59 protein-coding genes and 3 tRNA genes (1 of these 62 running past the window's edge) are annotated in these 57,671 nt (G+C 28.2%); 15 read left to right on the top strand and 47 right to left on the bottom strand.

The window, feature by feature from the left end:
* Positions 1-867 (bottom strand): hypothetical protein (locus tag KJQ99_RS00005; RefSeq protein ID WP_214149656.1); only part of this gene is annotated, 867 nt, incomplete at its 3' end.
* 97 nt (positions 868-964) lie between these two features.
* On the opposite strand from KJQ99_RS00005, the gene KJQ99_RS00010 reads away from it, so the two are divergent.
* Complete coding sequence (locus tag KJQ99_RS00010) at positions 965-1,111, top strand: hypothetical protein (protein ID WP_214149657.1); 147 nt, start codon at positions 965-967, stop codon at positions 1,109-1,111.
* Positions 1,112-1,206: 95 nt separating this feature from the next.
* On the opposite strand, the gene KJQ99_RS00015 is transcribed toward KJQ99_RS00010, so the two are convergent.
* The 11 genes from KJQ99_RS00015 to KJQ99_RS00065 are packed head-to-tail and all read right to left on the bottom strand — an operon-like array spanning position 1,207 to position 12,961.
* Complete coding sequence (locus KJQ99_RS00015) at positions 1,207-1,782, bottom strand: NUDIX hydrolase (RefSeq protein ID WP_250325647.1); 576 nt, start codon at positions 1,780-1,782, stop codon at positions 1,207-1,209.
* Positions 1,779-2,438, bottom strand: coding sequence for a hypothetical protein (locus KJQ99_RS00020; RefSeq protein WP_214149658.1), 660 nt, complete (start codon positions 2,436-2,438; stop codon positions 1,779-1,781). The genes KJQ99_RS00015 and KJQ99_RS00020 overlap by 4 nt, the downstream gene beginning before the upstream one ends.
* A complete protein-coding gene (locus tag KJQ99_RS00025; protein ID WP_214117442.1) occupies positions 2,431-3,171 on the bottom strand; it encodes a DUF815 domain-containing protein in 741 nt (246 codons plus the stop codon). The genes KJQ99_RS00020 and KJQ99_RS00025 overlap by 8 nt, the downstream gene beginning before the upstream one ends.
* Positions 3,155-5,152 carry a glycine--tRNA ligase subunit beta gene (gene glyS / locus KJQ99_RS00030; protein WP_214149659.1) on the bottom strand — a complete coding sequence of 666 codons (1,998 nt, stop codon included), beginning with the start codon at positions 5,150-5,152 and terminating at the stop codon, positions 3,155-3,157. The genes KJQ99_RS00025 and glyS overlap by 17 nt, the downstream gene beginning before the upstream one ends.
* Positions 5,149-6,348, bottom strand: a complete 1,200-nt coding sequence (gene ilvA, locus KJQ99_RS00035) for a threonine ammonia-lyase (RefSeq protein ID WP_214120479.1) — start codon at positions 6,346-6,348, stop codon at positions 5,149-5,151. Before ilvA ends, glyS begins: the two co-directional genes overlap by 4 nt.
* Positions 6,335-7,354 carry a tRNA (uridine(54)-C5)-methyltransferase TrmA gene (locus KJQ99_RS00040; RefSeq protein ID WP_214149660.1) on the bottom strand — a complete coding sequence of 340 codons (1,020 nt, stop codon included), beginning with the start codon at positions 7,352-7,354 and terminating at the stop codon, positions 6,335-6,337. Before KJQ99_RS00040 ends, ilvA begins: the two co-directional genes overlap by 14 nt.
* Positions 7,347-9,104 (bottom strand): Na+/H+ antiporter NhaC family protein, encoded by a 1,758-nt coding sequence (locus KJQ99_RS00045; protein WP_214117446.1) that lies wholly within the window; start codon positions 9,102-9,104, stop codon positions 7,347-7,349. Before KJQ99_RS00045 ends, KJQ99_RS00040 begins: the two co-directional genes overlap by 8 nt.
* 21 nt (positions 9,105-9,125) lie before the next feature.
* The gene (locus KJQ99_RS00050) at positions 9,126-10,412 is read right to left on the bottom strand and encodes an MFS transporter (RefSeq protein WP_214149661.1); all 1,287 of its coding nucleotides are present in this window, start codon (positions 10,410-10,412) and stop codon (positions 9,126-9,128) included.
* A complete protein-coding gene (locus KJQ99_RS11030; protein WP_214117448.1) occupies positions 10,409-11,557 on the bottom strand; it encodes a GGDEF domain-containing protein in 1,149 nt (382 codons plus the stop codon). Before KJQ99_RS11030 ends, KJQ99_RS00050 begins: the two co-directional genes overlap by 4 nt.
* A gap of 10 nt (positions 11,558-11,567) precedes the next feature.
* Complete coding sequence (locus tag KJQ99_RS00060; protein WP_214117449.1) at positions 11,568-12,734, bottom strand: hypothetical protein; 1,167 nt, start codon at positions 12,732-12,734, stop codon at positions 11,568-11,570.
* Entirely contained in the window at positions 12,734-12,961 is a 228-nt protein-coding gene (locus KJQ99_RS00065) for a hypothetical protein (RefSeq protein ID WP_214117450.1), read from the bottom strand. Before KJQ99_RS00065 ends, KJQ99_RS00060 begins: the two co-directional genes overlap by 1 nt.
* Before the next feature lie 87 nt (positions 12,962-13,048).
* Between KJQ99_RS00065 and moaC the strand changes: the two genes are divergently transcribed.
* The 3 genes from moaC to KJQ99_RS00080 are packed head-to-tail and all read left to right on the top strand — an operon-like array spanning position 13,049 to position 14,756.
* Positions 13,049-13,522: a cyclic pyranopterin monophosphate synthase MoaC gene (gene moaC, locus KJQ99_RS00070; protein ID WP_214117451.1), complete on the top strand. Its 474-nt coding sequence runs from the start codon at positions 13,049-13,051 to the stop codon at positions 13,520-13,522.
* Positions 13,500-13,754 carry an HP0495 family protein gene (locus KJQ99_RS10530; RefSeq protein ID WP_214117452.1) on the top strand — a complete coding sequence of 85 codons (255 nt, stop codon included), beginning with the start codon at positions 13,500-13,502 and terminating at the stop codon, positions 13,752-13,754. Before moaC ends, KJQ99_RS10530 begins: the two co-directional genes overlap by 23 nt.
* A gap of 9 nt (positions 13,755-13,763) precedes the next feature.
* Positions 13,764-14,756: a hypothetical protein gene (locus KJQ99_RS00080; protein WP_214119763.1), complete on the top strand. Its 993-nt coding sequence runs from the start codon at positions 13,764-13,766 to the stop codon at positions 14,754-14,756.
* Between the two features lie 37 nt (positions 14,757-14,793).
* Here the strand turns inward: KJQ99_RS00080 and KJQ99_RS00085 are convergent, their stop codons facing one another.
* The 4 genes from KJQ99_RS00085 to KJQ99_RS00100 are packed head-to-tail and all read right to left on the bottom strand — an operon-like array spanning position 14,794 to position 18,653.
* Positions 14,794-15,525, bottom strand: a complete 732-nt coding sequence (locus KJQ99_RS00085) for a thioredoxin fold domain-containing protein (RefSeq protein WP_214117454.1) — start codon at positions 15,523-15,525, stop codon at positions 14,794-14,796.
* Positions 15,526-15,551: 26 nt separating this feature from the next.
* The gene (gene selB, locus KJQ99_RS00090) at positions 15,552-17,273 is read right to left on the bottom strand and encodes a selenocysteine-specific translation elongation factor (protein WP_214149662.1); all 1,722 of its coding nucleotides are present in this window, start codon (positions 17,271-17,273) and stop codon (positions 15,552-15,554) included.
* Positions 17,267-18,373, bottom strand: a complete 1,107-nt coding sequence (locus KJQ99_RS00095; RefSeq protein ID WP_214149663.1) for an AAA family ATPase — start codon at positions 18,371-18,373, stop codon at positions 17,267-17,269. Before KJQ99_RS00095 ends, selB begins: the two co-directional genes overlap by 7 nt.
* Positions 18,374-18,401: 28 nt before the next feature.
* Positions 18,402-18,653 (bottom strand): hypothetical protein, encoded by a 252-nt coding sequence (locus tag KJQ99_RS00100; protein ID WP_214117457.1) that lies wholly within the window; start codon positions 18,651-18,653, stop codon positions 18,402-18,404.
* Positions 18,654-18,806: 153 nt separating this feature from the next.
* On the opposite strand from KJQ99_RS00100, the gene KJQ99_RS00105 reads away from it, so the two are divergent.
* On the top strand, positions 18,807-19,787 hold the full coding sequence (locus KJQ99_RS00105) for a PLP-dependent cysteine synthase family protein (RefSeq protein WP_214149664.1): 981 nt from the start codon (positions 18,807-18,809) through the stop codon (positions 19,785-19,787).
* Positions 19,788-19,796: 9 nt separating this feature from the next.
* On the top strand, positions 19,797-20,219 hold the full coding sequence (locus tag KJQ99_RS00110) for a DUF1090 family protein (protein WP_214149665.1): 423 nt from the start codon (positions 19,797-19,799) through the stop codon (positions 20,217-20,219).
* A gap of 22 nt (positions 20,220-20,241) precedes the next feature.
* On the opposite strand, the gene KJQ99_RS00115 is transcribed toward KJQ99_RS00110, so the two are convergent.
* From KJQ99_RS00115 to KJQ99_RS00130, 4 genes are read right to left on the bottom strand one after another with little or no spacing between them, the layout of a single operon-like run.
* Complete coding sequence (locus KJQ99_RS00115) at positions 20,242-20,889, bottom strand: tRNA threonylcarbamoyladenosine dehydratase (RefSeq protein WP_214149666.1); 648 nt, start codon at positions 20,887-20,889, stop codon at positions 20,242-20,244.
* Positions 20,882-21,643 carry a 5'/3'-nucleotidase SurE gene (gene surE / locus KJQ99_RS00120; RefSeq protein WP_214149667.1) on the bottom strand — a complete coding sequence of 254 codons (762 nt, stop codon included), beginning with the start codon at positions 21,641-21,643 and terminating at the stop codon, positions 20,882-20,884. Before surE ends, KJQ99_RS00115 begins: the two co-directional genes overlap by 8 nt.
* Positions 21,644-21,645: 2 nt before the next feature.
* Positions 21,646-22,062 carry a hypothetical protein gene (locus tag KJQ99_RS00125; RefSeq protein WP_214117462.1) on the bottom strand — a complete coding sequence of 139 codons (417 nt, stop codon included), beginning with the start codon at positions 22,060-22,062 and terminating at the stop codon, positions 21,646-21,648.
* Positions 22,059-24,812: a cytochrome c biogenesis protein gene (locus tag KJQ99_RS00130; RefSeq protein WP_214149668.1), complete on the bottom strand. Its 2,754-nt coding sequence runs from the start codon at positions 24,810-24,812 to the stop codon at positions 22,059-22,061. Before KJQ99_RS00130 ends, KJQ99_RS00125 begins: the two co-directional genes overlap by 4 nt.
* A gap of 243 nt (positions 24,813-25,055) precedes the next feature.
* On the opposite strand from KJQ99_RS00130, the gene KJQ99_RS00135 reads away from it, so the two are divergent.
* From KJQ99_RS00135 to KJQ99_RS00145, 3 genes are read left to right on the top strand one after another with little or no spacing between them, the layout of a single operon-like run.
* A complete protein-coding gene (locus KJQ99_RS00135) occupies positions 25,056-26,984 on the top strand; it encodes a cytochrome c3 family protein (protein WP_214117464.1) in 1,929 nt (642 codons plus the stop codon).
* Between the two features lie 43 nt (positions 26,985-27,027).
* Positions 27,028-29,064 (top strand): rhodanese-like domain-containing protein, encoded by a 2,037-nt coding sequence (locus tag KJQ99_RS00140; protein WP_214149669.1) that lies wholly within the window; start codon positions 27,028-27,030, stop codon positions 29,062-29,064.
* A gap of 4 nt (positions 29,065-29,068) precedes the next feature.
* Positions 29,069-29,509 carry a DUF4878 domain-containing protein gene (locus KJQ99_RS00145; RefSeq protein WP_214149670.1) on the top strand — a complete coding sequence of 147 codons (441 nt, stop codon included), beginning with the start codon at positions 29,069-29,071 and terminating at the stop codon, positions 29,507-29,509.
* 6 nt (positions 29,510-29,515) lie between these two features.
* Here KJQ99_RS00145 and KJQ99_RS00150 read toward each other — a convergent pair whose 3' ends face one another.
* The 22 genes from KJQ99_RS00150 to KJQ99_RS00255 all read right to left on the bottom strand — a co-directional run bounded on the left by KJQ99_RS00150 (position 29,516) and on the right by KJQ99_RS00255 (position 49,966).
* Positions 29,516-30,052, bottom strand: coding sequence for a hypothetical protein (locus KJQ99_RS00150; RefSeq protein ID WP_214149671.1), 537 nt, complete (start codon positions 30,050-30,052; stop codon positions 29,516-29,518).
* 3 nt (positions 30,053-30,055) lie between these two features.
* Positions 30,056-31,003, bottom strand: a complete 948-nt coding sequence (locus KJQ99_RS00155) for an exo-alpha-sialidase (RefSeq protein ID WP_214149672.1) — start codon at positions 31,001-31,003, stop codon at positions 30,056-30,058.
* A gap of 192 nt (positions 31,004-31,195) precedes the next feature.
* Entirely contained in the window at positions 31,196-31,786 is a 591-nt protein-coding gene (locus KJQ99_RS00160) for an ATPase (RefSeq protein WP_214117469.1), read from the bottom strand.
* Between the two features lie 178 nt (positions 31,787-31,964).
* Positions 31,965-33,812: an Lnb N-terminal periplasmic domain-containing protein gene (locus KJQ99_RS00165; RefSeq protein ID WP_214149673.1), complete on the bottom strand. Its 1,848-nt coding sequence runs from the start codon at positions 33,810-33,812 to the stop codon at positions 31,965-31,967.
* Positions 33,813-34,253, bottom strand: a complete 441-nt coding sequence (locus tag KJQ99_RS00170; RefSeq protein WP_214117471.1) for a DUF3015 family protein — start codon at positions 34,251-34,253, stop codon at positions 33,813-33,815.
* A gap of 62 nt (positions 34,254-34,315) precedes the next feature.
* A tRNA-Arg gene (locus KJQ99_RS00175) sits at positions 34,316-34,392 on the bottom strand.
* 24 nt (positions 34,393-34,416) lie between these two features.
* Positions 34,417-34,507: transfer RNA gene (locus KJQ99_RS00180), tRNA-Ser, on the bottom strand.
* 49 nt (positions 34,508-34,556) lie between these two features.
* The gene (locus KJQ99_RS00185) at positions 34,557-36,878 is read right to left on the bottom strand and encodes a tetratricopeptide repeat protein (RefSeq protein ID WP_214149674.1); all 2,322 of its coding nucleotides are present in this window, start codon (positions 36,876-36,878) and stop codon (positions 34,557-34,559) included.
* Positions 36,878-38,194 carry an NADH-quinone oxidoreductase subunit N gene (locus KJQ99_RS00190; RefSeq protein ID WP_214149675.1) on the bottom strand — a complete coding sequence of 439 codons (1,317 nt, stop codon included), beginning with the start codon at positions 38,192-38,194 and terminating at the stop codon, positions 36,878-36,880. The genes KJQ99_RS00185 and KJQ99_RS00190 overlap by 1 nt, the downstream gene beginning before the upstream one ends.
* A 9-nt stretch (positions 38,195-38,203) precedes the next feature.
* Positions 38,204-39,580, bottom strand: coding sequence for a complex I subunit 4 family protein (locus KJQ99_RS00195; RefSeq protein ID WP_214117474.1), 1,377 nt, complete (start codon positions 39,578-39,580; stop codon positions 38,204-38,206).
* Positions 39,573-41,378: an NADH-quinone oxidoreductase subunit L gene (gene nuoL, locus KJQ99_RS00200; protein ID WP_502756509.1), complete on the bottom strand. Its 1,806-nt coding sequence runs from the start codon at positions 41,376-41,378 to the stop codon at positions 39,573-39,575. The genes KJQ99_RS00195 and nuoL overlap by 8 nt, the downstream gene beginning before the upstream one ends.
* Positions 41,369-41,647, bottom strand: coding sequence for an NADH-quinone oxidoreductase subunit NuoK (nuoK, locus tag KJQ99_RS00205; protein WP_214117476.1), 279 nt, complete (start codon positions 41,645-41,647; stop codon positions 41,369-41,371). The genes nuoL and nuoK overlap by 10 nt, the downstream gene beginning before the upstream one ends.
* Positions 41,644-42,153, bottom strand: a complete 510-nt coding sequence (locus KJQ99_RS00210; RefSeq protein WP_214117477.1) for an NADH-quinone oxidoreductase subunit J — start codon at positions 42,151-42,153, stop codon at positions 41,644-41,646. Before KJQ99_RS00210 ends, nuoK begins: the two co-directional genes overlap by 4 nt.
* Positions 42,146-42,817 carry an NADH-quinone oxidoreductase subunit NuoI gene (nuoI, locus tag KJQ99_RS00215; RefSeq protein ID WP_214117478.1) on the bottom strand — a complete coding sequence of 224 codons (672 nt, stop codon included), beginning with the start codon at positions 42,815-42,817 and terminating at the stop codon, positions 42,146-42,148. The genes KJQ99_RS00210 and nuoI overlap by 8 nt, the downstream gene beginning before the upstream one ends.
* 9 nt (positions 42,818-42,826) lie before the next feature.
* Positions 42,827-43,822 (bottom strand): NADH-quinone oxidoreductase subunit NuoH, encoded by a 996-nt coding sequence (gene nuoH, locus KJQ99_RS00220; protein WP_214117479.1) that lies wholly within the window; start codon positions 43,820-43,822, stop codon positions 42,827-42,829.
* Positions 43,815-46,220, bottom strand: coding sequence for an NADH-quinone oxidoreductase subunit G (locus tag KJQ99_RS00225; RefSeq protein WP_214149677.1), 2,406 nt, complete (start codon positions 46,218-46,220; stop codon positions 43,815-43,817). The genes nuoH and KJQ99_RS00225 overlap by 8 nt, the downstream gene beginning before the upstream one ends.
* Positions 46,210-46,857, bottom strand: a complete 648-nt coding sequence (locus KJQ99_RS00230; RefSeq protein ID WP_214149678.1) for a hypothetical protein — start codon at positions 46,855-46,857, stop codon at positions 46,210-46,212. The genes KJQ99_RS00225 and KJQ99_RS00230 overlap by 11 nt, the downstream gene beginning before the upstream one ends.
* Entirely contained in the window at positions 46,854-47,081 is a 228-nt protein-coding gene (locus tag KJQ99_RS00235; RefSeq protein ID WP_214149679.1) for an NADH-ubiquinone oxidoreductase subunit E family protein, read from the bottom strand. Before KJQ99_RS00235 ends, KJQ99_RS00230 begins: the two co-directional genes overlap by 4 nt.
* Entirely contained in the window at positions 47,078-48,304 is a 1,227-nt protein-coding gene (nuoD, locus tag KJQ99_RS00240) for an NADH dehydrogenase (quinone) subunit D (RefSeq protein WP_214149680.1), read from the bottom strand. Before nuoD ends, KJQ99_RS00235 begins: the two co-directional genes overlap by 4 nt.
* On the bottom strand, positions 48,304-49,095 hold the full coding sequence (locus KJQ99_RS00245) for an NADH-quinone oxidoreductase subunit C (RefSeq protein WP_214149681.1): 792 nt from the start codon (positions 49,093-49,095) through the stop codon (positions 48,304-48,306). Before KJQ99_RS00245 ends, nuoD begins: the two co-directional genes overlap by 1 nt.
* A complete protein-coding gene (locus tag KJQ99_RS00250; protein ID WP_214117485.1) occupies positions 49,095-49,595 on the bottom strand; it encodes a NuoB/complex I 20 kDa subunit family protein in 501 nt (166 codons plus the stop codon). The genes KJQ99_RS00245 and KJQ99_RS00250 overlap by 1 nt, the downstream gene beginning before the upstream one ends.
* A complete protein-coding gene (locus KJQ99_RS00255) occupies positions 49,577-49,966 on the bottom strand; it encodes an NAD(P)H-quinone oxidoreductase subunit 3 (protein WP_214117486.1) in 390 nt (129 codons plus the stop codon). The genes KJQ99_RS00250 and KJQ99_RS00255 overlap by 19 nt, the downstream gene beginning before the upstream one ends.
* A 170-nt stretch (positions 49,967-50,136) precedes the next feature.
* On the opposite strand from KJQ99_RS00255, the gene rpsL reads away from it, so the two are divergent.
* The 5 genes from rpsL (at position 50,137) to KJQ99_RS00280 (ending at position 54,790) form a co-directional block, all read left to right on the top strand.
* Positions 50,137-50,544: a 30S ribosomal protein S12 gene (rpsL, locus tag KJQ99_RS00260; RefSeq protein ID WP_214117487.1), complete on the top strand. Its 408-nt coding sequence runs from the start codon at positions 50,137-50,139 to the stop codon at positions 50,542-50,544.
* Between the two features lie 78 nt (positions 50,545-50,622).
* On the top strand, positions 50,623-51,093 hold the full coding sequence (gene rpsG / locus KJQ99_RS00265) for a 30S ribosomal protein S7 (RefSeq protein ID WP_214117488.1): 471 nt from the start codon (positions 50,623-50,625) through the stop codon (positions 51,091-51,093).
* A 12-nt stretch (positions 51,094-51,105) separates the two neighbouring features.
* On the top strand, positions 51,106-53,181 hold the full coding sequence (gene fusA, locus KJQ99_RS00270) for an elongation factor G (protein WP_214117489.1): 2,076 nt from the start codon (positions 51,106-51,108) through the stop codon (positions 53,179-53,181).
* Positions 53,182-53,239: 58 nt separating this feature from the next.
* A tRNA-Arg gene (locus tag KJQ99_RS00275) sits at positions 53,240-53,316 on the top strand.
* 940 nt (positions 53,317-54,256) lie between these two features.
* On the top strand, positions 54,257-54,790 hold the full coding sequence (locus KJQ99_RS00280; protein WP_214117490.1) for a YagU family protein: 534 nt from the start codon (positions 54,257-54,259) through the stop codon (positions 54,788-54,790).
* A gap of 29 nt (positions 54,791-54,819) precedes the next feature.
* On the opposite strand, the gene KJQ99_RS00285 is transcribed toward KJQ99_RS00280, so the two are convergent.
* Both KJQ99_RS00285 and fliW read right to left on the bottom strand, forming a co-directional pair.
* On the bottom strand, positions 54,820-55,557 hold the full coding sequence (locus tag KJQ99_RS00285; RefSeq protein ID WP_214149682.1) for a pyrroline-5-carboxylate reductase: 738 nt from the start codon (positions 55,555-55,557) through the stop codon (positions 54,820-54,822).
* Positions 55,554-55,964, bottom strand: coding sequence for a flagellar assembly protein FliW (gene fliW, locus KJQ99_RS00290; protein ID WP_214117492.1), 411 nt, complete (start codon positions 55,962-55,964; stop codon positions 55,554-55,556). Before fliW ends, KJQ99_RS00285 begins: the two co-directional genes overlap by 4 nt.
* 83 nt (positions 55,965-56,047) lie before the next feature.
* Here fliW and bamD point away from each other — a divergent pair, with 83 nt between their 5' ends.
* The gene (gene bamD, locus KJQ99_RS00295; protein ID WP_214117493.1) at positions 56,048-56,710 is read left to right on the top strand and encodes an outer membrane protein assembly factor BamD; all 663 of its coding nucleotides are present in this window, start codon (positions 56,048-56,050) and stop codon (positions 56,708-56,710) included.
* Positions 56,711-56,737: 27 nt separating this feature from the next.
* On the opposite strand, the gene KJQ99_RS00300 is transcribed toward bamD, so the two are convergent.
* The 3 genes from KJQ99_RS00300 to KJQ99_RS00310 all read right to left on the bottom strand — a co-directional run.
* Positions 56,738-57,400: an anaerobic ribonucleoside-triphosphate reductase activating protein gene (locus KJQ99_RS00300; RefSeq protein ID WP_214149683.1), complete on the bottom strand. Its 663-nt coding sequence runs from the start codon at positions 57,398-57,400 to the stop codon at positions 56,738-56,740.
* A complete protein-coding gene (nrdD, locus tag KJQ99_RS10825) occupies positions 57,397-57,528 on the bottom strand; it encodes an anaerobic ribonucleoside-triphosphate reductase (protein ID WP_214149684.1) in 132 nt (43 codons plus the stop codon). The genes KJQ99_RS00300 and nrdD overlap by 4 nt, the downstream gene beginning before the upstream one ends.
* The coding region annotated (locus KJQ99_RS00310; protein WP_214149685.1) for a ribonucleoside triphosphate reductase crosses the window boundary (this coding region is incomplete at its 5' end): on the bottom strand, positions 57,525-57,671 show 147 of its 2,060 nt. 1,913 nt of the annotated region lie beyond the right edge of the window. The genes nrdD and KJQ99_RS00310, both read right to left, overlap by 4 nt.

Here is a 57,671-nt window from a genome sequence, read left to right on the forward strand (position 1 = left end):
TTTATAAGCTTTTAGCTCATCAATTAGCTTTATGCTAAACTCACAAAATTCTTCTAAATTATTTTTGTCTTTTAATTCTTTTTCTTTATCTTCATTTATCTTTAAAGAATTTGAGTTTTTAAATAATTTTATATCTTGCTTTAGTTTTCTTATGTGATTGTTTTCTTCATTAATAGCGTATTCTTTTAGCTTTGGATTGGCTTCTATTTTTTCTTTTTTATTTTTTAATTCTTCTTTTGCTTGATTTAAGTTTTTAAAATACTCGCTTTCATCTTCAATATATTGCTCTTTTACTAAAATTTCTCCATCTTTATCTTTATCAAAAAATATTCTATTATTAATCATTTTTGAAATAGTGTTTATATTTTTTTCGCCAAATTCATTAATATCTTCTTCTAATATTTTGTCTTTTTTAACAATCTCGCTTAAGACATAAACCCCATCTTTATTCTCATCAAAATAACAAACATCAATTAAAGTATTCATTAATTCATCACTATTTAACACCCCATTATTATCGCTATCACTTTCAAGATATTTTAAATCAAAAGCAATCTCACTAAACCAACCTGCTACATAATTAGCAGCGTCGCCTTTTAAAATAGTTTTTCCATTTTCTTCTAAAAAATCATTTTTATTAAAAAAGCTTTTTAAATCTTTTAAAGTATCTTTATCTAAGCTAATCCCTACGCTTTTATTATCAAGGCTAAAAAATACATTTAATTCTTTATCACTTGTTTTATATTCAAAATTATTTGTTTTTATATCTTGTCTTATTTGGCTTAGATTAATAGTGCTATTTACATTTTTTATTTTATGTAGGCTAGAATTTAAAAACCCACCCATATCACAAATATTTAAATCCATATTTAACTCTCCTTTAACTAAACTTATATCGGTTAATTTTATTTTTCTTTAAGAGTTTTTAGTAATAATTTACTAAATTTTAAAAAAAGGAGAGATTATGAAGAAATTATTTTCATCTGTTATTTTATTGTTAGCTTTAAGCTCAGTTGTATATGCTGCAGGACACGAATATAAAAAACCAGTAAATCACTGCACGATTACTTGGTATGGCAAATTATATTGCAGCCCACATATCAATGATTAATCAAAAGAATTACGAATTTATTCGTAATTCATATATAAGTTTTACTGCATTTATAAAATACAAAATTATTAAAAATTAAAAGAATTTAAATCTACTTATTTTTTATAAATATACCTAAACCACAAATTAGCATAATCAATCAAAGCACTTCTTTTATTTTTTGCAAAAAACTCATCATATTCATTGATTTTTACATATACGCTTTTAATGAATTCTCCATTATCAACGCCGCCACCAACTCCTACAATATCATCATCACTAACCCTAGCAAAAAATAAATGTTGAGTATTTACCCCACTACCAAATCCTGTATAAAATTTATTAATATAAACTAATTTTTTAGGCTTAAATCCTAATTCTTCTATACATTCATCTAAGGCGATTTCTTCTAAGCTTTTGTTTTTATCAATTATCCCACTACATAATTCAACCGAAAATCCACTCTCATAATCTTTACAATTTTCGTAATAATATAAAGGTGCTCTAAATTGTTTTACAAATATAAAACTATCCTTGCTCTCGTGATATAACATAATACTAACAGAATCAAAAGACTTTATAAAATCCCAATCTACATTATGCTCGTTTATAACAAAACTAGCTCTTAAAGGTTTTATAAAATCTGATTTTTTAAACTCAACTATTTTAAAATCACTTATATCAATTTTCATTCAAGCTCCTTTAAAACCTTAAGCCCTATTTCATCAAATTGTTTATTTTTATAATGATTTTGCATTAGATTATCAATACTTGCAGCAAAAATCATATAAATATATGACAAATCTTGAGTATTTAATGCTTTATAAAAATACTCATCATCAAGCCCACTAGCTATAATATCTATAGCTTCTTCGTAATTATTAAACTCATAGCCTAATAGTTCTAAAAATCTTTTAGCATTTGAATTAACCACAAAAATAGGCTTTTTTAAAAGAAAATTACTAAGCATTAAAGCCGTATCAAAACCAATGCCTTTAATATCCATAATCCAATCAAAACTAGCATTATTAATAAAGTCATCAAAACTGCTAAAATCATTCACAATTGCCTTTGCTAAATCGCTAATTTTTTTTGCTTTTGTATTATAAAATCCACTTGCTTTTATTAACTCGGCTAGTTCTTTTACATCAATTAAAGCAAGTTTGTTTATAGAATTTGAAATAGGAATTTCAACATTTTTTAATGCTTTTTGAGTGTTTTGCCACTTGGTATTTTGACCTATTAAAAGAGCTAAAAATTTTGAAAAATCATCATAATTTTGCCATTCATAAGAACCTTGTAAATTATGTTTTAATAACGCTTTAAAAATACTAGCTCCATTAATCATTCAAATCCTTTTTTAGTTCATAAAATTGTTTAGCGATACGACCATTTTTTGTGCCTTTTAAATTTGCAAATTCTAAAGCCTTAGCCTTTATCTCATCACTAAATTCATCTTTAAATAATGATTTTACAATGCTTAAATACTGCTCTTGGCTCATTGAATAAAAATTAAGCCATATTCCAAATCTTTCTTTTAAAGCAAATCTATCATCGCTTTCATCTTTAAAATCAGCGTCTTGATAATTTGTATTGCTTGATTTTAAAAGATTTTTATAATTTGAGCTTAAAATAAACATTATATTATCACTTAATTTCTCGCATCCACCATCTAAAATCGGCTTTAATGCCTTAAAACTATCATCATTTATACTAAAGCTTATATCATCTAAAAATATTACGAATTTGTATTCTAATTCGCTTAAATCATCAATAATATATCTTAAATGCGATAAATCTTCTTTAAAAACCTCAACTATTCTTAAATCACTTTTAATAAATTCATTAAAAATAGCCTTGATTAAACTAGATTTGCCACAACCTTTTGCACCGGCTAATAAACAATGCTGATAGGCTTTGTTTTGTAAAAAATTATTCATATTATTTTTTAAGATATTAAATTCTTTATCCAAAAACAAAAGGTCTTTAAAATCAACCAAATCAAGGTTTTTAATAGGCTTAAAGCTACTAGTTCTTGCTCTATAACTAGCAGCTTTAAATTCTTTAAACAATGCTATCAAAACTAACTTCTTTTAAATCAGCCACACAAGCAATGTGCTTATAAATGCTATAAACTAATGCTAAGCGATTGTTTTTAATCTCTAAATCATCAACATTTATCATAACATTATCAAAAAACTCATCAATGATAGGTTTAAGTGCAAAAATCTTACCTAAATTATCACTCACATCATCACTAAAACTAATATCTTTATAAGCTTTATATAATTTAATCTCATATTCATTACTTAATTTGCTTTCATCACAATATAAATCTTTACTATCTTTTATGATATTTGCAAGTCTTTTAAATGTTGAGATTTTGCTCTCATAATCTTTATCTTTTGCTAGATTTATAAGTGCTTTTATATTCTCATCAATTACTACTAAATCATTATTATTCACATTTAAAACTGCTTTTATAAAAGATGAATTTACGCTATATAAAGCATTAAATCTATCTGTAATAAAATTAAGCAATTTAACTTTATCATAATCTTTATAAAGACCTTTAAACTCGTTTAATAAATCTAATAAATTAAATTTAACGCCTAAATCAATTAGAATTTTAATAATACTTAAAGCTGCTCTTCTTAATGCGTAAGGGTCTTTATTACCACTTGGAAGCTTGTTTATACTAAATAAAGCCATTAAAGTATCAAGTCTAGTTGCTAAGATTACAATTTTACTTAATTTTGTGCTTGGGATAACATCATATAAATATTGCTCTTTAATAGCAGTGCAAACTTCACTAGAATACCCCATATTAGCAGCATAATATGAGCCTACAATTCCTTGTAATTCAGGGAATTCGCCTACCATTTGTGTCCTTAAATCAGCCTTGCTAAGTAAGATTGCATCTTTTATATTTTTTGTATTTTCATAAGCAAATAATTTTGCTAATCTTAAGGCAATTTCTTCTTCTCTTTGTTCTTTTTGTGCTATTGTGCCTAATTCTTGCATATAAATTGTATTGTTTAATAATTCAGGTTGTAAGCCAAGTTTTAAGTCATTTTCCCAGAAAAACAACGCATCGCTAAGCCTTGCTCTTAACACCTTTTCATTACCTTTTTTTATAGTTTCTAAATCAGGATTGAATGAATTTGTAATTGTTATAAAATTATTGCTTAAAGAATTATCCTTATATACTGCAAAATAGCGTTGATTTTCTTTCATTGAAGTAATTATTACTTCAGGTGCAACTTGTAAAAATTCTTTATCAAAACTACCTAAAAGCGCTGATGGATATTCAGTAATTGCTACAACTTCTGCTAATAATTCTTCATCAATTTCAGCTTTTAAATTCCATAATTTTTCAATATTTCTTATCTCACTTAAAATGATTTCTAATCTATCTTTAGGATTTAATATAACTTTGCCTTCTTTTAAAGTCTTAAAATACTCATCTTGGGTATTAAAAGAGATTTTATCCATACTAATATTTCTATGAACGAAAGTGCTTTTACTTGAATTTATATTAAACAAACTTGCATTAATTAATTCATCATCCATCATAACGCATAGTCCAGTAATTGGGCGAATAAAACTAAAAGTATTTGCACCCCAACGCATACTTTTACCAAAATTAAGACTTGTAATAAAGCTTTCTAAAATATCATTTATTAATTCGCTAAATAATTTACCTTTTTCTATTTTTTCTACATATAAACAAACTTTTCCTTTAATTTCTTTAAAGCTAAGTTCGTTTTCACTAATATCTGCTTTTGCTAAAAAGCTCTCACCAGCTTTACTTAATTTCCCATCTTTATAGGCTACTTCTTTAGGAGCTCCGATTAATTCTATAACGCTATCGTTTGCTCTTTCGTTTGCTTTAAATGTAAAAACAAATCTTCTAGGAGTATATAAAAACTCTAAATTACTAAATTCAATATTATTTGCTTTTAAAACTACTTCTAATTTATCTTTTATATTTGGTTCTTCTTTTAAAAAAGGAATTGCAGGTAATTCTTCTGTAGTTATTTCTATTAAAAACTTTCTCATTTTATCTCCTTAAATGTAAAACCTTGCTCTTTAAGAATTTTTCCAACTTCTTCTTGATGAGCTTTGCCTTTAGTCTCAAGTGTGATTGTAATATTTGCATCACCAAAATCAGTGCCTAATCTATCATAATCAACTTTTATTATGTTTGCTTGTGCGTCTTTTAAAGCCTTAGTTAAATCAAGTAATGCCCCTGCTTTATCAATTAAAGTTACGCATATTTGCATTTTTCTATAACTTTTAATAAGACCTTTTTCAATAATATTATTTAGCATTGTAATATCTATATTTCCACCACTTAAAATACAAACTACATTGCCACTTAGATTAGGAATTTTGCCGTGCATTACAGCAGCTACACTTGCTGCTCCTGCACCTTCAACTACTTGTTTATGTTGCTCTAATAAAAATAAAACCGCATTAGCTATTTCTTCATCGCTAACCATAACCATATCATCTACATTGTTTTTAATTATATTAAAGCTATCTTCATTAACATCTCTTACAGCTATACCATCAGCTATTGTTTTTACTTTATTTGAGTTTATGATTTTACCTTCATTAAAGCTATTTAGCATGGCACTAGCGCCCTTGCTTTGCACTCCTATTACTTTAATATTTGGATTAATTTGTTTTGCTGCACTAACAATACCGCTAATTAAACCGCCACCGCCTACTGGAACGATGATATAAGAAATATTGTTTAATTCTTCAATTAGTTCTAAAAATATAGTCCCTTGTCCTGCCATTACAAACGGGTCAGCAAATGGGTGAATAAAGGTTAGATTTTTAGTCTTTTCTAACTCTTTTGCGTAAGCATAAGCTTCATCAAAATTATCGCCTTTAAGTATTACATTAGCACCTAAATTAGCTGTGCTGCTTACTTTATTTACTGGTGTTGATTCTGGCATTACGATATGAGCTGTTATACCAAACTTTGAAGCAGAAAAAGCTACTCCTTGAGCGTGATTTCCTGCACTTGCTGCAACTACTCCTAGTTTTTTTTGCTCTTCATTTAAACTTGCAATCTTATTATAAGCGCCCCTTATCTTATAAGCTCCAATTGTTTGAAGATTTTCACATTTTAAATATATATTATATTTATCATTTGATAAAAATCTTGAATAATTAAAAGGCGTTTTAATTGCCACATCATATACTTTTTCTTTAGCCGCATATATTTTGCTAAGCTCTATCATCTTTCTTCCTTTCTAGGTAAAATCCACACTCTAAATGCTCTGAATTTATAAATTGGTCAAACAAAACAAATCTTTTTAACTCGTGAGTTTTGCATAATTTTTCTAAATCTATTTTAGCCGTTAATGGATTGCACGAAATATAAATTATATTATCATAGTTTTTTACTAAATTAACACATTCGCCTAAGCCACATCTTGGAGGGTCTATTAAAATATGTGAAAAACAAAAATCATCTAAATTTAAATCTTTTAGCCTATTAAAAGCTCTTACCTTATTAAAAGCGTCTTTTACTTCGCTATCTTTTAGCCTTGCTGTAAAAATATTATTTACATTATTTAATTTGCAATTTTTATTTAAAAATGTCACATTTTTTTTACTAAGTTCTGTTGCAAAAACTTTTTTAAAAAATGGTGCAAGTGCTAAGGTAAAATTACCATATCCACAATAAAGCTCTAATAAATCATCGCATTTTTTATCTTTAAGACAAGATTTTGCAAACTCAAGCATATTTTCATTCATACTTAAGCTAGGTTGGATAAAACACTCATCATTAAACTCATACTTAATACCATTGCTAAAATGCTCTAAAATATCGCTTGGATATGATATTCTTTGTTTTCTTGATTGCATTATTAAATTAAGCTTTAAATTAGTTAATTTACTTAATTTTTCGTAATAATTTTCTATTTTAAATTCTTTTATGTCTTTATGATATAAAAGCAAAACATTTAAAGTATAAAAGCTCTTAAAAAATCTAATCTCAAATAATTTATCTTTTAAAGCTTCATCTAAAGCCTTAAGTAATTTAGGCATAAATTCTCTTATCTCATCACATATAAAAGAAGTATCAAAATCAGTTATTTTTACCTTATCTTTAAACATAGCATAAGATATTTCGCCGTTATTTTTGTATAAAGCAAAATTAACCCTAGTTCTTAAGCCATCTTTATAAATCTTCTCGCAAGGAATTTGAAATTCCTTGCAAACTAAGTCAAATTTATTCAACTTTTTTTCCTATTAAGCGAAGTGCTAAGCTCATCATAACAACACCTAAAATAATTGTTAAATACACATTTAAGCCAAGACTTACAGGAATATATCCAAAAATTACGCTAATAGCACATACTAAAAGAGCATAAGGCATTTGAGTTTTAACATGCGCACTTAATTCACATTTTGCACTCATTGCACTTAAAATTACGGTATCAGCTATCGGAGAACAATGGTTTCCAAAAATAGCACCTGTTAAAACACAAGAAATATTTATAACCATATATTCATGAAGCTCATTTCCACTCATACCTGCTTCAAGACCAACTGCGTGTGCGAGTGGGATTGCTAAAGGCATTAAAATACCCATAGTTCCATAACTTGTGCCTATTGCAAAACTCATAGCCGAGCCGATTAAGAAAATTAAACTAGGAAGTAATACATGCGGAGTTGAACCTGATAGTAATTGCACTATGTATTTATGAGTGCCTAATTCTTTTACAATTGCAGCTAAACTCCAAGCAAAAAGTAGCATTGCAATTGTAAATATCATACTCTTCCAGCCATGTAGCCAAGTCTCTACTGCTTCTTTGTGATTGATTTTTTTGCGAACTAGACCTAATATAACTGCTACAACACTAGCAAATAATGCAGCTTGAAATAATGCCAAGCTTGAGTTTGCTTCACCTAAAGTAGTTCTTATCGCATAAAAACTTAAATAATTTTCTTCAATCTTGCTTAAAATGTCTGCTTTATCAGGGTCATCTATAATTGCATTTAAACCACTAAAATAAAAACTTGCTAAAGCTGTAATAATAAGAGTTAAAATAGGAATTAAAGCATCACTAATTTTATGCTCTACTCCATCATTTGGTTTTAATTCACGCTCAAGTTCAGCTCCAACATCAAGTGCAGCTTCACTTACTATTCCTGCACGAGCATTTTTTTCAGCTATATACATTGAGCCAAATTCTCTTTGCTGAATAGCTGTTAAAACAACGAAAATTAGCATAAAGATATTATAAAATCTATAAGGAATTGTTTGCATAAATACTCCAAAAGCATTTACATCGCTAATTCCTACTAAAGAATAAGCAGTTTTAATAAGTCCAACTTCAATACCTATCCAAGTAGAAATTATCGCAATTCCTGCAACAGGTGCAGCGGTGCTATCAAGTATGAAGCTTAATTTTTCACGAGAGATTTTAAACTTATCAGCAATTGGTCTCATAATAGGACCAACGGTTAAACTATTTGCATAATCATCAAAGAAAATACAAAGCCCTATAAGCCAAGTGCTAACTTGAGCTGAAACAGGACCTTTTACAAAACGAGTAAGCGCAAGTGCAACTGCGTTTATTCCACCCATTTTAGTAATTAATGCAACCACACCACCTATACAAAATACTTGCAAGATTACTCCTGCATCATCGCTATCTATCATAGCATCTAGCAAATGTTTTACTATATTTGAAAATGACGCTAAAAATAAATTTACCCAATCCATAAAAGATGGATTATTATAAGTAAATGTATAAGTATCATTTACAATATTTGCTGTGTAAAAATTAGCAAAAGCTAGAAGAAAAGTCCCCGTAAAAACACCTATAAATAAAGATAAAATTACTTCACGAGTAATAAAAGCTAAAATAATAGCCATTAAAGGCGGTAAAAGTGTTAAAACGCCATACAATTGCATATTGCTAACGCTTGTATCAGCTGCGTTTGCAAATATACTAAAAAACATTAAAAACAAAAATCTCATTTTAAATTCCTATTTTAAATTCTACATTCTTTTTGATACTAAACAAGCCGTAATAAAGGCAACAAATGCTACTAAAACTATATAAGCTCCACCACCGATTTGATATAAAAATGGTGGATTTTCACCAATTGCAACTTTGTTTAAAAACGGCAATAATATAGGAGTTATAAATCCTGCTATTGCGTAAGCTAGGTTGTAGCTAAAGCTAATTCCACTATAACGAATTTTTGCAGGGAAAATCTCAACCATAATTAAAGGCGTAAAGTTCATAAGTCCTGCACTAAGAGTTGCTAATAAATAAAAACTCACAAGTAAATTAATATCCTTGCCTATATACAACTCATAAAAATACATCGCACCAAAAACACCCCAAAGAATGGCAAAAATCTTATAAATCCTACTAATTCCAAATTTATCACTTAAAAATCCTGTTAAAACACAACCAATCATCATAGCAAGTATTCCATACATTTGAAGAAGGGTATTATCAACAGGGTCTAATTTCATAACAGCTTTTACGAAATTTGGAGCAATTAATAAAAATACAACCACACAAGCAGTTAAAACCCAAGTAACTAAAATAGAAATAAATATCCCAAATCTATGATTTTCTATAACATCTTTTATAGGAAGTTTTACTAAAGAATCGCTTTCTTTCATCTTTTTAAATACAGGAGTTTCATTTAAATATCGTCTAAGATATAAAGAGATTATTCCAAAAATACCACCTAAAGCAAATGGAATTCTCCAACCCCAATCCTTTAGCTCTTCGGTCGTAAAATTAAGCTGCATAATAAGTGCAACCAAACAACCAAGTAAAATTCCACCAACAACGCTTGAAGTTAATAAGCCTATAAATAGACCTTTTTTGTTATCTTCACTATGTTCTCTTACAAATACCCAAGCACCAGGTAGCTCTCCACCTATTGCCATACCTTGAAAAATACGAACAAATAAAAGTGCAATAGGGGCTGCATATCCAATTGTCTCATAAGTTGGAATAATAGCAAGTGCAAAAGTAGGAATTACCATAAGTAAAATACTTAGCATAAACATATTTTTTCTACCAAATTTATCTCCAAAATGTGCCATCACAACGCCGCCTAAAGGACGAGCTAGATAAGCTGCTGCAAATGCTCCATAAGTATTTAGCTCTTGCCAAAACGGACTAAGCGTATTTGGGAAAAAATGATGTGCAAAATAAGATGAAAAAAATACAAATATAATAAAGTCATAAAACTCAAGAGTTCCACCAAGTGAGCTTAAGGCTAGAGTTTTTACTTCTTCTTTGTTTAATTTTTTTGTCATATATCTCCTTTTTCGTAATTTAATTTATCTCTATTAATAGCCAATTCTTCATAAGCTTCGCTAATAAATTTATTTATTTGATAATCAAATGATGAAGTATGAGATAAACCTACAATTACTTGAACTTTAGCACCTTTTACTCCAAAACGATTTTTCATAGCTTCTTGCCTAACTTCATCTATATAACTCTTAACTACAACCTCATCTTCATTAATAATAAAAACTAAAAACTCATTTCCACTCCAACGAGATATGTATTTTTCATAGTTTTCACTATTTTTTCTTAATATATATGCAAATTCTTTTAAGACTTCGTTGCCTAATTCTGTTGTGTATTCTTCGTTAATTTTTCTTAAGTTATTAATCTCTATTACTATTACACTAGCTTGAGTAATTACATCTTCATCAGCATTATGCTCAAGTTTTGCATTCATAATTTCTAAGAAAGAATATTTATGATAAGTTTCAGTTAAGGTGTCAAAACTAGTAAGTCTTTTTAAATGGCTCTTTCTGTTTTCATCATTAACAAATCTAATAACCTGACCTAATTCCATAATAATTTGGGTAAAAAATATAGCACTAACTACGCAAATTATATTGATAATATATATAAATACTTGTCCTGGCTCTTGATACGCCTTGTCGCAATAGAAAAATAAAAATAAATATAACAAGAAATAAACAAAAGGAAATATAAAAATTAAAGCAGAATATTTTCTTAAATTAAGATAATAATAAGATGTAAGCATAATTAGATATAAATCAAATCCATATCCCCAACCAATACTTAAAGAAAAATAAGTAGCTGTAAAAATTGATTCTAATTGAAATAAATACCAAGCATAATGCCTAACGCTTATAAAATTTACTCTTATAATTTTTTTAAACAATGATGATTTAAAAGATTTTTTACCATTTAAAATCTTTCTATATCTATTATAAAAATAATTTTTTTCTCCAAAACTCTTATAAAGTTTTCTACCAACAAACAATAAGAATAAAAAAGCTAAATAATATAAAGATGTTGCAAAAATTTCATAAGAAGTAATTATAAAACCATTGTAATAAAAAATCAAACCAGTAAAAAATCTAGCAAAAAATAAAAATAGACTATTTACTAATATCAAAACTTCATATTTAACCACTTTAAACCTTTTAATTTATATCGTCATATCCACTTTTATACAATATATACTCACGACCCATTGTTTTTGTTTCATATTTTAATTTTACGGTTTCATTTATTTTTTCTAATAAAACTTTAGGTCTTTTTTGAGTATCTATATGCTTGTGGTATTTTGCAACAATTTTTAAATAAATATCAAAATTATCTTTTTTCTTTCTAATCATCTTATCAAAATCTTTGCTTATTGATTCAAGTAAGAAATAAAACTTAGAGCTTTCTTCTTCTAAAATTAATACAAAAGTATTTAAATCCCATTTAATTATAATTTCATCATTAGGATAATAAACTCTTAAAAGACTTAAGAATTCATTCATTACTTTATTTTGGTAGTAGTAATCTATCTTAAAATATGAATCTTGGTCTTTTTGAACAAAAGCTATCTCAAATATACAAACATTAAGATTATTGTATTGATTTTGTTGTCTTTGTAAAAGCAATTGTGTGAAATCTTTTTTATCAATTAGATTGAATTTAGTATGTATTTTTTTAGTTATTTTTATATGACTTTTATTTACAGATAATTTTTCTATATCTTCTATTGATTTTAGACCTACTACATGGTTGCTAAATACTATGCTAGAAAAAACTACAAAAACAGAAATTATAAATAATAAATTAGAAAAAAAACTCTCCTTATAATAAGGATGCCAAAAATAATAATCAATTAAAAATAAAGATATAAATATAGTTAATAGCACTAAATAAGTAATATTTGCTATCAATAATCTTTTTTTAGAATCATTTATAAACATTATATAAATCAAAGTGGCTAGCAAAATAATATATAAATGAGCCCCGCCTGCCATAGAATATAAATATATATTACAACAAATAGCAATGATTATACATGCCCCACCACCCATAAAGCTAAACCAGTCAAGATACCTTGCTACTGATTTTTTCTTTCTATTTAAAAGTAAGGCATAAAATAAACAAGCACAAACAATATACAAACTTGATATAAAAAATTCTTTAGCAAAAAGCATAGTAATACCTAAAAAACCAAATGTAATAATTATGGTTAATATTAAAATTACATAAATTCTTTTTAAGGTAATATTATGATTTCTTATATCTTCATAGGTATCATAAAGCTCTTGTATAAATTCTACTCTTTGACTATCGTATTCTCGCATTATGCCTCGTCATAACTATAATCATCGTCATCATACATATCTTCATCATATATGTTATATTCATCAAGACTGCTTAATTCATCATCAAAATCTTGCTCAAATTCGTCATCAAACTCATCTAACTCATCGTCAAATTCGTCTAATTCATCATCAAAGTCATCATATTCACTAAAGCCATCTAACTCGTCATCTTCGTAATCTAAAAACTCATCATCATCGTAAGCCATATAATTTTCCTTAATAAAATTAAAAATGCTAATATACCATTTTATTTATATTATTTGTTAAAATCTAAGCAAAAATAAAGGAAAAAAATGCAACTTACACACATAAACGAGCAAAATAATCCTACTATGGTTGATGTTAGTGATAAACAAATTACTAAAAGAAGAGCTTTAGCAAGTGGCAAAATCACAATGAACGAAGAGGCTTTTAAAGCAGTTTTAAACGGAAATGCTAAAAAAGGAGCGGTAATAAATACAGCTATTGTTGCAGCTGTTATGGGAGCTAAGCAAACATCAAATTTAATTCCAATGTGCCATCCACTACCAATTAGTAAAGTTGAAGTAGATATTGAGCCAATTGAGAATGAATTTGCTTTTAGACTAAATGCAGTGGTAATCACCGAAGGAAAAACAGGTGTAGAAATGGAAGCATTAAATGCTGTTAGTGTAGGCTTATTAACGATTTATGATATGGTTAAAGCAATTGATAAAACAATGGTTATTGATGATATAAAATTATTAGAAAAAGACGGAGGCAAAAGTGGTCAATTTAGAAGAAATTAAAGCTGATTTAAAGATAGAATATCCTTGCAACTGGAGCTATAAAGTAATACTTGATAAAGATGATGATATAAATGAATTAGTAAAAAAGCTAGATATTAAAAATGCAAAAATTGAAAGTTCAAAATCTACAAGTAATTACAAAAGCTATAACCTAAGCCTAGAAGTGCCAAATGAAGCTTATAGATTAGAATTATTTTCTACTCTTAAAAAACATTCTAAATTTGTTTTATAAGGAAAAACTATGAAAAATATATTATTTAATGAAATACAAGAAAAAGCAAAAAAAGAATTTATTAATTCAAACGATGATGGATTAATAGCTAGATTATATACCAAGTATTGTGAAGAGCTAGAGAATTTAGAAGCACTTACAAATGAGAATAAAAATATAGTTTTAAAAGCCCTTTTAAGAGCAAAAATGTCTATAAAAGAGCAAGAGATTTATACTCTTACAAATGAGCTTGAGATGATTAGAAAAGAGATAAAGTCAAAAGAATTAGAGCTTTATAATATTACAAAATCAAGTTTTAATGAGCTAAGTAAGGTAGTTCAAAATGATATTCAAAAAGAATACCTTGAAGAACTTATGTTAAATGAAGCAAACTCATTACAAATTCTTTACGAAACTTCTCAAAATGCTTTTATAAATGTTCTTGAAACAAATGCGATGATAGAAGAAAGATGCTTTTTAATAAGTAATTTTATGCTAATTAACGCACTTGAATATGCTAAGTTTAATAAGGATAAAATAATTAATGCAGCTGAACTTATCTTAAAAGCAGCACTTGAACTAGCAAATGAATGGCAAAGCTATGCCGAAGAGCTTTTGACTGGAGTATTAAATGGACTTTTAGAAGGTATATTTGCTATCTTAGAAAGGCTTAAAAAGGATTTAGAAGTTAGCTTAAGTGATAATGAACTTGATAATATGAAACTATCTCTTCTAAGTCTTGAGCGTGATTTTATAGCTATGATTAAGACAAATCTAAATAACGATGCTTCAGGTAAGGCACTTGAAAATATTTTAAATAATAAACTTGATAATAATTTTGCTAAATTTGCAAGATTAGTAAGAGAAAACAAGCAACTACTAAATATAAAATTAATCAAATTTCAAAATAGCGAGCTAAACGAAAAAATCAAAAAAGAATTAAATACTTTAGAAAAAGCTTATAATGAATTTGATGTAAAAAAATTAGCTTCAAATATTTTCACAAAATTTAAGAAGAACTAAAAAAAGAATTTGAAACTCTCGTTTCAAATTCTAAAAATTATTTAACTTTTATATTACTAAAAATTGCTGGAGTATAATTTACACCCATATTAAATACTTTTTCATCAACCTTTTTAGCATATTCATTTTTTCTATCTTGGTCAATTTTTTTGTATTCAACACCATCTTGATAATATTTTCTTAATATTGCGATTTTTTCTTCATCAGTTTTAGCTGTTTTGATTTCATCAAAAATATTAAGCGATTTATCTAAAGCATTCTCGTGCATTGGAAGTGGAGTTAAAACAAATTTAATATTAGTTTTTTTCAAATCTTCTTCTATATTTTTTAAATGTTCTCTACAATAAGGACAATCAGGGTCGCTAAATACTACCATTGCAGTATTGCTATTTTGCTTTCCTAGATTAATAATCATATCAGGATTTTCTTTAACAAAATCTGTTAATAATAAGCTTAATTTCTCTTGTTTTTCTTTTTCTTTTTTAGCCATAAAACTAGCTTTTAAATCTATACTTTCTTTCATATTAAGCATAGTTGGTGTTCCATAAACTCCATCACTAAAGAAAACATCAGAGCCAACTACAACTCCATCTTTTAATAAATTAAACTCTACCATTTCAAATTTTGAATCAGGAACTTTATCAACTTTTACTAATTCTACTTGAATATTTTCTGGTGTAATTGTTTTTACAAATTCTATAACTTTATCACTAATTTTACTAGCACTTAAAGCGCTTACAACCGACATTGCTAATATTATTTTTTTCATACTAATCTCCTTAAAAAAATAAAAGTTTAATTTTGCATTAAATAGCGTTTATTGTCAATATTTTTTACACCCTTTAAAGTGTCTAAATACTCAAGTAAAGCAATGGCATATTTTCTACTTAAGTCATATTCATTTTTAAGTTCTTGCACTCCTACACCTATTTTTAAAATAGGGCTTATGTTTTTTACAAATTCTTCAAGTGCTTGTGTGCTAATAAAATAATTATGAGCTAGTCTTTTTACCTTATTTTGAGAACATAATTTCTTCATAATATCATCGCCACTTTTTCTATCTAAATTAAGCTCATCATAGATATTATAAGGAGCTTTTGGGGTTAGGCAATTTAATTCATCATATATTTTTTCTTCATTATTTTCTAATAATTTTTCTAATTTTTCGCCTTTTTTATAAAAAAGACCATTATTAAATTCTAAAAAATCTAAATCTTTTAAAGCCAAATCACACAAAAACTCATCAATTCCTAATGATTTTTCTAAGCTTTTTGCACTTTGTAATGAATAAGGGTTTTTAGTAAAAAGCTCTTTTATATTGTTTTTTGTATCTTCTAGGGCTTTTTTTGCATATACACAAGCACCATTTAAATCTACTATCTCGCCTACTTCTTGAGCGTATTCTAAGGCTTTTTGCGTGCTTAGATTAAATCTTTGCGGCGCACAAAAAAGCCCAAAACCTGAACTATGATTTTGATTTAATAAAGCAAAAGCACTTTTAAAATCTTTTTGCTCTAAAGCATTTAATAATTCAATCATTTTTGATTTTTTAAGTGGCTCTGTAAGTGGATTTAACACCACTCCACCAGCAACAGCACGAGCATTTTTTAAGATTATAAAAGGCTCATTAAAACTTAGAGCAATTGGTTTTTTTAATACAAATTTTGCAAATCTATCGTATTGTAAAAATTTCGCTTCAATTTGCTTATTAGCAGCACAAAACAATACATTTTCATCATGCTTTAATTCACCTTCTAAAGTAGTATAAATCTCATTTGCACTTCTTAAATAACCCTTAGAATAAATGATATTTCCTACTTTTAAATTCCCTTTAAAGACAAAAGCAACCCTAGCAGGTGCTACTACGCTTTCTACATTTTTATGCTGAACTTCAATTGATTTTATTTGAATATTTTCTAATTCATCGCTTAAATAAGTTTTGCATTCTAATTTGCCACTTTTTAAAATACCCGTTGCTACAAGACCAATGCCTTTTACATTAAATACTCTATCAACATTGATTTTTAAAGCAAAATCTTCATAATTTGGAACTTTTAAACTCAATAAATATTTTTTAAGCTCATCTATGCCTAATTTATTTTTAGCACTTACTAAAAATACTCTAATAGGCGTAAAATCAAGTTGCTTTAAAATCTCTTGCTTTTTAGCATCAATATCTTGGCATAAATCAATTTTATTTAAAACTAAAATTATATTCTTTACACCCATAATTTTTAAGATAAAAATATGCTCTAAGGTCTGTGCTTTTAGCCCTTCGTTAATATCTACAACAAGCATTGCGTATTCACTTTGAATACCACCTATCATTGTCTTAACCAAGCTTTCATGACCTGGCACATCAACAAATGAGATATGCTCTAAGTGTGAAAAGCTCAAATCAATAGTAATCCCACGCTTTTGCTCTTCAGGTGTATTATCTCCATCAAAGTCATTTAAAGCTTTAATTAATGAAGTTTTGCCGTGGTCAATATGACCTGCGGTTGAAATTATTAACATTTATAAAGTCCTTCCTTTCTCCATAGTGCGAAATTTTTTTCATATCCTATGCCGTAATCTTCGTAAAATTTAGGGCAATTAATAGCCATTTCTTGAGTTTTGTTTGGCTCATCGTGTGGATAAATATAGTATTTTTCTTTATCAGGATGATTATTGTCTAAATATGTCGGTATTTGTAAGGCTTCATTGCTATTTACAAATTCTAAGGCTTTATTGATTGCTTTATAAGATGAATTTGATTTTTTAGAATTAGCTAGAAAAACTACGCATTGAGAAAGCGTAATTCTTGCTTCAGGTAAGCCAATGTCCTTACATATTTGCAAACACGAATTAGCTATTACTAAAGCATTTGGATTTGCATTACCTACATCTTCACTAGCAAATATACAAAGCCTTCTAGCAATGTATAAAATATCAATACCTGCATTTATCATTCTAGCAAGATATAAGATTGCTGCATTTACTTCACTTGCTCTTAAGCTTTTAATAAGGGCTGAAGTTAGTAAAAACTCATCTTCTTTATTACTAATATAATTTGGTCTTAGTGCTTTTAACTTTTCTAGGCTGATATTTTTAAAAACATTTGCGTATCTTAAAAGATTTAGCATTGCTCTTGCATCGTTTGAGCTTGATTTGATTAAATAATCTTTTATTTCTGTGCTTAAATTAGGTTGAGCTTGTTCTAAAATCTCTTTTAATTCATCATAACTTAATGGCATAAACTCAAAAAACAATAACCTAGAGCATAAAGCCTTATTTAGTGAATACAAAGGATTATGAGTGCTTGCAGCTAAAAAATAAAAATTATTTTCTTCTAAAGGTTTTAATAACACATCTTGAACGCCTTTATTTAAGCGATGAATTTCATCAATAAATACAACAGGCTTAAAAAGGCTATCTTTTTTAATAACTTTTCTAAGTTCTTCAACGCTAAAGCTAGCACCATCAAACTCATAAAAATTAGTTTTTAATTCTTTTGCTATAAATCTTGCAAAAGTGGTCTTACCTACCCCGCTTGGACCATAGAAAACACTATGCGGAATTTCTTTTGCTTTTATAAACTCATCAAAAATTTCTCTTACTTTATCCTGCCCTACCATTACTATCCTTTAAGGGCATTGTAATGATTTATTTTAAAAACTTAGCAAAGCTTAAAGCAAAATTAATATATTTTCCAAATCCAAATTCTTTTAAAATAAACAATGATATTTCTTTTAAAATATCAGGTTTTACTTCTTTAACTTCTACTTCTTTTTTAGGCATAAATTTATTCACTAATTCACTTGCCTTGCTTACAATTACTTGAGTTTTTGTAGCTTTTCTAGGTTTTTTAAAAAGTGCAAAAATTGATTTTGCAAGTTTTTTAATAAACGAAAACATTTTCCAACCTTTATTGATAATAATTTTACAAATTATAATTATTTTTGATTAATAAAGTGATATTATTTTTCATAATCTTTATTGAAATTATTTTTAAATTCATTTTTAACTTTAATTTACTAAAATAAGCGTTTTTTTAATTAAGGAAAGTATATGCAAAATAAACTAAAAGAATATGCAAAATTAGTTGGCAACACGCCTTTAGTTGAAGTTGAATATTTATATAAAAATAAAAAATCAAAAAGCTATTTTAAACTAGAATATTTTAATCCAAGTGGCTCTATTAAAGATAGAATGGCATTAGAAATTATGCAAAATGCTGTTAATAATAATGAATTTAAAGCTGGTATGAGTATAGCCGAAGCAACTAGTGGAAATACAGGTATAGCTTTTTCTGCTTTAGGTGCTTTTATAGGTGCTAGTGTTGAGATTTTTATGCCTTGCTGGATGAGTGAAGAGCGTAAGAAAATAATTAGAAGTTACGGAGCAAAATTAAGAGAAGTTAGTGCTTGCGAAGGTGGATTTAGTGGTAGCGTAAGACTTGCTGATGAGAGTGCAAAAAATGGCAATGTATTTTTACCTCATCAATTTGAAAACGAAAGCAATGTAAAAGCCCATGAAAAAACTGCAAATGAAATTCTAAACACTCTAAAAAAACACAACCTAAAACCAGATTGCTTTGTAGCAGGAGTTGGAACAGGTGGGACTATAATGGGAATTGGCAAGGTATTAAGACCACTTGGAGTAAAAATATGCCCATTAGAGCCTGAAGGTTGCGCTAGCATGAGTAATCCTGGAGAAAATTCAGAACATAGAATTCAAGGCATAGGAGATGGTTTTGTGCCTGATATTGTAAAGCTAAATGAATTAGATGATATCATCATAGTAAATGATATAGATAGCGTTATAATGGCACAAAAACTAGCTAAAATCGGACTTGGAGTTGGAATTTCTAGTGGAGCTAATTTCTTAGGTTGTATTAAAGCTAAAGAGCTTTTTGGAGATTGCGTAAGCGTTAGCGTGTTTGCTGATGATAATAAAAAATATCTAAGCACTGATTTAATGCTAAATATGCAAGATGAAGAAAGATTTTTAAGCAATAAAATTGAATTAATCGGATTTAAAGTATTATAAGGAGAAGATATGAAAAAATTAATTTTACTAAGCATAATTTCAAGTATTGCAATGGCAGATTGCTCTTATAAAATCAACAAATTAGAGCGTGAATTAAGCTATGCAAAACAATATGGCAATTTTAATAGAGTTAGAGGTTTAGAAAACGCTTTAGCAAATGTAAGAGCACATTGTGATGGCGGTAGTGTTTATAATAATGATTATTACACTAGAAAAAATGAGATTAAAGACACTATTGAAAGATTAGAAGATGAAGCTGAGCGTAAGATTGATAGGATTGAAGACAAGCTTGATGAATTAAATGATATGAAAAATAGTATGAGTAAAGACGAATACAAAAGAAGAAAAGCAGAATTAAAAGCTGAAAAAAATCGTATAAAAGACGAATATAAAAGACAAAAACAAGCTTTAAAAAACTCTTATAAATATTAAAAAAAGCCTAATTTTTTAGGCTTTAATTCTTCAATAATTGCTTAATCGCTAAAGATGATAATAAAAGTCCCATAGAAGCAGTCATTCCCATAAAAGACCCAAGCCCAACACACATTGGCTCTTCTTCGCTATAAGCCATTTTAAATTTACCCTTAAATCTGCGTTTTTTAAGTTCAAGTCTAACGGCTTTTGCTAAAGCACACATTTTGGTCTTATCCCAATTTGCAACCTTTAATTTTAAAGGGTCAATTCTTTTTGCAGCTCCACCACTGCTAATAAAACTAATGCCTTTTTCATAAGCAATTTCAGCTATATCGCATTTAGCTTTAACATCATCAATACAATCAATCACTAAATCAAATTCTTTATCTTTTAAAAACTCTAAAAAGCTTTCTTTAGTGATTAATAACTCATAGCAATTTGCCTTATAAAATTCAGCAAAAACACTAGCTTTACTAAGTCCAATATTTTCAGAATGTAATTGTCTATTTTGATTACTAGCTTCAAAATAATCCTTATCAATCCCACTTACATTAATACCAACTCTAGCAAGTGAGCTAAAGCACATACCACCAACTCCGCCAAGCCCACAAATTAGCACTTTTTTTGAACTCAATTTATCATAATTATCTTGAAATAATAATCTAGCTCTTGCAAATCTCTCACTCATTTTCTAACCATTTCTTTACTTTTTTTAATTCTTTTTTAGCCGTTAGATTTAGCTTAATTGGAGTAATACTTGCATAACCTTGTCTTACATAATCAATATCATCATCTTTTGCTTTTACCTTGCTTAAATCATACAAGCTATCTAGCCAATAATACTCTAATCCTCTAGGGTTTTTACATATTTTACTTGAGAATTCATATCTCATTTTACCCATTTTACAAACTTTATAACCTTTATAATCACTATCGCAACTTGGATAATTTACATTTAAAAATCTTCTTTTTTTAAGTGGATTAAGCTTAAGTAATTTTAAGATTAATTTAACAGCAAGTTTACTTGAACGCTTAAAATCTATATCTTTTTCATAAAGTTGAGAAAAAGCAATCGCATTCACTCCACAAAGCACACTCTCCATACAAGCAGCCGCCGTGCCTGAATAGGTTATATCTTCAGCTAAGTTTGCTCCATTATTAATCCCACTTACTACCAAATCAGGTAATTTATCCTTAAAAATAGTGCAAAATGCAAGATTTACACAATCACTTGGTGTGCCATCTTTTAAGGCATAATAATTTTTCTTAATTTTTACAAAACTTAGTGGATGATTTAGTGTAAGCGAATGCGCACAAGCACTCTTATTGCTCCAAGGAGCAACTACAAAAACCTCTAAATCTTTAATCTTTTTAAGTCTTTTTCTAAGTGCTAGAAGACCTGGTGCATCATATCCATCATCATTGGTTAATAATATTCTCATTTTTACCTTTTCATATCAAAATCTATAAATAATTTTATTTTTTTATCATTATTAAATAATTCTAATCTATATCTCATAGTGCTTAATAAACAAGTGCTTACCACAAACTCACTTTCATAATCTCCGTTATCAAGTCTAATAAGCTCGGCATTTATAACACCCATATCCATATTAAGCCCATATAATTTAAGATTTAGATTATCGTATTTAGGTAAGCCTTTAATTATTAATTTAGTTTCTTCCATAAATCTTATCGGACGATTAATAATTTCAAAACTAATTTTTCTACCTTTGAAATCTTTTTCGCATATATCTTTATTAATAGAGCATTTAAGTGGAGTGTTTAAATAATTTTCATCAATTTTTTCATCATCACAAGCTATGAAAAATAAAGCTAAAAATATTAACACAACTCTCATTTTAAATTCCTTCTAATAGCAACCAAACTAAAGATTATTAGGATAATTACGCTAATTATTAGCCATAATGGGCTTTCAAAATTGCTCTTTTCTCCTGCGTAAGAATGCTTACCTACTAAATAATAATTCACTCCAAAATAAGTCATCAAAATAACGCCAAATCCCCACATACTAAGCAGTGCGTATAATAATTTTGATTTTAATTTTAAATGCACTAAAATTGCATATATTAATATGCTTATTAAAGACCAAGTCTCTTTGCTATCCCAGCCCCAGTATCTTCCCCAAGACTCATTAGCCCAAATTCCGCCCAAAAAATTCCCACAAATTAATAATAATAAGCCTAAATGATTTGCTAAATATATTTGAATATTTGCCTTATCGTAAGGTTTTTTAAATATTACGCATAATAAATAAGAAAAGCTAATTAAAGCACTTAAGCCAAAAAATCCATAAGAAGCAGCAATTAAACTTACATGAATACTAAGATAAGGAGAATTTAAAACAGGCATTAGATTTGTAATTTGTGGATTAATATCATTAAGATGTGCTGTAAATAATGTAGCAACGCTAAACAATAAACACAAGCTAAGTAATAGATTTTTTCTAAAAACAAGTCCAGCAAAAACGGAGCTTAAAGCAATATAAATTAAACTCTCATAAGTATTAGTAAGCGGAGTAAATCCTGCTACAAAACCCCTTAATCCAATGAGAATTAAATGGATTAAAAATAGTATTAAAGCAAGATAAAAAATAATTTTAGTATTTTTATTTATCACAAATAAAGAAAGTATAAAAAGCACTAAATAAGCAAAACACAAACTATAAAAAGCATCATATTTGCTTAAAAATATTTGAGTTTTAATCTGTGCTTGGCTAGGTAAAAAATCAAACTGATTTTGCAAGTTTTTAATCTTAGATAAAATCTCATTAGCCTTGCTATAATCATTAGTTTTTTTAGCAATTACTAAAGAGCTTAAATATTCATTAATTAGCTTTTGATTATCCAAGCTTATATTATTTGCAAATGGGCTTTGCAAGTGGTTTTCATCAGGAATTATCTTAAATAATTCTGCTGTAAAAATTAAATATAAAATATTCACACTCTCATCAACTCTAATCAAATCCTTATCATAATCATTAAAATTCGCTTCTCCTTTAGCATAGGTTTTTTTAATTTCATCTTTTAATTTATAACTTGAACCATCGTAAAAATCACTAAATTTTGCTTGTTTTTCACAATTTAAAAATTCTCTTAATTTAGGATTTTTGACCCTAATTAATCTAGCTTCATTTACATAAGTAACATCGGTAATTAATCTAAATATCTCTTCACTTGCAGCGTTTTTATTAGGACAACCAATTTTATTGCATAGCTCTAGTGAAAAAGTATAAAATGGCAAAAATCTATCATTTAAATCTTGAATAATTAAAGAATTTAATTCATTTATATGAGAGTTAAAATCATTTGCTTTTAAATTTGGACTAAGAATTATTATAAAAACAACACTTAAAGCCTTAAAATATTTTCTAGTTTTTAGACTAAATAAATTTAAAAAACACCCAATAAACAATAAAGCATAGCCAATATAAGTAGGAGTTTTGCCTAAATCTTTATTAGCACTTAAAATCGTGCCTTTTAAATCTTCATCGTAAGAATGCTGAAAATACCTAATACCTTTATAATCAAGCACTTTATTCATAGCTATTTTTACATCTATTTTTTGATTATTATCTAAGATTAATAACTCACTTTCATAATCTTTTGCACTCTTGCTACCTGCATAAGTTATTAAATTAAATCGTTTTAGATAAATATCAAAATCAAGCTTTAAGCTCTCTTGCTTCCAAGAAATATCATAATCGTTTATCTTAATATTATCGTTTAATGCAAGGATTAGTTTTTCTTTTGAAATTCCTGATTTAAATTCCACTCTAATCGCTTGTAAATTACCCCCACTCATACTAAGTGCGTCTTTTGAATGAACTAAATAATTTAAAGCCGAAAAAGAAAACTCATCTAGCAAATATATACCATCTTTTAATTTAAAATCACTGCTTAAAATTTGATTTAAGAATTTCATTTCTTGATTAGTATTTATATAAAACTCATTATCTTTTATATAAAAATTAACATAATTAGTGCTTGTTTTGTTAAAGCAAAAATCAATATTAGCAACACTAACGCATTCATTATAATTAATCTCAACATCACTATATCCACTATCAAAATTAAATCTTAATTTTAAATAACTAGGGTCGTTTAAATCATCACTTTTTACCTTAGTAATCCCTGCTTCATTGCTAAAATCAACAAACCTTAAACTTGCATTATCAAGTTTTATAATCTCATTTAAATTACTAGTTTTACTGATTTTATCATTGTGTTTTAAGACTAATTCAGTTTTTGTGCTTTTTATCTCATTTGCTTTATTATCAACCCTTAAATGAATAATGCCTTCAAAACCAAAAAAATGAGTTAAAACAGCACCAATAAATATAAAAATAAAAGAAATGTGAATTAAAAATAATGAAATATTTTTATAAAGTTTGTATTTAAAAATCGCATAAATCACACTTAAAAACAATAAAACCATAATCAAGTGAAAATACCAAGCATTATAAACTAAACTCATAGCATAACTTGTGCCTTTTGCACTCTCAATAAATGTAGCAACCCCACAAAAAATAGCAAAAATTAGCATATAAACTAAAGAAATCTTTAAATTTAAAAATTTATTTAAAAACATTATTATTAAAACTACTTTCTTTTAAAATCATTCTTAATTGATAAAATTTATTATCTAAACTTAAAGCTATATTTTATAATAAAAGCCTTAAAAAATAAGAAAATTAATTAAAATTATTTAATACATTTTTTCTCCTTTTTGAATTATTTAAATTATATTTTATTTTTTATATTTTTTTAAGAAAGCTTTAAATGAAATTGGATTACACTTCATTGTTGTAATTTTAATTTTAAGGAGAAAGCTATGAAACGCTTGTTAGCACTAGGTAGTGCCTGTATTATGTTATATGCTAATAATATAACACCTCAAGCTGATGGTATCGAGCCTAGAACTCTTCACGATTATGTAAATCAAGAAACTGATTTTATAGAGTTCTTAAAAGACCGCCATCCTATGTTTAAATACGAAAAGGAAGGAAATTTAGTTGGAAAATATTCTATTTCTAATCGCCAAGAAGAATTCGTAGAATTCGGTGGGCATGGAAATTATGAAAAAGACACAGGTCGTTCTGCATCAATTACATATCGTCTAGGTATGGAAAGTATTTTAGATTATCCAAATAAATTCGTAGGACCTAAAAAATGTGGTGAATGTCACCCTGCTCAATATGAAGCTTGGAATCGCTCACGCCACTCAAAAGTTATTCGTTTTCCTGATGAATTAGAAGAAGCTGGAGGAGACCCTAAAAAGCCTATGTATGGAAGCAGCGAAGCTACAATTTTACCAAAAGGTGTTGAAGCTGATGATGTATTTGTAATCGTAGGAACTCCTAGAACAAAATATGGTTTTATTGATAAATGGTTAGTTCGTGGAACTTATCACATTGAAGATGGAAAATTAGCTGATGGAACAGGTAAAATGGTTGCTGGAGGTAATCAATTCTCACGCCTTTGGGTTGAATCACTTACACCTGAAGTTGCGAAAAAAATCGCTGAATTCTCACCTGGCTTTCCTACAAAATTAGAAGATTTTGGCAAACAAACTTCAAGCGTTTGGGGAATAAACTCTTATGGTTCTACTTATAAAGAAAAAATGATGTTTCAACCTGCATCTGCATATTGTGAAGTATGCCATAGCTTTAAATTTGACTTTAAATCTAAAGAAGAATTCTTAGCAGCAATTGGAAATAAAGACGAGCTTAGAAAACACGCAATTTCTAAAGGAATTAGCTGTGAAGAATGTCACGGAGCTGGAGCTCACCTTTATGGAGCAAGGGGTGCTGGTATGCCAAGTAATTGCGAAAGATGTCATCAAAGATTTGCTTATGATAGCGAAGATGCGAAGATTGACCCAAGAAAGCCATTTAATAGCTACTTTAAATCAGCGTGTCCATCTTGTGGAACTGAAGGCTCACAAATGTATAATACTATGCATTATGATAAAGGTATGAGATGTTCAACTTGCCACGACCCACACGAAGTTACTGCAAATGATTGGAAAGACCCTTATACAAAAGTAGGACTTAAAAAAACTTGTAGTGATTGTCACGAAACTCAAGCTGAAATGTTTAAATACGGCGGAGCACACGCTAAAGATAATTGCACAGGCTGTCATATGCCAAATATGATGAGTTGTGAAAACTTTGCAAGCGTTCAAAACCCTGATAAAGGTGGATTTGACAATGTTCGTGCAAGTCATATATGGAAAATTTATGTAGATAAAGACGCAAAAACTCTAAACCCACCAGAAGGAAAACCAAGAGACCCACAAACAACTAAAGGTTGGACAATTGCTAGAAAAGATGGCAAATTCTTTGTGGATTTAATGTGGAGTTGCGGAAGAACTAGCTGGAGTGATGTAAATCTAGTAGGACCTGGGGCAAGTGGATGCCATAGTGCTGTGCAATCAACTTTACCAAAAGAATTACACTTCACAGACCAAGAGCAAATCTATGATAAAGTTATGGAATGGCAATTACCTGTTAAAGAAGGCTTTAAAAAACTAGAACTTGCAATTCGCAAAATTGATAGAGAACAAGCAAAAATGGATAATCTAAGCACAAAAACTAAATCAGAAATTATCCTACTTACAAAAGAAGCAAGAGCAATTTATGAAAAAATTGAAAAAGATGGAAGTTGGGGCGTTCATGGTCCAAAATATGCTCTAAAACTAATAAATGAAGCATTAGTTTATGTAGCACAAGCTCAAGATTTATTAGATGGTAAGAAATAATAAAAGGTTAGGAAAAATCCTAACCTTAGTGAAAGGATAAAATATGTTGCTAAGACTTATTTTTGCCATCTTTTTAAGCTTTAACATTTTTGCATCGGAAGGCGATTTTGCAGTAGTTGAAGGAGTAATTCCTATATCTATGGCTGATGTAGAAAAAGAATTAGGTAAAAAAGATGTATATATATTTGACGCAAATACAAAAGAAGAAAGAATAAAATACGGCTATTTAAAAGGCTCTATTTTTATTAATACACCTGAATGGGTAAGTTTATTACCTAGCAATAAAGACGCTAAGATTATTTTTTATTGCTTAAATAGAATGTGCTATGCAAGTAGCGATGCTGCATTAAAAGCACAAAAACTAGGATATACAAATGTTCGTGTAATGCTTGATGGAATTGAAAGCTGGATTCTTAGTGCAAGACCTATTGAAAAAGGCGGCATAAAACCACTTGTAAAAAGCCATGATATTAATAGTTGGCACGAAGGAAATGAAGTAAGTAGTTTTAAAGATGAATTACATAAGAATTTAAGATTTGGTAACCTTCCTGCTTGTAGAGATTGTCATGGTGCTAGTGGAATTATCAATGATTTAGCAAACGACAAAGACAATGTAAATGCAAACTGCACTAGTTGTCATAAAGAAGTTAAGGCTGAATTTAGCGGAAGTGTGCATGATAAATTCACAAATCCAAGAGAAAAATCTCCATCATGCTCAGATTGCCATAATGTGCATGATAAACAACAATTAACCTCTTTAGCTGTTAAAAAACTAAGCGATGTAAAATGTGGAAGTTGCCATGAAAAAGAGCAAAAACACTATCACGAAACTTTCCACGGAAAGGCTATGGTTTTAGCAAAAGATGGTGAAAGCAAAAAAATAGCTGCTTGTTTTGATTGTCACGGGGCTCATAACATTCATAAACCAAAAGATGAAAAATCAACTTTATATGGTGAAACTAGAATAAAAACTTGTGAAAAATGCCACGAAGGAGCTAATGATAATTTTAGTGATTTTATAGCTCATGCTGACCATACTGATAAAGAGAATTTCCCTTTACTTTATTGGGCTTATGTGTTTATGACAGGGCTTGTAATATCAGTATTTGCATTCTTTGGCTTACACACATTCTTGTGGAGTATGAAACTAATTTATATGAGTATTAAATATAAAGATGAGTGGCGTGCAGCAAAAGAAAAAATGCATAATGACAAGGTAAATATTAAACGCTTTAGCACCTTGCATAGAATTCAGCATTTCTTTGTAGCTTCAAGCTTTTTAGGATTAAGTTTTTCTGGCTTACCGCAAAAATTCTATACCGCTCCTTGGGCTCAAACTATGATTGATTTAATGGGCGGAATTGTAATGGCTACTAAAATACACCATTTTAGTGCGTTTATTATGATTGCAGTATTCTTAAGCCACATTGCTGAAGTAGTTTATAATTCTTGGACTAAGCGTGATGCTATTCGTGATAATAATGGAAAGCTAAGCTTTAAATTATTCTTAGCAAAATTATTTGGACCTGATAGTTTAATGCCTAGAATGCAAGATTTAAGAGATGTTGTAGCTCATTTTAAATGGTTTATTGGAAAAGGCGAAAGACCTAAGTTTGATAGATTTACTTACTGGGAAAAATTTGATTATATAGCAGTATTTTGGGGTATGTTTATCATTGGCTTTAGTGGTTTAGTATTATGGTTTCCGGTTGAATTTACGAAGATTTTACCTGGCTTTATGCTAAATCTTGCAACGCTTGTGCATTCTGATGAAGCACTTTTAGCTACAGGATTTATTTTTGCGGTGCATTTTTTCAATACTCACTTTAGAGCTGATAGGTTCCCTATGGATATGGTTATCTTTAGTGGAGAACTAACTGAAGAAGAGTTAAAGCACGATAGACCTGAATGGTATGCAAGGCTTAAAGCTAGTGGAAAATTAGACGAACTTAAAAACGAAAGCAATTCTTTTGCTAAGTATTTTTATTTTGCAAGAGTTGTTGGATTTTTAATGTTATTTACTGGACTAATTTTTCTGTTCTTAATAATTTATGCCTTTGCTGATATGTTAATAGGATAAGAGTATGAAAAATAAAGATGCTAATATGATTTTAAGTTTTACGGCATCAAGTTTAATTGTTGCAGCACTAATTCTTAGTGCTTGCGGCAATGAAGCTAAAGAGCCTGAAGCTGTGGTTAAAGACTTTGTGCTTTTATGTGAAGCTGGGAAAATGAGTGATGCTGCTAAATTACTTGCTAGTAAAAATAATGTGGATTATTTTAAGAAGTTTCAAGATAAAGGTAAGGATATGATTTTTATAGATTATGATTATAAAGGTAATGATGATACTATAGAAATGAACTTTACTAAAAAGAACAAAAGTAGCGAAATAGCAATAGTTCAAGTAGATACAAACTACAAAATCCAGCAACATAAATTCAGTAAAGATGTGATTTTACACAACGAAAATGGCGAGTGGAAAATCTATGAATACCCAAGCTTATATCCTGTAAAGGTCAAATAAGTCTAGTTAACTAGACTTATTTAAATTCTTTTTAATTGCTTTTAAAATTACTTGAAAAAATGAAAATATCAAAATAAAAATATCAAAAAAACAATCATTTATATTATCAATGCATAAGATAAAAGATATTGCTAAAGATAGCAAAAATAAAATTGATAGAATTTGATTTAGCAAATACGAAATTATAAAAATTACAAAAATTATTAAATAATTTAAAAAACCATTTTCATAATAAATATCAAAAGTAATAATATTTAAAAATGATAGAAAAAACAAAAGATTGATAACAAAAATATAAACATAAGCCCTAAAATCAAGCAATTTGCCTTGATTAAAAATTATTAATAGCAAAATTAAAACACTAAAAATACTAAGATTAGAAAATATACTATAAGTATAATCATTCAAACTCAAACCATTAAATATAGATATATTTGTCAAAAAAATTATCGCTAAATATATAAAAATTTTCTTCTTAATTGTAAGTTTTTGAAAAATACTTGCAAAAATTGATAAATAAAGTAAAGTATAAATAAAGTGCATTTTTTAATCCTTTTTGTTAAATAAAAATTGTTTGTATTGAATAAAATCACGATTATGTGTGTATGTAATATGAGCTTTATTATCGCTAATAAATAAACTTGCGTAGCTCATTTCTTTACCTTTATCAATATCTAAAATCCTATGAAAATCATTATAATCTTTCATAATAGCAAGGCTTAAAGTATTTCTTGAACCATCTTTATCGCTATTAAAAAGCAAGAAAATATCATTATTTACTTTGAATAAATTAATAGAATTATCATAATTTTTTAGATTTGTTTTTGTTAAATCATTGCAGTTTAAAAGATTATCACAAGTCATAGTATAAAAATCATAATTAGCACTTTTGCTAGACCTAAAAGCAAATAAAGCTAGTTTATCATTAATAGCAACAACACTTGGCTGAAATAAATCTTTAGCATTAGTGAGTTTTTTGATTTTTAAAAGTTCGCCTAAATTATTAAATACTAAAGCTAAAGGATATTTATTGGCTAATTCGTGATAAATTGGGAGTAAAAAGCCAAATTCTTTACCTAAATTAACATAAATAGCATTGGCTCTTACAAGATTACTAATATTTGCAAAAGGGCTTAAATGAAGGACTTTTTGGAATTTAAAATCAATAGTATCAATACTGCTAATATAATGATATATTTTGCTATTTGCCCAGCCGCCAAAACTAACTCCTACAACAAATAAATGGATTTTATTATCTGTTTTGACTAAGGTTGGATTTCCGATTTTTTTAATATATTCTTTGCTATCTTTCATAAGCTTTTCTCTAGTAATTAATGCAAAAGGCTCTAAATAATTTGCGCCTTGATAAATACTCGCATAAATTGCTACATCTTTTGCACCTTCTTTAGAGCCTGCAAAAAATACGCTAAGCAAATAATCATTATTAAGAGATATTGTGCTTGAAGAATGTGCTGATAATACACCTTGTTTCATTGGTATAGAAATGCTTTTTAGTTCTTGGATTGTTTGGGTTTTGTGGTTGGTTGATTTGGTTAAATAAGTAAAATTTATATCTTTGTTATTTAATAAATACCCCCCCCCATAAAAATAAACTAAATAAAAATAATGTGAGTTTTTTCATCTTTGTCCTTTGTGGTTTTTAAAATCATAACTAATATTCATAAATTAATAATTTTGAAGTTTTATTTTTTCTGAAATTAAATCATTGAACCATTCAATATTTTTTTGTATATCTACTTTTCCATTTGTTATTTTTGCAATTAATTCATAATTTTTAGTGTTATCATAAACCAAAATCTCATCACACAACGGCATAATTTTTAAAAGATTTTGCATACTTTCGTAATATCTTTTATCTATTAAATGCGGTTCTATATCATGTCCACCTTTACTAACTCGTATTTTTACACGCTCTTTTGCTGTTTGTGGGCTATCAAGCCCTACAAAGCGTAAATTTATTTTGTAATTATTCTCTTTTAATTCATCAAATAGATTTAATATAGATTTTCCACAAAGTGTAGTTTCTTGATTGAAATTAAGTTTATCATCTATATAAACTTTACGCATTGTTATAGCTATTCTTGAAGCACGAACTTGAGTTTGTCTATCTCTATAGTCTCCAATACTTTGAGCTATTTCATCTACATTTATACGATAGCCTAAATTTATTCCTTTTTCTAGTGTTAAAAAATATAAAGTGGTTTTTCCTGCACCATTTACACCAGCAAAAATAGTAACTATAGGTTGATTTATCATAAATTTTCCTTATATAGATTTTAAGTAATTATAATAAAAATTAAATAATTTTATTAATATAAAAAACTAAAAATATTTTATATTTATTTATATCTTTTTATAAATTTTTAAAAACAATTACTAACCCGAATACTTAGAATTTAAAACAAATCAAATTAAATTCCAAATCCAAAAAATATCAAAAATAATAATTTATACCTATTTTAAATGTTTCGTTTTTGTGAAAATATTTTTGAAATTCAGCAAAAATCGCAGTGTTTTTATAAATCTTAAAATGAGTTTTGATACTTAAAATATCTTCTAATAAGCCGTGCTTATAAAAATTCTTATGATAACTTAAACTAAGCTTATTTGCTTTATAAGATAGGCTTGTAATTATTTGATTATTAAAGCTCAAACCATCTTTATAAGCTCTAAAACCACTTAAAAATGATAATAAAAAATACTCATTAACAAAACTAATCCCGCCTAAAAGCTCCATATTTGCTAATTTATCATCTAATACATCATCATAAGCTAATTTAAACAAAAAACTTGGCTTATGATTTATATAGTTAAAATCACTTAAACTTGCAAGTCTTAGCAAGATTAGCTCATCTAATTTAGGCTTTTTATCATAATTAATAGTAGTGCTTAAAAATTCTATTCCAATACCTTTATCAAAACCCAAATCATCTTCATAAATATCGTGCAAGGCTGGTCTAATTGATAATAAAGCTTTCTTTTTTGTATCATAAGCAAATGATATTTTGCTAGGATAATTAGCCTTAATTATGCTTTCTTTTGGAGTTTTTAAAGGAAGCTTTGCTATTTTGCTTTGAGATAAATTACTAGATATTTTATGAGTTATTTTTTTGTATTCATCTACGCTAAGCTCATTTTTACTAGCATAATACTGACTAAGCTCGTTCGCTAAAGCTAAAATAGAATAATCATAATTTGGCTCAATTTTACCTAAAGCTATATTTTTTGCTAGATTTATCTCATCAAAACTCAAATCTTTTGCTTGATTTAAAATGGTATTTAACTTTGATGCTCTATAGTGATAATCGCTAATTAGATTAATATCGTTGATTTTTTGTATAGTATTGCTTGGGATTACGCTATAAATAAATTTATTTCTTAATTTAATATCAGGATTTGCATTCTCAAGTAACCACAAAATATTATAAGAGCAATTTTTATCAAAAAACAAATAAACCGAACTACTATCCTTAATCTCCCATAAATGTAAAATCAGTCTATTTACTTCTTCTTCATTTAATTTTAAATCATACTCGTAAAGGTCTCTATTTTCGCTATCTTTGTATGTTTTTAACATATCATAATAAGGCTTTAAAGAATACTTGCCAATGTATCCGCCAAACAAACCTTTAAAGGCAAACATTAAGCCATTTTCATCTTGCTCATCAACATCAGCAGCATAATTAATAGCGTAAGATAAAAGCCTTGAATTGTAATTAGAATTAATTAGCAAAAATGTATGCCCAAACATTGAAGCTGGGGAATTTAAATAAGCAGCTGGAAAAACTATGCTAATTGATTTAGGGCTAATATATTCTAAGAAATTATTCAAATCAGAACAATTTAAATCCTGATTTTTAGTAAGTTTTAGAGATTTTTCTATGTATTTTGCCCTTAAAGGAAACTTGCAAATAAAGTGCAAATTATCATTATCGTTGCTAAAAGTTATAGCAGAATCTTTTTGATTTAACTCTTCTTTTTTGCCTAAATATATTTCTTTTTTTAAAAAATACATATATAAATTAAGCTCAAATTCTGATTTTAAATTCCTTTGATTTGAATAAAAAAATTCTTTATTAATTATCTCGCTTTTGTTGTTTGTAAAGTGAAGGAGATTTTTCCATTCTATTGTGTTAAAAACTTGTTTTTGATTAGCTTGTTGAATAATTTCTAAAAACTCATCTTTAGAAATACTTAATTTAGAAAAATCAAGATTTAATAATTCATTATCTTGTGCCTTTGCAAAAATACAAAAGCACAATAAAAATAAAAACTTTTTCAATTATAAAGCAGAAGCTCTATCTAAAACTTGAGCACCTACAACATCGCTTGAATTGTAAATAGCTAAGTAATTTGCTCTTAAATTAGCTTTAAATAAATCAGCGTCTTTTACTTCTAAAAGTTCAGCTAAAGTATCTAAATGTTCGCCCATTCCTAAAGCAGCTTCATTTGATAAAGCGTCAAGATTTGCATTTACGAAATTAATTGCTTTTTCATTATGAACTAATCTTGTTTCTTGGCAATTTAGTGTTCCTGTAGTAATACCAAAAGTTTGATTACCTGAAGTTCCGTTTGTAGTAGCTTGTAAAGCATACATAATTGCTGAATCAGGGTTTTTAATAATTATAGTTCCAAGTCCGCAACCTGTTTGAGTATTTGCACCTGCAAATAAAGAAGTGCTAATCGCACCAACAACTACCAATGAAGAAAGTAATTTTCTCATTATAACTCCTTTTAAAGTATTAAAAACAAATTATAAAATTATATATTAACAATGAGTATGAATGGTGCGCCCGAAGGAATTCGAATCCCTGACCTTTTGAACCGCAATCAAATGCTCTATCCAGCTGAGCTACGAGCGCATAAAATAAGTTTTTGAAATAAAGTGGCGGACAGAGAGGGATTTGAACCCTCGAGCCCCGATTAAGAGCTGCACCCTTAGCAGGGGTGTGGTTTCAGCCACTCACCCATCTGTCCAATAAGTAAAACGCATATTATATATTTTAAAAATTAGATTTAGCTTAAATTATTCCAAAAGTTGTAATTTTTCATCACATAAATTTTTCCAATCACCACTTTTGCATTCTTTTAAAGTTTCTTTTGCTTTTTCAAATTCTTTATTTTTAATTAGCATACTAGCTTCTAAATATTTTGCATTGCTGTATTCTTCTTCGCTTAATTTTAATTTATATAAATCTATAAATATTTCTTTAGCTTCTTTTATATTATTTTTATTAATTAAAGCATTTAAAGTAATTAACTCTATCTTAGGACTATATAAATTAATACCTAAATAATTTTGTATATTAATTGCTTTTTTACCATAAGTAATAGCTGAAATATCAAGATTATTGTTTTTAAAGTAATTTAAAAATTCATCATAAACCTCAACTAATCTTAATCCATTGCCGTATTTTTCAAGCTGTTTTAATGAAAAAATAGCATCGTTGTATTTGTTTTGTTTAATTAATGATAATGATAAATAATAATATACCTCAAAATATTCTGGTTTTTTAATATTAAATCGTTTATTTAAAATAGATTTGATTATATTTTCTACATCTTTATACTGCTTATTTAAATATAAAAGTTTTGCTTGTTTGATTTTATAAAACACTAAATCTTCATTTTCAAACTTAATTGCAAAATCTAAAGCTAATTTATTTTCTTTTTTTCTCTCTAGGCACTCTAAATATTTCATTTTATTAATGACTTTTTCATCACTTATAAAATTATTATTTTTTATGTATCCTAAAACTTCATCGCAATCATCATCATCTAATGCAATATTTAATAAATTAATCAAGCTACTATCATATAAAGAAATTAGCTCTTCATTTTCACTATCTTTTATTTTCTTTTCTAGTTTTAAAATCTTTTCATAATCTTGCTCTTTAAATAATAATTTAACTTCTTCATAAAGAGCTCTTTTTGATATGTTATTATCATATTTAGCCATTAAAAAATTATAATATTCGTGCAATTTAAAGCTATCTTGTTCATCTTTTTCAAAATATAAACTATCAATAGTTTCATCAATGATATTCATATATTCGCCATTTGGAAATAGCTTTTTATATTCATTTAAATATTCATCAGCCTTTTTATAATCATTATTTTTAGCTAAAGAAACCCCTAAATTTTTTAACACTCTTTCATAATAAGGGTCTAATTTATTTGAATTTTTAAATAAAAACTCATAAATAGGAGCGCTAATATCATACATTTTTTCCTTGAAAAAATCATCAGCTAAACCTAAGGTCTTATCCTTATCTTCTAATAAATATTGCTCATTTGCATTAAAGACTTTTAATACAAATTCCTTAGCTTCCTTTGCTTTATTATGACTAATATTGATTTTTGCTAAAGATATTGCAGCTTTACTAGCCAAAATCGCATCGTCTGAACTAAATAAAATATTATTATAAATAATAGTAGCAGCATCTCTTTTGCCGTGAGATAGTAAAAAATCAGCATAGTTTAAACTTGCTAATTTTGTGTAATAAGAATTTGGATGCTCGTTATTTAAAATATCTATAAAATATTCAGCATCACTTCTTTGTTCTAATTTTAAATAAGTTTTTACCATCATTTGCAATATTTCAGTGTAATTCTCATCACTTGGAAAAACCCTTACATAATCTTTTGCACTTGAAATAATTTCTTCGCTTAAAGTGGTATTTTCATTTAGTAAATTAAACATAGCTCTAATTCTATACAAGTAAAACTCGCTTATAAAAATACTATTTTTATATTTTTCTAAAGACATATTGCATAAATCTAATAGCTCTTTATATTGCTTATTATCGTAATATTTTTTAATACTCAAATAAGAATTAATATCACTATTATCGCTAATATTTACAGGATTTTGGTCTAAATCAAGTCCTTCTATAAAAGGAGTTTGCAAATCAGGAAAAATCACATCAAAATCAAGTCCATTAGGACTTAACACTCCTTGAGTATATGGAAAAAATATAAAAGTAAAATTTTTAGAAACTTTTTTGCTAGATGCAAAAACCACATTAGTATCATATAATTTTTGCTCACTATCAACAATACTAACATTTGTTTTAGGGTAAATATATATATCTAAAGTATCTTTTGAATTTTTAAATTCTAATTTGAATAAGGTTAAATCTTGATTTGATAATAACCTTGATTTACCTTTCACACTACATTTAAAATAAGGTTTTAAATTCTCATCTTGTAATTTATCACAAGTTATATCAGTATTGTTTTTAATATGTAAAACTGATATATTTTTATTTATTTCCTTGCCAGAGTTTATATATAGTTCAAAAGAATATAAATAAACGCAAAAGCAAAGAAATAATATTTTTTTCATTATTTAATATAATCTAATCCAACGCTTGCAAAAAAAGAAGCAATAACTGCTAAAATTAAAACTATTTTTTGAGCGTTATTAAAATATAAAAATCCTATTTCTTTATCTGCAAAAATTGCTTTTATAAATCTTAAATAAGCAAATAGCATAATAATTGAGCTAAGTGCCATACAAATTGCTGCATAAATATTAACATTTAAAGCTATATTAATTACACCAACCTTAGCAAAAAATACGCCAAATGGTGGCAATGCTGCAAGATTTAACAATAATACAACAATACAAATTCCTAATAAAGGATATTTCTTAAACACCCCTTTTAAATTCTCATAATTTGTGTCTTTAAACGCACCTAAAAACATAAATAATGCGATATTTACAAATGCAAATGTTAAAAAATAATATAAAAACATTTGACTTGATAAATGAAAAAATGCAAGGGTTGAATAAGCAAAAGATGAATGCGAAACAGAGCTATATACTAACATTGATTTTGCATTATCTTGCTTTAATGACATAACACTAGCAAAAAGCATAGAAGCACAAGCAATAATTAAAATAATCTCACTTACATTGAAGAAATTTTCAAATGAAATCATAAATCTATATGCAAATACCATCATAGCTATTTTTGGAACTATTGAAATAAATCCAGCTAAACTTGAATCAGCCTTTAAATACACATCTTTAAGCCACATATGAAGTGGTGCTACTGATAATTTAAATAATATTGTAATTCCTATCATAACAAAGGCTAAAATACTAGCCGTGCTGATTGTAGCTAGTGAGTTTAGTTCTAAACTTGCACTATCAAAATAATACATTGCAGAACCCATAGCAAAAAATGCTGAGCCTAGCATTCCGTAATTAAAGTATTTAATAGCACCTTCAATTGCTTTTTTCTTAAACGCTATTAAGCTATAAAGTGCTAAAGAAGAGCCTTCAAGAGTTATAAAAGCTACTATTAAATTATTAGTGCTTACCATAAAATTTAAACAAGCTATCATCATTAAAAATAATGCAAAAAACTCACCTTCATCAGCTCTTTTATTAGCAAGTAGAAAATAAATAGCTGATAGATTGATTAATATACTTGAATATTTTGCTAAATTATCAAATATAAATAAATCAAAAAAACTCTCATCATAAGGGCAATTAAATTGGCAAATAATAGCAATTATTAAAGCCACAATACTAAGCCCTTTTAAAGCTCTTAAATCAAATTTATAAAATAAATTAGCAACCAATATAAAACAAGCAAAAACTATCAAAGCAAGTTCAGGTAAAATAAGTAATACATTTAAATCAAGTTGCATTCTATCTCCTTATACCGCAAAGTTGATATAATCTAAAATTATATTAGGATTTACTCCAAATACAATTATAATCAAAGCTATGAAAGATAAAATTATTATCTTAGATAAACTAACCTTTATGTCTTTAGCTTCATTTTCTTTACTTAAAAAGCTATTTCTAAACATATTGAGCATATAAACAGCTCCAAGTATCACAACTAAAGTAGCAAAAACTCCAGCCATCTTACTAGCTGCAAATACTCCATAAAGAACCAAAAACTCACCTGCAAAGCTTATAGTAAGTGGTAAAGAAATTGATGAAAATAATAAAACTCCAAAAATAAATGTCAAATAAGGCATATGTTTAGCTAAGCCCTTTAACTCACTTAGATTATAAGTTTTGTAATTATCTTTTAAAATTTCAGCGTAAAAAAACATTGCCCCACTTACAATAGCATGAGCTACCATATAAACAACAGCTCCACTTAAAGCAATTGGATGCATAGAAAAAATACCTAAACAAATAATTCCTAAGTGTGATATTGAACTCATTGCACTTAATTCTTTATAATTTTTCGCATTGCTTGCTAGAAGTGCTGCATAAATTGCTGAAATTATACATAATGTATAAATTATCCCACTAAATTCATTAATGCTAACAGCAAATAAAGGAAGGCAAAACTTAATCATTCCAAAAGGCGCCATTTTAAAACTTGCAAGCATTACAGAAACAAAATTAGGTGCTTTTGAATAAGTTTTAATAGCCCAACTATGAAATGGAAAAATAGGAGCTTTTATAGCAAATGCTAAGAAAAATCCTATAAATAATAAAGTATTTTCAATAGGACTTAAATTTGTAGTTGAGAAATAACTAATATCAAAATTTAAAATCGCATCATTAACTCTTGCATTATAAGCTAGATAAATCATAGCAAGTAGCATAAAAATTGAGCCTAAAAATGCAAATACAAAAAATGACCTAGCTAGTTTTGCTTCATTGTTTTTAACCATTAAATATAAAAGTGGAAATAATGAAACTTCCCAAAAAATATAAAATAATAAAGCATCATTTGCTAAAAATAAACCATTCATACAAGCACTTAAAATCATAGCACTTATTAAAAAGTCTTTTGTTTGTTTAGAAAAAAAGCACATTGACAAAAATAGCATTAAATTTGCCACAAAAGCTAAAGTAAATGCTATCTCATCAGCTTTTAAATTAATCCCAAAATTAAAAGCTTTTATTAAAGTATAGTTAAATGTATGAATTTCATCAATTATCACATAATAATTAAGGCATAAAATTATAAAAGAAAATAAAATTCCGCTAATTTTAGAAGCCTTATCATTTATAAAATATGCACTAACCCCAAAAATTAAAGGTAAAAATATCAATAAACTAAGCATATATCACCACCATTGTTAAAAGTAAAAACACACAAAATGCACAAATAAACACAATGTGAAGAGTTAAGTTATTGTTTTTGTTCTCACAAGAAACAAGATTTAAAAGCTTTTTAGGACATTCAAAAATAAATGAATATAGACCTTCTTCAAATCCTGTTAATACTTTAGCTAAACATTTATAAGGTTGTATGAAAATAATCTCATATAATTTAGGTATATAATATTCATTTTCTAAAAGCTTTTTATATTTACAATTGCAAGTTTCTTTTGCACCATTTTTATAAACTACTATAGCTAAAACAATTCCTACTATAGCAACCACTAAAGAAATAGCAATTAATACATAATTATGGTGTAATTCTTGCATAGGAATTCTAATAAAATCAAAGAATTTACTATCCCAAAAACCTGCAATAATTGCTAATATTGCTAAAGGTAGCATTGCAATTAATGCTATAGGTTTTGCTTCGTGTGGATGGATTGTGTGATTTTTTGGAGCAAAAAATACCATCATTAATAGTCTAAAACTATAAAATGCTGTTAAAAACGCTGTAAATAATAAAACAGAATATAAGCCAAAATGCTCTGTTACAAATGCAAAATCTAAAATCTTATCTTTTGAGAAAAATCCTGCGAATGGATAAATACCACTTAAAGCTAAACTTGCAATTATCATTAAAACTGCTGTAACTTTCATAGGTTTATATAATTTACCCATTTTATAAATGTTTAATTCATCGTGCATTGCGTGCATAATATTTCCAGCACCTAAGAATAATAATGCTTTAAAAAATGCGTGAGTTACTAAATGAAATAATGCTATTTTATAAGCTCCTAAACCACAAGCTACGAACATATATCCAAGTTGAGAAAGTGTAGAAAATGCCACAATTCTTTTTAAATCTTTTGCAGCAATTGCCATTGAAGCAGCAAATAAAGCTACAAAAGCACCTAAACAAGCTATGAAATAACTTACATTTGGAACTTGCGAAAATAAATCGTGAGAGCGAATTACCAAATAAACACCAGCAGTTACCATCGTAGCAGCGTGAATTAATGCTGAAACTGGTGTTGGACCTGCCATCGCATTTGCTAGCCAAGTATGGAATGGAAATTGAGCTGATTTACCCATAGCACCAACAAATAATAAAGCAGCAATTAAAGTTAATAAATTAGGATTTAACATTTCGTGAAAGCTTAATATAGCAAATACTTCTTTATAACTTAAAGTTCCGAAATTAAAATATATTAAAAATATTCCTAAAAGCATTGCAAAATCGCTTATTCTATTCATAATAAAAGCTTCATTTGCTGCTAATGAGAATTTTTCATTTTGATACCAAAAGCCGATTAATAACCAAGAGCATAGACCAACGCCTTCCCATCCAACAAATAATAATAAGAAATTATCGCTCATTACTAAAATTAACATACAAAATACGAATAAGCCTAAAAATGCAAAGAATTTATTAAAGCCTTCATCGTGTTCCATATAATAAATACTATAAAAATGCACACAAGTAGCGACTAATGTTACAACGCACATCATAGTAAGGCTAACAGAATCTATTAAAAAGCCAAAATTAACATTTAAAATTCCTATCCAATGACCCAAACTAATATACAAATTCTTATCTGCTAAATAATATAAAGATATAAAAGCAAAAATACAAGCTAAAAGCATTAAATAAGAACAAAAATAACCTATTACTTTATTTTTTGGAGAAAAAGAATAAATTCCTGCAAAAATTGCACTTAATAATGGTAAAAATAAAACACATAATAAACTCATTTGCACTCTCCAAAATCTAGACTTTTATCGCGTCTATATTTAATCACACAAAAGCTAAGCCCAATAGCTACTTCGCAAGCTGCTATTGCCATAATAAAAATAGCAAAAACTTGCCCATCTAAAGCATTGTGCATTTTTGAAATTGCTACAAAAGCTAAATTTGCAGCATTTAACATTATTTCAGTAGATATAAAAAACATTATTAAATTCTGTCTTTTTAATACTCCTACTAAACCAATCAAAAACAATACAATTGATAATAATAAATAATTCATTGTTCTTCCTTTATCTTCTTTGCTACTAGCACGATAGCTGCTATTATTACCATTAGTAAAACCACTGCAACTATCTCAAAAGCTAAAAGGTATTTTGTAAATAAAATAATCCCTAAACTACGAGTATTTTCAAGCTCTTCGCTAACCAATAAACTTGATTGAGATAAATTTAACTTAAATCCTAAAGTCATAATTATCATAAGAACACTCGCTAAAATACTTAAACTAAAAAAAGTTTTTTTATGTTTTAGCTTTTCTTTTAATTCTTTGCTTAAATCAAAAAACATCATAGCAAAACTATAAAGCCCTAAAACAGCACCACTATATACTATAATTTGAGCAGCACCCAAAAACTCTGCTCCTAATAAAAAATAATGAGCGCTTAAAAATACCATTCCGCAAGCAAGAGAGCTAAGAGAATATAAAATATTTTTAGAACTTACCGCAATTATAAAAAATCCCGCAACTAAAGCAGCGAAAATATAAAATATAATTAACTCAAACATCTTTTGCCTCTTTATTCGTTTTATCTTCTTTTGTATCGCTAGAATTTGAAATTGAAGCTTCACTTTCTCTTGCTTTCATTACATCATAATAATTTGGCGTAACTTTTACAAAATCATCAGCATCAGCTCTTAAACTTCCAGCACCTTCAAATTCAACTTGATTAATTAGATTATCAATTGGAGTTAATATATCTTTTTTATGTGCAAAATATGACCTTTGCTCTGCTGCATTTTCATATTCAACACCATGCACGATAGCAAGTTCAGGACAAACTTCAGCACAAAATCCACAATAAATACAACGACCAAGATTAATAGAATAATTACTTACTAATTTTCTACCATCATCGCCTAATTTTGTCTCCATTCTAATACAATTTGAAATACAAATTTTTTCACACAACCCACAACCAATACAGCGTTCATTTTCGCTTTCAATAAATCTTTGCAATCTATGCACAGCACGATAACGATTATCTAATTTGATTTTTTCCATTGGATATTTAATAGTTGCTGAATTACCCCTTTTTAAGGTTTCATTAATTATAAATGCCAAACCACTGATTAAATCAGTATTTAAACATCTTTTAACACTTCTTATAAATTTTTCATAAGGAGTAAGAATTAATTTTCTTTTTTCATCTACTACATAATATTTTTTCATATATTCTCCTTATAAAGCCAATAACGCAGTTATGATTAAATTAGCACCCGCAACAGGTAATAATATTAAATAACTCATTCTCATAACTTGATCAGCCCTTAAATGTGGGAAAGTCCCCCTAGCCCAAAAATACCAAGAAAATACAAAGCATATTTTTAAAATCATAGCAATAGCGCCTGGTATGAAATAAAAATCGTTATATCCACCTAAAAATAATAAAGTAATCAAAATTGAGCCTAAAATCATACTAGCATATTCGCCTATAAAAAACATTCCCCAGCGAAGACCACTATATTCAGTGCCATAACCTGCAACTAATTCAGGGTCGTTTTCTGCTAGACATAAAGGAGTTCTGTTTGTTTCAATAAAAATTGCTATTGTAAATAAAACAAATGCAATTGGTTGTTTAAATACTAACCAAGATAAAATTCCACCTTCTTGATAAGCATTAATATCAACTAAGCTCATAGAACCAGTTAATAAAACAACAGCCAATAAACAAAGACCACTAACGCCTTCATAAGATATGATAGTAACAAGCCCCCTAGCACCACCTATTAAAGGATATTTACTAGAACTTGACATACCACCTAAAAATATAGCATAAGCACAGAGTGATGAGCATCCAGCAATATATAAAACTGCTATATTTACATCAGCAATAATTGGTTTTATCGTATGCCCAAATAATGTAAATTCAGGAAAAATCGGCACAGCAGCAAAAGCCATAAAAGCACAAATTGCTGATACTAAAGGAGCTACTTTAAATACTTTACTATTTGTCATATATGGGATTAAATCTTCTTTTGTAAATAATTTAATCATATCAGGAACAATTTGTAAAACACCAGCAGGTCCTACCATATCAGGCCCAAGTCTTCTATGAACATAACCTAAAACCTTTCTTTCTAAATAAGTTGCAAATCCAGCTAATGAAGCAAAAATTGCAATTACTAAAAGACATTTAATCAGCGTAACGATTATAAAAAACATAGTCTCACTCATAGCTAATTTCCTTTATATTTAACGCATAGTAGCGTCTTGTTTTAAAGAATTTATAAGGATTAATCTTATCATCAAAAGTAGGTAAATAAGCACCATTTTCAATATTCTTATCTAAAACTACTTTTATAATAATTTCATCTTTATCATCATAAATCTTAACCATAGAATTTTCTTTTAAATTATGTTTAGCTAGATAATCTTTACTTGCGTAAAGTGAAGCACATTCGTTAAAAAAGCTTGATTTATTAGTATATTTTGATAGATTTCCAATTGGGTTTGCAAGTATTACAATATCATCTTTTTTACATTCGCAAGTTGATTTTATATTTTGTGGAATTTGATTATCTTGTTTTAAATTCTTTACAAACTCACAAGTATCAATTAAATACCCACGATGATTATTTCCTGCATTATCATAATAATTTGTCAAATCATCAAAAGCAATATTTAAAAAGCCTTTATCTTTAGGTAATTGCTCTGTATATTCAATCGTATAAAGTGCATCTAATCCAAGAGCATTTGCTAAATCATTTAAATAATATCCTTTAAATTTAAGTGCAGCATTCGTAGGAACAAGCCTTTTATCATAATTTACAAATGTTCCTTCTTGCTCAAGTAGATTTGAACTAGCAAGATTATTATGCTCATCATTTGAAAATGAGAAATCTCCACGCTCATTATATCCTAGAGTAAAACCATCACTAGCTTTACTTAATTTACATAATAAACTTACGCCTAAAGTATTAGTGCGTGGTGGGATTAACATAACTTTAAAATCAGTTAATTTTTGAATATTTGCAAGTAAATACGCTAAATATTTTGCATTTTCATGGTAAAAATAATCATTTCCGATAATTAAAGTAAAATTAGCTTTTTTAAGTAATAAATCTTTTAATTTATCTTCATCAAATCCTAATTCTTTAGCTAGGCTTGATTTTTTGATTGTTTCTTGCTTTTTCTCTTTAATCTCATTGCCTTCAGCATCTTTACTTTTAACTTCTACTTCAATTTGTTCTTCATAAAAAGCGTCTTTGATATATGCTAAATCCTGTGGCAAGTCTTTTGCAAAATATTGTAAAATAAATTCTAAAACTTGAGCTTCTTTACCATAATCACAATTTACACTTACAAAATTCTTAGCAATTTTTGAAAATTTTGTATCTTTAATAGGATGAAAATAAAGCCCAGCACCCTTATTCATAACAATTGCATTATTTACCTTATAAGATAAAGTAGGATTATCGTGTCTTAAAAAACTTCCTGCAATTACGATAAAATCAGATTTTTTAACATCATCACTACTTGCATTATAAAAACTACCTGAATGAGCGCAAAAAGTCTTTAAGAAATCTTGAAAACATAAAGCTTCATTATTTACTAAATTAAAGCCATATTTTTGTCTAAGTAATTCTAAAATATATGCTTCTTCATTTGTTATATAGCTATTAAATTTCACATTTTTAATTTTATTATCTTTAAACAACGATACTAAGCGATTAAACTCTACTTCATCTTTACCTTTACAATCACTTGCTATATCATAAGCAAATCTTGCAGCCTTATTTAAAGTAGTAAAATGAAAATCATTTGAAACTCTATAAACCATCTTAGTATTATCTTTAATACTTTTTTGTTTAACATCATAATACATAAGCTCACAATCACTACTATGTGGATTACTAGCAGGTATGCGAGTAAGTTCCCAAGCATTTGAGCGATATTGAAAATTCTTATTAATAATTGCACCAGTCGGACAAACACTAACACACTCAGCACATTCTTGACAATCTAAAGTCGTTCCATTTTGTGGAGCTATTAGTGATTTTTGAAATTTTGTCCAAACTGCATAAGCATCTTTACTCATAGTATCTTTAAAATCTTTATCAGGTGCATCTCCACCACGAGCTATAGTTTTTAACTCACTATCTCCGATTTTGTCCTTACATACGGTAATACATCTTTCACAAACTATACAAAGACTTGGGTCATATTGTAAAGCACCCCAATCTTGATGTCTTCTATCTATTTCTTTTATCCAATGATTTTGAGTATCTACTTGTGCTTTATGCGTGAAATTCTGTAATTCACATTCTCCACTTTTATCACAAACTCCGCATTGTAATGGGTGATTTATGCAATAAGTTTGCATAATAGCATTTCTTTCGTCCCATAATTCTTTAGTATTGCTTAATACTTGCATTCCATCTTTTACTTTAGTATTACAAGCGTATGAGCGTTTGCCATCAATTTCAACCATACACATTCTACAAGCTAAAGTTGGACTGCAATCATTTAAATAGCAAATTGCAGGTATGAAAATATCATTAGCACGAGCAACTTGTAAAACATAATCGCCATCATTAGCTAAGCATTCTTTACCATTAATGTTAATTTTCATTGCTTACTCCTTTAACCACACAAGGACTAAACGCATAAGCATTATCTTTTTTACTTAATGCAAATAATCCTTTTAAACTATTATCAATTTTTACTTTCTTTTTTAATGTTTTAGTTTTTGTTTTAATTTCTACTAAATCAAATTCTTTAATTTTTGCAAGATTTGCAAAAGCTGGACTTACTATAAAATCATCATTATCTAAACATTCATATAAAATAAGCCCATTATTATCATCTAATTCAACCAACTCAACATCTTTTAATTCATAATCAAACATAAGTTTTAAATCAAAATGTTTAGCCAATTTACTTGCAAAATAATATATACTTTTGTCTTTATGATAAAGCAAATTACTATCTAATAAAATTAAATCAGCACTCTTTAAAAATTCTAAAATCTCACTAGCTTCTTCTTCTCCAAAACAACTCTCAGCACTAAGTTCGCCTATATCAAATTCGCTTAAATTAAGCATAGTGCAAAACAATGCTAAAACATAGCTTTCGGTTCCTAGTTCGCATTTATAAAATTTTTGTTTTAATCTCTCATCGTAAAAACTACCGATATTTACTATTTCATCTTGGCTAAAATGACTTAAGACTTCTTTACTTGCATAATTTAAGAAGCTTAATATTTTCATTTTGCTTCCTTTTTAATAACTATAGTCCAATCACTTTGATTAAACTTAAGTGAGTTCATCATCTTACAATTATTATTAGCTACAAATTCATAAGATTTATCAATATTAGAAAAATCTCCGATTTCAAATAAAACAACCAAAACTTCATTAACTTTAGCATTATCAATATGAGTTTTTAAATCAGCAAATAAATCTTTACTTTTTCTAAGGTCAATTCTTCTCATCTATCAATCTCCCCTAAAACAATATTTGTTGAACCCATAATAGCCACAACATCAGCCACATAAGTTCCAACCAAAAGCTCTTCATAAAACGAACAATGCCAAAAACTAGGAGTTCTAGCTTTAAGACGATAAGGTCTAGTTGAACCATCACTTTTAATAAAATATCCAAGCTCTCCTTTAGGACTTTCTGTTGGCACATATACATCTCCAACAGGTGGGCGAAGACCTTGAGTAACTAATACGAAATGCTGCATTAAAGAATAATTTTGAGTCATAATTTGTTCTTTACTTGCACTTACAAATTCTTTATTGTTGCAAATTAATTCAGGAGAACTCTCTCTATACATAGGCACTAATTGTCTAAGTATTTTTACACTCTCACGAAACTCTTGCATATAGCATTTATATCTTGCGTAAGTATCTCCTTGGTTTGCAACCGGAACACCAAATTGAACTTCATTATAAAGTAAATATGGCTCTTCTTTTCTAATATCCCATTCAATTCCACTTCCACGAAGCATTACGCCACTACAACCCCAGCTTAATGCTTGTTCTTTTGTAACAACCCCAACGCCTTCTGTTCTAAGACGCCAAATTCTATTATCATCAAGTAAGGTTTCATAATCTTTTACATCGTTTAAGAATTTATCACAAAATGCTAATAATTCTTGAGTAAAATTGGCAGGTAAATCAAGCATTGCACCACCTATTCTCATAGATGAATGTGTAAGTCTTGCACCACAATATTTTTCTATTAAATCCATAACATATTCACGCTCTCTAAAGCAATATAAAAATACAGTCATTGCTCCAATATCAAGTGCGTGAGTTGCAAGCCATAATAAATGACTAGCAAGTCTATTTAATTCTAATAACATCATTCTAATGATTTGAGCTCTTCTAGGAATTTCTAAACCACAAAGCTTCTCAACAGCTGCTACATAAGCATAGTTATTTGCACTTGCTGCTACATAATCCATTCTATCAGTAGTTGGAATAAATTCTTGATAAATCATATTTTCAGCCATTTTTTCCATACCACGATGCATATAACCAATCATTGGAGTGCATTTAACTACTTTTTCCCCATCAAGCTCTAACACTAATCTTAAGTTTCCGTGTGAGCTTGGGTGCTGAGGACCAAGATTTATAATCATTCTGCCATCTTCTTTACTAAAGGCTACATTTTCATAATAAGGTTTTAACTTTGATGGTATTTGCATTATCTTCTTCCTTCTATGAATTTTGAATCAGCACGCTTAACTTTCTTAACAAACATTACGCCTTCATCTTCTTGATATTCTTGTTTATAAGCAATACTAATAGGCTCAGCTCCTTTTGGAACTTCGTGATAAATTCTAGAAAAATTATTTGTATCATTACAATCAACTCTTCCTGAATCACGATTTTCAGGCCCTACAACTTCACGATATTCCTTACCAAAAATTCTATCTATTTCATACCATTTGGCAAATTCATCTCCTTCTAAAGGATAAGATTTTTTAAGTGGATAATCAAACCAATCATCAGGCATTAATAGTCTTTTTAAGTTAGGGTGATTAATAAAATTTACACCCAACATATCATAAGCTTCTCTTTCAGACCAATTTAAACCCTTAAATACACAAACTCCACTTTCAATAGTTTCATCTGCTTTACAGGTTGTAACTATTCTAAGCCTTTGCTTTTTATTCATATTTAATAAAAGATATTGAACTTCATAAGAATTATCTTTAGCTAAATAATCAGAACAAATCAATTCAGTAAAAGTTGTAAAACCTAAATCTTTAGCCTTTCTTAAAGCCTTTAAATTATCTTCTTTATTGATTATAAAAACTGCAATATCAAGCTCAATAAAAGAATTTAAAATAGAAAAATTATTATTAAACTCATCAAATAAATATTCAAATTCACTACCTTTTATATCAATTTTAGTAGTTTGTGGTGCGTGATAAAATCTATCTTTGTAGTAGTCTTGCTTTTGCGCATTAATCTTGTCTTTATATTCTCTCATTACACCAACCTTTTTGCTGCTATTTTTTTAGATATTTTTTCTTTTCTAATTTTCTTTTGAAGTATCATTAAAGCAAACTGAAAACTTTCAGGGCGTGGAGCACAACCAGGAACATAAATATCAACAGGAACTATCCTATCAACACCTTGAACCGTTGAATAAGTATTAAACATACCACCAGTGTTTGCACAACTACCAACAGATATAACCCACTTTGGATCAGGCATCATATCGTATAATCTTCTTGTAAATTCTGCATGTTTTTTACTAAGAGTTCCAGCTACAAGCATTACATCGCTATGTCTTGGACTTGCTCTAAAAATAGTTCCAAATCTATCAAAATCATACCTTGAACCACCACCAGCCATCATCTCAATAGCACAACAAGCAAGACCATAAGAAAATGCCCATAAAGAGTTACTTTGACCCCAACCAACTAACTTATCTACCGAAGTTAAAGCTATTGGCATTCCATTTGTGTTTAATTGATGCTCTGCCATTGTAACGCTCCTTTTTTATACGCATAGATAAAACCAACTAAAAGTAAAACAAAAAAACAAACCATTTCAATCAATGCAAAAAGTCCTAATTGCTTATACATTAAAGCCCAAGGATACATAAAAACAACTTCTATATCAAACAAGATAAAAATTAAAGCAAAAATAAAAAATTGTGAATTTATTTTAACTGCTTGTTTTTGCGGTAAAGGTCCGCACTCATAAGGTCCTAAGCCTAATTTTTTTCTATTTTTTCTAGCTAAAGAATTTCCTATTGTTTTTGCTAAAAAAACTAGTCCAAAAAATAAGCCTGTAGCAATAACTAACATTGCTAAAATGCCGAAATACTGAATATCCACATCTGAACTAGACATTTTAATTCCTTTCAAAATTTTTTTGGATTTACTAAAAAATAATTCGTAAATGATAGTGAAAAAAACTTAATTATTTCTTGTTCTCAATTAAGGTTAAAAGTATTAAAACTTTTTTAAGAAAAATATTATATAATCACGACTTTTTAATAAATTTTTTGAAAGGATGAAACGTGCCTACCATAAATCAATTGGTTAGAAAAGAACGCAAAAAAGTGATTGTTAAATCAAAATCACCAGCGTTAAAAGATTGCCCACAAAGACGTGGCGTTTGTACAAGAGTTTATACTACAACTCCTAAAAAACCTAACTCAGCGTTAAGAAAAGTTGCAAAAGTTAGATTAACAACAGGATTTGAAGTTATTAGTTATATTGGTGGTGAAGGACACAACCTACAAGAACACAGCATCGTTTTAGTGCGTGGCGGAAGGGTTAAAGACTTACCAGGTGTTAAGTATCACATCGTTCGTGGTGCTTTAGATACTGCAGGTGTTGCAAAGAGAACAGTTTCAAGATCAAAATATGGAACAAAAAGACCAAAGCCAGGTCAAGCAGCAGCTCCTACAAAAGGCAAAAAATAAAAACGAGTTTCACAGATTTGCAGCTTAGATATGCGGCATAATTTGAGTAAATTATAATTTAAAGTTGAAGAGGAAAAAATGAGAAGAAGAAGAGCACAAGTTAGAGAAGTTCTAGCTGATCCTATTTATGGTAGTAAAGTAATTACAAAATTTATTAATTCATTAATGTATGATGGTAAAAAATCTGTTGCTACTGAAATTTTATATGGTGCGATTGATTTAATATCGTCTAAAAATAGCGAAGTTAAAGGTATAGATATATTTAATGATGCTATTGAAAATGTAAAACCTGTCTTAGAAATTAAAGCACGCCGTGTTGGTGGTGCAACTTATCAAGTTCCTGTTGAAGTTCGCCCTGTTCGCCAACAAGCGCTAGCAATTCGCTGGATTATTCTAAACGCTAGAAAAAGAAGCGAAAGAACAATGATTGAAAAATTAGCAGGTGAGTTAATGGATGCAGCAAATAGCAAAGGTGCAGCATTCAAGAAAAAAGAAGATACTTACAAAATGGCAGAAGCGAACAAAGCATTTGCACATTATAGATGGTAAAAAGGAGTTAAAATGGCAAGACAAACTCCTTTATCTCGTGTTAGAAATATTGGTATTGCTGCGCACATTGACGCAGGTAAAACTACAACATCAGAAAGAATTTTATTCTTTACTGGTATGAGTCATAAAATTGGTGAAACTCACGAAGGTACAGCTACAATGGACTGGATGGAGCAAGAAAAAGAGCGTGGTATTACAATTACTTCAGCTGCTACAACTTGCTTTTGGAAAGACCACCAAATCAACCTAATTGACACCCCAGGCCACGTTGACTTTACTATTGAAGTTGAGCGTTCAATGAGGGTTTTAGATGGTGCTGTATCAGTATTTTGCTCTGTTGGTGGAGTTCAACCACAAAGTGAAACCGTATGGAGACAAGCAAATAAATATCATGTTCCAAGAATAGTATTCGTAAATAAAATGGATAGGGTTGGAGCAAATTTTTATAATGTTGAAGCACAAATTAAAAATCGTTTAAAAGCTAATCCAGTTCCAATTCAAATTCCAATTGGTGCTGAAGACACATTCCGTGGTGTAGTTGATTTAGTAAAAATGGTTGCTTATGTTTGGGATGATGATAAAAAACCAACAGATTATACAGAAATTGAAATTCCAGCTGACTTAAAAGAAAAAGCTGAAGAATATAGAACAAAATTAGTAGAAGCAGTTGCTGAAACTAGTGAAGAACTAATGGATAAATACCTAGGTGGAGAAGAATTAACAAACGATGAAATCTACAAAGGTATCAAAAAAGGTTGCCTTGATTTATCAATTATTCCTATGTGCTGTGGAACTGCATTCAAAAACAAAGGTGTTCAACCACTACTAGATGCTGTTGTAAAATACTTACCAGCTCCTGATGAAGTTGCAGATATTCGTGGTCAATATGAAGACGGCACAGAAACAAGTGTTAAATCAACTGATGATGGCGAATTTGCAGGATTAGCATTCAAAATTATGACTGACCCATTCGTTGGACAACTTACTTTCGTTCGTGTTTATCGTGGAAAACTTGAAAGTGGTAGTTATGCTTACAATGCAACAAAAGATAAAAAAGAAAGAATTGGTCGTTTATTAAAAATGCACTCAAACAAGCGTGAGGAAATTAAAGAACTTTATGCTGGAGAAATTGGTGCTATCGTAGGTCTAAAAGATACACTAACAGGTGATACTTTAGCAAGTGAAAAAGATAAAGTAATTTTAGAAAAAATGGATTTCCCTGATCCTGTTATTAGTGTTGCAGTTGAACCAAAAACTAAAGCTGACCAAGAAAAAATGGGTATCGCACTTAATAAACTTGCACAAGAAGACCCAAGCTTTAGAGTTTCAACTGATGAAGAAAGCGGACAAACTATTATTTCAGGTATGGGTGAATTACACCTTGAAATTATCGTAGATAGAATGCTTAGAGAATTTAAAGTTGATGCTGAAGTAGGTAAACCACAAGTTGCTTATCGTGAAACAATCCGCCAAAGTGTTGAGCAAGAATACAAATATGCAAAACAATCTGGTGGTCGTGGTCAATATGGACATGTATTCTTACGCCTTGAGCCACTTGAGCCAGGTAAAGGATACGAATTCGTTAATGATATTAAAGGTGGGGTTGTTCCAAAAGAATATATTCCTGCAGTTGATAAAGGTATTCAAGAAGCATTACAAAATGGTGTTTTAGCTGGATATCCTGTAGAAGACGTAAAAGTTACACTATTTGATGGAAGTTATCACGAAGTTGACTCAAGCGAAATGGCATTTAAATTAGCTGCTTCAATGGGCTTTAAAGAAGGTGCTAGAAAAGCTGGTGCTGTAATACTTGAACCTATTATGAAAGTTGAAGTTGAAACACCTGAAGATTATATGGGTGATGTAATTGGAGATTTAAATAAACGCCGTGGTCAAGTAAATAGTATGGATGAGCGTGGTGGAAATAAAATCATCGCAGCATTCTGCCCACTTGCTGAAATGTTTGGATATTCAACTGACTTAAGAAGCCAAACACAAGGTCGTGCTACATATTCAATGGAATTTGACCACTATAGTGAAGTTCCAAGAAATGTTTCTGAAGAAATCATCAAAAAAAGAAATATGTAATATCTAAACTAGGGATTAAAATCCCTAGTTCTTCAAAAAATAATAATCAAATCTTTTAGTCCTCATAGCTCAGCTGGATAGAGCGTAGAATTCCTAATTCTAAGGCCACAGGTTCAAATCCTGTTGGGGACACCACTTAATATTTATTTGAAAATATATTTAAGCTTCTAAAGTATTTTTTATAATTATTATATATTTTTATCTTTACTTATAAAAACATACAATAAGACTTAAAATATTTAAAAAATTACTAAGAAACAATCATAAATAAATAGCGAGTGATAAAGCATAAAATATAAAAGGCACAAAGAAAGCGTTTCTGCTATATTTATGTGAGATATAACCAATCTAATAATTTAACTAAATGTATAAGTGATTTTGCATTCTCTTTATTAAATACTATTAAAAAATACTCTTAATATTTTAAAATATTAATTCTAATATATTTAATCGATTTTAAGCTTAATATATTGATTTGTATACTAAAATTGCAAATGCTAATGCAGTATAATTTATGTATTTTAATTCTAAAATGTTTAAATATATTATTTCCAATTAACTAAACTTGCAATTATAACAATCTTAAATATTCACGGATAAGACTATGATTATTAAATGTAACCAAGATAGATAAAATAATATTGTAATTATTAGCATATAAATTAAAGCTTTATACCATAAGTTTAAATAAATATAAGAGTAATTGAAACGCTTGAAATAAAAAAGCTTTTATTATCAATAAAAAACATATATTATAAATTAAATACTACAAACCTTATTTTTATTTTACAAATACTATCACTATACTTTTCTAATTTATAACATATACTTAAAATAATTATCTATATATTATTTATAAATAATTTAAAATAATACTTTTAAAATTTTATAAAATAATATATAAAAAATATATATTTGTTTAAATTAATAGTATGAAAAACTATATTAATTTATTTAAATAAAATTAATAATTTAGGTAATTAATTAATAAATATTATTAAAAGATAATATATTTTATTTAATTATTAATATTAGTTAGTATAATTCAGTTTTAATTTATTTTTAAGGAGATTTTATGACTTTTACAAAACCTAGCGATAGGCGTTTGGCTTTATCTTTTTGGATTGGAATTCTAGCTGGAATATTCGGTGCTATTGTTAAATGGGGCTGGGAAGTGCCATTTCCACCAAGAAATCCTAATTTTGTTTGGCCTCTTGATGCATTAGAAAGAACCACTCCACCTAAAATATTTTTAGAACAAATTGGTATGCCTACTGATTTTACTTATATGTTTTCAGGTATGGATATGCCTTTATCAATTTTCATTGTTCATGTTGGATTTTCAATCGTATTTGGTGTTATGTATTGTATGATTGCAGAAATTTGGCCTCGTATTAAAATGTGGCAAGGTGCTGTATTTGGATTCTTCGTATATTTATTCGCGCATGTAATTGTAATGCCTTTAATAGCACAAGTTCCTCCTTTATCACAAATTCCATTTGATGAACATTTATCAGAAATATTTGGACATATTGTATGGCTATGGGGAATGGAAATAGTAAGAAGAGATATAAGAAATAGAATTACAAAATCACCTGATATTGAATAAGCTTTACACACCTTTTATAGGTGTGTAAATTAATTTTTACTTGCACTAGCTTTTATAGCTTTTATAAAAGCACTTCTAACAGCTTCATCTTCTAAAACATTAACACCTTTTATACTAACTCCAGCAGGAGAACATACGCCTTCTTTAATTAATGCTGGATGATTATTAGCAATTAAACTCTCAAAACTGGCAAATAATGATTTTACCAACTCATAAGCTTTATCGTTTTTAAGCCCTATGCTAACTCCACCATTAGCTAAAGCTTCAGCAACTAATGCTAAAAACGCAGGGGCACAACCATTAATAGCCATAGCTAAATTAAGCTCATTTTCATTCTCACATTCTATTGCCACCCCAAAACCTTTAATAATATTTAAAGCTAAATCAAAATATTTATGAGTTTTATCTCCTACATAAGTAGTGCAAGATTTATTGTATTCAGCAGCAATATTTGGCATAATTTTTAAATAATATTCAGATGCAATTACTTTTAAACTATCAATACTAATTCCTGCTAAAGGACTAATGATAATTTTTGCAGTTTTACCTAAAAATTTTTTACTAACTTCATCTAAATTATATGGCTTAAAGCATAAAATACAAATCTTATTAGCAATATCAAATTCTTCATAAGAAATACAATTTTTAATACCTACATTTAATTTATTTCTTACTACAAAAACCACATTAAAATTTGAATTTTCTAATCCTTTAGCAATAGCTTTCGCCATTTTGCCATTGCCAAGGATATAAATATTTTCATTCATTGCTTTAGTTCATTCATATTTTGTTGTAAGAAATTTTTAATCTTTTCTGTTGGATGATAGAATGGATATTGAGTTGGGTCTAAAATAATTTGTGCCATAGTGTTATTATCGTGGTTTAAAATCACCGGAGCTAACATATTTATAGTAGATTCTTCAACGCTTTTATTTAAAATCAAAATATTATAAATTTCAATATTTGAACTAGCTGTAACTTCAAGTAAAGCTTTGTAAGAAAGTGGCATATCAAATTCGTATTCTTTACAAATAGCATAAGGATTTAGCATAGTAAATGTAAAACCTCTACCATCAACACTCTTTAATCTCGCGAAACAATCATACATTTTTTCTAACTCTACTTTTGTAGTATCTTCAAAACCTAATATAGGAAACTTAACTTCAAATATCATTATTTCTCCTTTAAAAAAATATCCTAAGTATATAATAAATATTTAACATTAGAACTTATAATCGCCTTTTTAAAGGAAAATAAATGAAAAAACTTAATATTTTTTTACTAATTTTAACGATATTTTTTAGCGCTTGTGCTAGCAATAAAAAAGATATGTTTGATGATTATAATTTAAGCGATAGTGCTTGGTTAGAAAAAATCATTGAAAGTGTAAAAAAGAATGATTTAGAAAAAGCAGATAGTGATTATATATCTTTGTATAGCGAGCATATAAATAGCCCACTTTTAGCAAGTGCTATGCTAATTTTATCACAAGCACACGCAAATGAACACGAATATTTGTTAGCAAATTATTACATAGATGAATATATAAAGCTATATGGTAATAGCCAAAATTACGAATGGCTAAATTATCTTAAAATTAGAAATAATTTTTATGCTTTTTCATTGCCTAATAGAAATCAATATTTGCTTTTAGATTCAATTAAAGATGCTGATATTTTCTTATCTACTTATAAAAATTCAAAATATACGCCTTTAGTAAATAGCATTAAGACTAAATTAAATCTTACTCAAATTATGCTAGATACTGATATTAGGAATTTATATAGAAGAATGGGGCATGATATAAGCGAAGAAATCTATGATAAAAAGATTAAAGATAGTGATTTAAACGATATTAAATATATAAAACCAAGACTTCCTTGGTATAGAAGATTATTTGAAAGCAGCTACGCACTTTGATTTAGGAATTTAATTCCTAAATTTTATTTAATTAAAATTCCTTAACACAAAATCATCATTAAGTCTATTAAAATCAATCGTTTTAATGCTTTGCTTTAGATTAGCAATATTTGGCACTTCTAGGAATTTTTGCAAATAATATTTATTTTTATAACCCTTTTTTCTTAAATACTCATTCATCTTAAGCACTTCATCAACGCTAAGTAAGTCAAAATGCCAAGTAGTTCTTATTTCAAATTCTGCTTTAAAATCTAGCAAAATATCTAAAGTCTTATCAAACTCATCAAAATAATCAAGCCCCGTAAGAGCTTTTAATTTCTCTTTAGGAGCTTTAAAATCAATAGCAAAATAATTTGCTAAATCATTTTCTAAAATATTTTTAATTACCTTAGGATTTGAGCCATTGCTATCAATTTTGATTAAATAGCCTAAGCTTTTTGCTAATTTTATATAATCTAATAAATTAGAAGAATTAGTGCATTCTCCACCACTAAAAACAACCCCATCAACCAAACCTACCCTACTTTCTAAAAAGCTTTTTAATTGATTCTTACTTACATTAGAAAAACCATTTATAATATGCTCGTTATAGCAATATTTACACCTTAAATTACAACCTGCAATCCACACTATGCAAGAGATATAATTAGGATAATCAATCACACTAAAAGGGGTAATATCATAAATCATTTGATAACAAACATTTTCCTTTCTTTATGTTCGCCTTTTTTGCCTAGATTAAAGCTTTCTACGGGTCTATGATAACCCATTACTCTAGTATAAACCATACATTTTGTTCTTTTGTCGTTATTTTTCATTCTTTCTCCTTTAATAATTCATCACATTTAGGGCAATATTCATACTCTCCTGCAATATATCCATGTATTGGACATACACTAAAAACAGGCGTTATCGTAAAATATGGCAAACGATAATTATTCGCTATTTTTTGAACCAATCT

The organism is Campylobacter sp. 2018MI13 (assembly GCF_018501135.1).
In the GTDB taxonomy this organism is placed as follows: Bacteria; Campylobacterota; Campylobacteria; order Campylobacterales; family Campylobacteraceae; genus Campylobacter_E.

Excerpts from the sequence above, each read along its gene's own strand:
- KJQ99_RS00010 (WP_214149657.1), top strand. The coding sequence starts at position 965 with ATGAAGAAATTATTTTCATCTGTTATTTTATTGTTAGCTTTAAGCTCA.
- KJQ99_RS00015 (WP_250325647.1), bottom strand. The coding sequence starts at position 1,782 with ATGAAAATTGATATAAGTGATTTTAAAATAGTTGAGTTTAAAAAATCA.
- KJQ99_RS00020 (WP_214149658.1), bottom strand. The coding sequence starts at position 2,438 with ATGATTAATGGAGCTAGTATTTTTAAAGCGTTATTAAAACATAATTTA.
- glyS (WP_214149659.1), bottom strand. The coding sequence starts at position 5,152 with ATGAGAAAGTTTTTAATAGAAATAACTACAGAAGAATTACCTGCAATT.
- ilvA (WP_214120479.1), bottom strand. The coding sequence starts at position 6,348 with ATGATAGAGCTTAGCAAAATATATGCGGCTAAAGAAAAAGTATATGAT.
- KJQ99_RS00045 (WP_214117446.1), bottom strand. The coding sequence starts at position 9,104 with ATGAGATTTTTGTTTTTAATGTTTTTTAGTATATTTGCAAACGCAGCT.
- KJQ99_RS00050 (WP_214149661.1), bottom strand. The coding sequence starts at position 10,412 with ATGACAAAAAAATTAAACAAAGAAGAAGTAAAAACTCTAGCCTTAAGC.
- KJQ99_RS00060 (WP_214117449.1), bottom strand. The coding sequence starts at position 12,734 with ATGCGAGAATACGATAGTCAAAGAGTAGAATTTATACAAGAGCTTTAT.
- KJQ99_RS00065 (WP_214117450.1), bottom strand. The coding sequence starts at position 12,961 with ATGGCTTACGATGATGATGAGTTTTTAGATTACGAAGATGACGAGTTA.
- moaC (WP_214117451.1), top strand. The coding sequence starts at position 13,049 with ATGCAACTTACACACATAAACGAGCAAAATAATCCTACTATGGTTGAT.
- KJQ99_RS00080 (WP_214119763.1), top strand. The coding sequence starts at position 13,764 with ATGAAAAATATATTATTTAATGAAATACAAGAAAAAGCAAAAAAAGAA.
- KJQ99_RS00085 (WP_214117454.1), bottom strand. The coding sequence starts at position 15,525 with ATGAAAAAAATAATATTAGCAATGTCGGTTGTAAGCGCTTTAAGTGCT.
- selB (WP_214149662.1), bottom strand. The coding sequence starts at position 17,273 with ATGTTAATAATTTCAACCGCAGGTCATATTGACCACGGCAAAACTTCA.
- KJQ99_RS00095 (WP_214149663.1), bottom strand. The coding sequence starts at position 18,373 with ATGGTAGGGCAGGATAAAGTAAGAGAAATTTTTGATGAGTTTATAAAA.
- KJQ99_RS00100 (WP_214117457.1), bottom strand. The coding sequence starts at position 18,653 with ATGTTTTCGTTTATTAAAAAACTTGCAAAATCAATTTTTGCACTTTTT.
- KJQ99_RS00105 (WP_214149664.1), top strand. The coding sequence starts at position 18,807 with ATGCAAAATAAACTAAAAGAATATGCAAAATTAGTTGGCAACACGCCT.
- KJQ99_RS00110 (WP_214149665.1), top strand. The coding sequence starts at position 19,797 with ATGAAAAAATTAATTTTACTAAGCATAATTTCAAGTATTGCAATGGCA.
- KJQ99_RS00115 (WP_214149666.1), bottom strand. The coding sequence starts at position 20,889 with ATGAGTGAGAGATTTGCAAGAGCTAGATTATTATTTCAAGATAATTAT.
- surE (WP_214149667.1), bottom strand. The coding sequence starts at position 21,643 with ATGAGAATATTATTAACCAATGATGATGGATATGATGCACCAGGTCTT.
- KJQ99_RS00125 (WP_214117462.1), bottom strand. The coding sequence starts at position 22,062 with ATGAGAGTTGTGTTAATATTTTTAGCTTTATTTTTCATAGCTTGTGAT.
- KJQ99_RS00130 (WP_214149668.1), bottom strand. The coding sequence starts at position 24,812 with ATGTTTTTAAATAAATTTTTAAATTTAAAGATTTCTTTAGTTTATATG.
- KJQ99_RS00135 (WP_214117464.1), top strand. The coding sequence starts at position 25,056 with ATGAAACGCTTGTTAGCACTAGGTAGTGCCTGTATTATGTTATATGCT.
- KJQ99_RS00140 (WP_214149669.1), top strand. The coding sequence starts at position 27,028 with ATGTTGCTAAGACTTATTTTTGCCATCTTTTTAAGCTTTAACATTTTT.
- KJQ99_RS00145 (WP_214149670.1), top strand. The coding sequence starts at position 29,069 with ATGAAAAATAAAGATGCTAATATGATTTTAAGTTTTACGGCATCAAGT.
- KJQ99_RS00150 (WP_214149671.1), bottom strand. The coding sequence starts at position 30,052 with ATGCACTTTATTTATACTTTACTTTATTTATCAATTTTTGCAAGTATT.
- KJQ99_RS00155 (WP_214149672.1), bottom strand. The coding sequence starts at position 31,003 with ATGAAACAAGGTGTATTATCAGCACATTCTTCAAGCACAATATCTCTT.
- KJQ99_RS00160 (WP_214117469.1), bottom strand. The coding sequence starts at position 31,786 with ATGATAAATCAACCTATAGTTACTATTTTTGCTGGTGTAAATGGTGCA.
- KJQ99_RS00170 (WP_214117471.1), bottom strand. The coding sequence starts at position 34,253 with ATGAGAAAATTACTTTCTTCATTGGTAGTTGTTGGTGCGATTAGCACT.
- KJQ99_RS00185 (WP_214149674.1), bottom strand. The coding sequence starts at position 36,878 with ATGAAAAAAATATTATTTCTTTGCTTTTGCGTTTATTTATATTCTTTT.
- KJQ99_RS00190 (WP_214149675.1), bottom strand. The coding sequence starts at position 38,194 with ATGCAACTTGATTTAAATGTATTACTTATTTTACCTGAACTTGCTTTG.
- KJQ99_RS00195 (WP_214117474.1), bottom strand. The coding sequence starts at position 39,580 with ATGCTTAGTTTATTGATATTTTTACCTTTAATTTTTGGGGTTAGTGCA.
- nuoK (WP_214117476.1), bottom strand. The coding sequence starts at position 41,647 with ATGAATTATTTATTATTATCAATTGTATTGTTTTTGATTGGTTTAGTA.
- KJQ99_RS00210 (WP_214117477.1), bottom strand. The coding sequence starts at position 42,153 with ATGTTTGAGTTAATTATATTTTATATTTTCGCTGCTTTAGTTGCGGGA.
- nuoI (WP_214117478.1), bottom strand. The coding sequence starts at position 42,817 with ATGAAAAAATATTATGTAGTAGATGAAAAAAGAAAATTAATTCTTACT.
- nuoH (WP_214117479.1), bottom strand. The coding sequence starts at position 43,822 with ATGAGTGAGACTATGTTTTTTATAATCGTTACGCTGATTAAATGTCTT.
- KJQ99_RS00225 (WP_214149677.1), bottom strand. The coding sequence starts at position 46,220 with ATGAAAATTAACATTAATGGTAAAGAATGCTTAGCTAATGATGGCGAT.
- KJQ99_RS00230 (WP_214149678.1), bottom strand. The coding sequence starts at position 46,857 with ATGAAAATATTAAGCTTCTTAAATTATGCAAGTAAAGAAGTCTTAAGT.
- KJQ99_RS00235 (WP_214149679.1), bottom strand. The coding sequence starts at position 47,081 with ATGAGAAGAATTGACCTTAGAAAAAGTAAAGATTTATTTGCTGATTTA.
- nuoD (WP_214149680.1), bottom strand. The coding sequence starts at position 48,304 with ATGCAAATACCATCAAAGTTAAAACCTTATTATGAAAATGTAGCCTTT.
- KJQ99_RS00245 (WP_214149681.1), bottom strand. The coding sequence starts at position 49,095 with ATGAGAGAATATAAAGACAAGATTAATGCGCAAAAGCAAGACTACTAC.
- KJQ99_RS00250 (WP_214117485.1), bottom strand. The coding sequence starts at position 49,595 with ATGGCAGAGCATCAATTAAACACAAATGGAATGCCAATAGCTTTAACT.
- KJQ99_RS00255 (WP_214117486.1), bottom strand. The coding sequence starts at position 49,966 with ATGTCTAGTTCAGATGTGGATATTCAGTATTTCGGCATTTTAGCAATG.
- rpsG (WP_214117488.1), top strand. The coding sequence starts at position 50,623 with ATGAGAAGAAGAAGAGCACAAGTTAGAGAAGTTCTAGCTGATCCTATT.
- fusA (WP_214117489.1), top strand. The coding sequence starts at position 51,106 with ATGGCAAGACAAACTCCTTTATCTCGTGTTAGAAATATTGGTATTGCT.
- KJQ99_RS00280 (WP_214117490.1), top strand. The coding sequence starts at position 54,257 with ATGACTTTTACAAAACCTAGCGATAGGCGTTTGGCTTTATCTTTTTGG.
- KJQ99_RS00285 (WP_214149682.1), bottom strand. The coding sequence starts at position 55,557 with ATGAATGAAAATATTTATATCCTTGGCAATGGCAAAATGGCGAAAGCT.
- fliW (WP_214117492.1), bottom strand. The coding sequence starts at position 55,964 with ATGATATTTGAAGTTAAGTTTCCTATATTAGGTTTTGAAGATACTACA.
- bamD (WP_214117493.1), top strand. The coding sequence starts at position 56,048 with ATGAAAAAACTTAATATTTTTTTACTAATTTTAACGATATTTTTTAGC.
- KJQ99_RS00300 (WP_214149683.1), bottom strand. The coding sequence starts at position 57,400 with ATGATTTATGATATTACCCCTTTTAGTGTGATTGATTATCCTAATTAT.
- nrdD (WP_214149684.1), bottom strand. The coding sequence starts at position 57,528 with ATGAAAAATAACGACAAAAGAACAAAATGTATGGTTTATACTAGAGTA.